We start from the raw sequence: 56,699 nt of genomic DNA on the forward strand, positions 1-56,699 counted from the left end.
GCTTCAAGCTCTACTACGAGCAATATTGTGCCCGGGGCGACATGGAGAACCGGATCAAGGACCAGCAACTGAGCCTGTTTGCCGACCGTACTTCCAGCACCCACTGGTGGACCAACCAGTGGCGACTAATCCTGTCGGGCTTTGCCTATACCTTGTTCGAACGGCTGCGGAGCCACCTGAGGAAAACACCCTTCGAGCGCATGAGCGCCAGCACGTTGCGACTCAAGCTGATCAAGGTGGGTGCGGTGATCATCCGCAATACCCGTCGAGTTCGGGTGCTGATGAGCGACAGCTATCCTTACAAAGACGAACTCACGGATCTGGTGCGTCGCCTGGTTCCGGGGTAGATGTCCGGGCTCCCCCGGCCCGACGCAATGGGGGTAAGGGGGCAGTGTGTCCGGATAACAGAAATTGACCAATTATTAGGCAATCACGCCCGCAGCTGAGCGGTCATGGCGCTAATCTACCCAGCCTGCGAGACTTGCTGGGTCGCTATGAGAAATCCGGGCTAAAGACATTGGCCACATTGAATTCGGGAACTCCGGGCACAAAAAAGCCCGGAACAGGCCGGGCATAACGTGACGGATTCCCGCCGCAATGGGTGTCCCACGGGATCAGGGCGAACCGCAGGACACCGGTTAAGCTATTCTTCCGGCAGCATCCTCAACGCCGCCTGCTCATACCGCGGATACAGATGCGTCGTCGACCGGATCAACTCATACGACGCCTCCGCAATCGAGTCAAAGCGCCCGGGAATCGGTGTGCGCATGACTTCATTCGCCGTCAGCCCCCGGTTGGCGCTGCTCTTGAACAGGGCGTCCAGCCAGGTCATGTAGGCGTGCATCTGCCGGAAGGCGCGGTCGTCAGTGACCATCGGGCCATGGCCCGGCACCAGGCGCTCGAAGGGAATCTCCGCCAGCAGATCCAGCTCCTGCTGCCAGACGTTCAGCCCCGGCGACTGGGGCGTGGTGATGGCGCGGTTGTAGAACACCATGTCGCCGGCGAACAGCGTGCCGGTGGTCTTGTCGAGGATCACCAGGTCGGCGCCGGTGTGCCCGGTGAAGCCCCAGAGCTGGAAGGTGTGATTGCCTACGATCAGCGGACCCGGCGCCAGCTCCTGTGTGGGCAGCACCACCTGGGTACCGCGCATCCAGTCGCCGATCATGCGGTACATGTTGTCGGAGAAGGCTTCGCCATCCCGTTCCAGCAGTGCCGTGGTCTCGGGCAGCGCCGACAGGCTCCGCTCCGGGAAAGCCTGGTTGCCGAAGGCGTGATCCGGATGATGGTGGGTGATCAGCACGTGGGTGACGGGCTTGTCGGTGATCTTGCGGATCGCGTCGTGCAGCGCATCGCCGTATTGCAGCGAGGGGCCCGTGTCGATCACCACCACGCCGGCGTCGGTGACGATGAACGCCGTATTGACGATGTTGCCGCCGTTCTCCTTCGAGAAATTCTCGGTCTTGCCCTCCACCATCCAGGTATCGGGCGCGATCTGCTTCGGCTCCAGGTGATAGCGCAACGCCGCCTGGGCCGGCAGCGCCATCACCGCCAGCAGGATCAGACACCACCGCGTCATAACGCCTCCCCGACCTGCCGCTGGAACTGGTTGCCGTTGTTGTCGCGCATCCACACCTCATACTGGGGCGGCGCGTCCGGCAGTTCGAACACGAACATCGGATTCTCCGCTGCGGACTCCGAGAGGGTCATCTTCAGCAGGGGCTCGTCCTGCCCGCCAGCCGTGTCGCGGATTTCCAGCGTCTCGATGTGGAAGGCGGGGATGTTGCCCACCATGCCCGAGTCCATCGGGTGCCTCACATAGACCTTCAGCCGCGACTGGTTGGCCGGTGAAAACGCGCCACCGCGGATCTGGCCGAAGTGCTCTTCCCAATTGGGGTCGGACGACGCCTGGCTCGGCGCGGTACACCCGCCGCCCGCCGCATCCACATGGGCGCTGCCCACATGCCACACGCCGGACTCGTCCTGCACCGCCGCGCGCACGGTCGTGGCCTGCTGCACGCGGAAGTTCAGCGAGACCACCGTCACCCGGGTTTGCGGCACGTAGGTGAACAGATGCGGGATGGGGTTGAGATCCACCCAGGTGATGACTTTCTGCACCGGTGCGTCGAACCCCGACAGGTCCACCGTCAGCGGCACCTGGGACGAGTCCTCGGCAAACGGCGGCACTTCCAGGTTCACGCGGTCGTCCAGCACCACCTCGGCCTTTTCCCCCAGATAGCGCTCCAGGTTGTAATCCCACATGGGCGAGCCGTAGGGGTCTTTCGGGTACGCCGCCAGGCCGGTACTGGCAAGCGCCCCCACCAGCAGCAATGCGTGACGCAGCATGGTCATTCCTCCGCCTGCCCCAGCACTTCCTCGTAATAGGCCGGGAGGCCGTAGCGCAGCCCGTAGTGCTCATAGATGGCCTTCATCTCGCCATCGCGCACCATCTTGTCGGCTGCCGCCTCGATGGCGTACTTGAGCTGCCGGTGGGAACTCTTCACCGTCATGCCCACATCCCACTGCTGCTTGGCGATGCCGGGGAAGCCATTCTCGGCCAGTTTGAAGCGGTGGTCCGGATCGGTCGCCAACAGGTAGTCGACTTCCGCCCGCATGCCCATGATCGCCGATACCTCGTTCGCCACCATGGCGTCGAACGCCTCGCCAATGCTGTGGTAGTGATGGGTCTGGTTGCGCATGCGGCCGCGGAAGGCGGAGCTCAGGTAGAAATCCGGCAGGCTGTCGATCTCGACGCCGATCGGGTTGTACTGGAACACCGCCACCGTCTGCACGGCCTCCAGGTCGTTGGGGTCGTAGGCGATCTGCCACTGTTCCTTCTGGTAGGGGCCGAACATCACCACTTCCTCGTTGACCATCTCCCCGGTGGACTCGGTCATGTAGGCGTAGTCGGTGTCGTAGGGCACCCGCATCATCACATCGGCGATGCGGCGCTTGGCCAGGTAATGGCCCTTCCAGACGTTGTTGCGCAGGTCGTCCTGCAGGGTCTCGTCCGGGGTGATCCAGTGCACCTGGAAATCCACGCCCAGCTTTTTGGCAATGGCCCGGCCCACGTCCACATCGACGCCGGCGGGCTGGCCATCCTGCATGAAGGAATACGGCGGGAAGTTCTCGTACACGCCCACCCGCAGGTAACCGGACTCAATCACCTTGTCGTAGGTGCGATCCGGCGGACGGTCCAGCACGGACTCCGCCAGCGCCGGACCGGTCAGAACCAGCAGCGCGAGAACGGCAAGATACCGAACAGCGACCATACGCCCTCCTTCACGACCCAACGAAGTCAGCACTCACAATGCCTACCGACTTACTCGGGTTTTGGCAGAGATTCCACGTACGTTTTAATCGCCCACATCGCTTCCTGGTCCAGGTTGCTCTTGAACGACGGCATGCCGCGATCGGTGCCGTTGCGGACCCGGCCGATGAAGTACTCGTCGTCCCATTCCTTCAGTTCGCGCAGGTCCGGCGTCAGGCCACCGGACATGGCCTCGATACCGTGGCAACCGGCGCAGTTACCGGCGTAGCCCGCCTTGCCGATCTTAACGGCCTCGTCGTGCTTGTCGCCGTACTTGTTGCCTTCCCGGAACGGGTTTTCGGACAGGGGATCATCGCCCAGGTGGGGCAGATCGCCAGTGTCGACAGGCTGGGGTGTCACGTTGCCGTGAGCCATGACCAGAGTGGTGCCGGCCAGCAGGCCCGCTACGAGGGCGGTCTTCAGGTAAGAACGGAAATTCATGATCAATAGCCTCTCTTGCTTCCGGTGCCGGCCTGGATTTGTACTTGGTTCGCCGGCTACTCGAATCAGTCTATGGAGGCGTGCGCAACGACCGAATGCCACTTTGGGGCCTTCAGACTAGTTCCTTGGTAGTAGCCGTCTTGACGCGACGCCAAAGCATGAGCCCCATCCGCCCCGTACAAAAACCACAGAGCGAACAGACGCTTCGACGACGATCGGGAACATTTCCCGGCTGTTCATGCCTTTTTCCCGATATTCAGATGCGCGTTTCCGTCGCACTCTGAATGCCGCCGCTCCGATACTCAGTCCGTCAACCCGCACATTCCGTGCAAACGACAACAACTCACAAGGGGAATGACCATGAAAACAACAGCGACCAAGCGGCCCCTGCTCCGCAGCGTCGGCCTGACGCTGATGATGGGCTCGGCCGCCGGGCTGGCGACGCCGGCCCTGGCCAAGGACGTCACTTGGGACGACATCCTGCATGACGCCGAAACCACCGAAAACGTGCTGATGTACGGCATAGGGCCCAAGGCCCAGCGCTATAGCCCGATGACCACCGTCAACACCGACAACGTGGAACGTCTGGTGCCAGCCTACTCCTTCTCGTTTGGCGATGAGAAACAGCGCGGCCAGGAAACCCAGGCCCTGGTGCACGATGGCGTGATCTACGTGACCGCATCCTACTCACGAATCTTCGCCCTCGATGCCCACACCGGCAAGAAGATCTGGGAATACAGCCACCGGCTGCCCAACGACATTCGCCCCTGCTGCGATGTGGTGAACCGGGGCGCGGCCATCTTTGGTGACAAGGTATTTTTCGGCACCCTGGACGCTGGCATCGTGGCCCTCAACAAGGATACCGGCGAGGTGGTCTGGCGCGAGAAGTTCGAAGACCATACCGCCGGCTACACCATGACCGGCGCGCCCACCCTGGTAAAGGACCAGAAGACCGGTAAGGTTCTACTGATCCACGGCTCCTCCGGGGATGAATTCGGCGCGGTCGGCAAGCTCTACGCCCGCGACCCGGACACCGGCGAGGAAATCTGGATGCGCCCGTTCGTGGAAGGCCACTACGGTCGTCTGCACGGCGAGAAGAGCACCCCCACCGGCGATCCGAAGGCCCCGAGCTGGCCGGACGATCCCAGCACCGAAACCGGCAAGGCGGAGTCCTGGAGCCACGGCGGTGGCGCCCCCTGGCAAAGCGCCAGCTTCGATCCGGAAACCAACACCATCATCATCGGTGCGGGTAACCCGGCCCCCTGGAACACCTGGAAGCGAACGGCCCCAGGCGGCGATCCGCACGATTACGACAGCCTCTATACATCCGGCCAGGTGGGCGTCGACCCCTCGACCGGCGAGGTCAAATGGTTCTACCAGCACACCCCCAACGATGCCTGGGACTTCTCCGGCAACAACGAACTGGTGCTGTTTGAATACGATGACGACGGCAAGACCGTCAAAGCCACCGCCCACGCCGACCGCAACGGGTTCTTCTACCTGGTGAACCGCACCAATGGCGATTTCATCAAGGCCTATCCGTTCGTGGACAATATCACCTGGGCCAAGGGCATCGACGAAGACACCGGCCGCCCGATCGAGAACCCCGGCCAGCGTCCGCCGCTGCCCAGGGAAGGGGAAAAACGCGGCGAGGCGATTGAGGTATCCCCGCCGTTCCTGGGGGGTAAGAACTGGAACCCCATGGCCTACAGTCAGGATACGGGTCTGTTCTACATTCCCGCCAACCACTGGAAAGAGGAGTACTGGACCGAAGAGGTGACCTACAACAAGGGCACCGCCTACCTGGGCCAGGGCTTCCGGATCAAGCGCATGTATGACGACCACGTGGGCACCCTGCGGGCGCTGGATCCGAAAAGCGGCGACATCGTCTGGGAACACCAGGAGTCCATGCCGCTGTGGGCAGGTGTACTGACCACCAAGGGCGGACTGGTCTTTACCGGCACCGGTGACGGCTACTTCAAGGCCTTCGACGCCAAGACCGGCAAGGAACTGTGGAAGTTCCAGACCGGCTCGGGAATCATCTCCTCCCCGATCACCTGGGAAATGGACGGCGAGCAGTACATCGGCGTGGTCTCCGGGTATGGCGGCGCCGTGCCCCTTTGGGGCGGCGACATGGCGGAACTGACCCAGCCGATCTCCCAGGGTGGCTCCTTCTGGGCCTTCAAACTGCCCTCCTGGATGGAAGCCAGCAACGACTGAGCGTGCCCTCCGTTCCGGCCCGGTTCACCGGGCCGGCTTTTCGCCATAAGGAGTCCATCATGAAACGCCTGATTCTGATCGGAGGCGTGATCGGCCTACTCTCTACTACCGCCCACCAGGCGGACAGCAGCACGACCATTGATCCGCATCCCTGCTTGGCCCGCGCCGATAAAGACTGCAGCGGCGTGGATTTGCGCGGTGCCGACCTCGCCAATCGCGAGCTGAAGGGATTCAATTTTGCCAAGGCCGACCTGCGCGACGCCAATCTGCGCCACACCAACCTGCGCGGCGCCAACCTCAAGGGTGCCAGACTGGACGGCGCCCAGGCCGCCCGGGCCCACCTGACGCGGGCGGCCATGCAAGGGGCGTCCGCCACCCATGCCAACTTTGCCGGCGCCGACGGCCGTTACCTGTTTGCCCAAGGCGCGGATTTCTCGGACAGCGACCTGACCGGAGCCAACTTCGAGTTTGCTCGCTTCTCGGGGGCAACCCTGCGCAATGCCAACCTGCGGGCAAGTAATTTTGAGATTGTCTGGCTGCCCAAGGCGAATCTGGAAGGCGCGGACCTGACCGACGCCAACCTACAGGAAGCCAAGCTGAGCCATGCCAGTCTGCACAACGCCATCCTCACCGGTGCCCGCATCCACTACGCCACGTTCGTGGGCACCTACATGGACGGCTGTACGGACTGCCCGTTCGACTGGTAAGCGTCCGCGCCCATAACCGCGATGTCTGCCCTCAGTACACCCGGGCCTGGCCATAGCGCACCAGGCCCGCATCCACCGCCAAATGCACCAGCTCGATCGCGGAGGACACTCGAAGCTTGCTCTTGAGCAACGCCAGGTGGTTGGACACGGTCTTGTTGCTGATGCACAGCTTGCTGGCAATGCCGGAAATATCCTCGCCCCGGGCATACATGAGCAGCACTTCCAGTTCCCTCTGGGTCATGTCCCGCAGGCGGCGATCGACGTTGTCGTCCTGATTCATCGCCATCCTTGTCGCCAGACGATGCTCCAGGTAGGCTCGCCCTTCCGCCACATCCCGCACGCCCCTCGCCAGTTCCTCCGGTGCGCAGTTCTTGGTAAGGAATCCAAGCGCGCCCAAATCCAGCGCCTGGCGTACCAGGGGCAGCTCATCGTGCATGGTAAAGAACAAAACCCGCGCCGACGGCCAGCGGGACCGCAGGCGGCGGGCCACCTCCAGCCCTGAAATATCCGGCAGGCTCAGGTCCAGGAGGACCACGTCCGGGCGCGACTCGCCGTAACGCCGGACCGCCTCCTGACCGGTCTCCACCTCATCGAGTTCACAGCCCCGGACCAAGGTCCGCAACAGGTTGGCGATTCCCTGACGGACGACAACGTGGTCATCCACAAGCAACAGACGCATCATGACGGTTGTCCTCCCCGGGCGGGGATCCGCAAGCGCAGACGAACCCCCTCACCCATTGCCGTAACCATATCCAGCGTTGCCCTCAGGCACCGGGCCCGCTCCCGCATAGAACGCAATCCCAGTCCGCGGTGCCCCTCCAGGCAGGGTACACCGCACCCGTCGTCTTCCAGTTCGACGCAAAGGCCATCCGTCAGCCGCGCCACCGACAACCGCACCCGAGAGGCACCGGCGTGACGGGCCACATTGGTCAATGCCTCCTGGAGAAAGCGATACAAGTGTGCCGAAGCCTCATCCCCCAGCGATGGCAGATCAGGGTCGATGCGCAATTCGCAGGGCAGGCGATGGAGCTGCCGCCATTCATCCACCAGATGCTGTATGGCCTGGGCCAAGCCGAGTCGCTCTAGTACCAGCGGATGCAGATCCTGCAGCAGGTTGCGGAAATGCCCCTGCAGGGTTTCGCAGTGCCGCGCCTGCTCCCCAGCCTGTTGGCGGTGCCTGGCGGACAGGGTGTCGTCGTGGACCCAAGCCAGCGACTGGGCTCTAATGCCCGTCAGGTACTGCCCCAGATCATCGTGGAGGGTCCGGGCAACCAGGGCCCGTTCCTGATCCTGTACCCGCAGCAGACGCTCGGTCAGTTCCGAGGCAGCCTGTTTCTCGGCGGCCAGACTCTCCGCCATGGCATTGAAGTGACCTGCCAGAATCCGCAGCTCACGGATTCGCGGCAACGGCAGACGCGCGCCCAACTGCCCCTCGCGCACCGCTCGCAGCCCATCCGCCATGGCCCGCAGCGGCCGCACGCCCTGACGCACAGCCCAGTATACCGCTGCGACGGCCAGCAACAGTCCCAGCCCGAATGCGACGGAGACGAGTACAAAGCTCTCCCATACTTCCTCGATCTCGTCCGCGGGGTCCAACCGCCAACCATGGATCATCGTCGGCTGCGACCGCACCGGGGTGACCGCTCTCACAAACAGGGCCGGCACCTTCGAGCGTTCGGTCGGCGGCTCGGCGGCGGGCCGCATATGGCGGAAGGCATCGGCGACCGGGACACCATAGGCATCCGGCGGATCGATCGCCTGGGCAATGCGACCAGCCGCATCCAGTTCCCGGGCCACGTCCAGGCGGGCCTGCGCCAGGAAAAGCTGCACACCGATGCCGTAGATCAGGGCGAAGACCGCCACCAGCACCACCAGCAGGCGGGCAAAAACCGTCATGGCTCTGCCTCCGGGATTCGTCAGTGTTCATTGAATCCATGCTAGCGACCCGCAAACGCCAAAAAATAGTCCTTTGGTACCGTCCTATTCCTACTTTCTGAATATTTCCGCCGTTTCGCGGCTTCTCTACGCTGGTGAAAAACAAAACCAAGATCCCAGCGAGGTCCACATGCGTTTACTACGCCGGGGAATGCCCCTGATCACCGCCCTGCTGATGCTCACCGCCCTGCCCGTGCAGGCGCTGGAGGTGACCGTAGGCTATATCCAGTGGCAGCCCTACCAGGGCCCGGTGCTCTCCACCACGCTCACCAAGCCCGAAGACGCCGGCCTGAAAGGCGCGGAGCTGGGGATCGACGACAACAACTCCACCGGGCGCTTTATGAAGCAGCATTATACGCTGGACGCCGTGGTGGCCGACTCCCGTGAACAGGCCGCGGACGAACTGCGTCGTATGCAACAGGCCGGCATCGACCTGTTTGTGCTGAACGTACCCGCCGACCTGCTCAAGCAGATGACCGCCGCGGCCGGAAAAGACGCGCTGGTGTTCAACGCCGGCGCCGAAGACGACAGCCTGCGCACCGCCGACTGCCCGCCCAACCTGCTGCACACCGTGCCCAGCCGCGCCATGCTCACCGACGCCCTGGCCCAGTGGCTGGCCAAGCGCCAGTGGAACGAAGCCTTCCTGATCACCGGCCCGACGGACAACGACAAAGCCTGGGTCGCCGCCTTCCACCGGGCCGCCAAGCGCTTCGGCGTGAAGATCGTGGAAGAGAAGCCCTGGACCTTCGACGCCGACCTGCGCCGCACCGCCTCCGCCGAGCTGCCCCGCTTCACCCAGGGGGACGATTACGACGTGGTGGTGGTCGCCGACGAACGCGGGGACTTTGGCGAGTACGTGCCCTTCAACACCTGGCTGCCGCGCCCGGTGGTGGGCACTCAGGGCATGAGCCCGGAAGCCTGGCAACGCTCGGTCGAGAACTGGGGCGCCGGCCAACTGCAAAGCCGCTTCGAGGAGAAGACCGGCCGCCCGATGATCAGCGACGACTACGCCGCCTGGGCCGCCGTGCGCGCCATCGGCGAAGGGGTGATCCGTACGAAGCAGGCGAAAGCCACCGACCTGCGCACCTACCTGCTCTCCGACGAATTCCAGCTGGGCGGTTTCAAGGGCCGCAAACTGACTTTCCGCACCTGGAACGGGCAACTGCGCCAGCCGATCCTGCTGGTGCACCCGCGCGGGCTGGTGTCGATATCGCCGCAGGAAGGCTTCCTGCACCCGAAAACCGAACTGGACACCCTCGGCTATGACGAGCCCGAGAGCCAGTGCCGGATCGCCGACTAACTCAGGATGAACAACAAGGTGACTGCATGAAACCGACCTTACGCCAACTGGTACCCGCCCTGGGCCTGACCGCCGCGCTGCTGACGCCGACGGCTTTCGCGGATCTGGCTTACGTCTCCAATGAAAAGGACAACACCCTGTCGGTGATCGACATGGATTCACTCGAAGTGGTGGACACCCTGCCGGTGGGCAAGCGCCCGCGGGGCATCCTCATGTCCAAGGATCACACGCTGCTCTACATCTGCGCCAGTGACGACGACACGGTGCAGGTGATGGACCTGAAGACCCGCAAGATCATCGACACCCTGCCCTCCGGCGAAGACCCGGAGCAGTTCGCCCTGCACCCCAACAACCGCCACCTCTACATCTCCAACGAGGACGACGCCATCGTCACCGTGGTGGACGTAAAGACCAAGGACGTGCTGGCGCAGATCGACGTGGGCGTGGAGCCCGAAGGCATGGCCGTCAGCCCCGACGGCAAGTGGGCCATCAACACCACCGAAACCTCCAACATGCTGCACTGGATCGACACCGAGACCATGCAGCTGGCCGACAACACCATGGTGGACCAGCGCCCCCGGCACGTGGAGTTCACCCACGACGGCAGCCAGGCCTGGGCCTCCTCCGAGATCGGCGGCACCGTCACCGTGGTGGACGTGGCCAGCCGCAAGATCCTCAAGGACCTGAGCTTCAAGATCCGCGGCGTGCATCCGGACAAGATCCAGCCGGTGGGCGTGAAGCTCACGAAAGACGGCAAGTACGCCTTCGTCGCCCTGGGCCCGGCCAACCACGTGGCCGTGGTGGACGCCAAGACCTTCGAAGTGCTCGACTACATCCTGGTGGGCGGGCGCGTCTGGCACATGGACTTCAGCGCCGACGAGTCCCAGTTGCTCACCACCAACGGCGTGACCGGGGACGTCTCCGTCATCGACGTGGACGACCTCAAGGTCATCAAATCCATCAAAGTCGGCCGCTACCCGTGGGGCGTGGTGGTCGTACCGGACCCGGCATGAGCATCGAGGTCGATCGCGTCAGCTTCCAGTACGGGCGCCGGCCCGTGCTGCGGGAGGTCAGCTTTGACCTGACGCCCGGCGCCTTCCACGCCATGCTCGGGCCTAACGGGGCGGGCAAGTCCACCCTGTTCGGCCTGATCACGCGACTGCTGGCGCTGCAGACCGGCGACATCAAACTGCGGGGCCGCTCCGTGCGCAAACAGCCCGCTGCCGCCATGCAGGAGATCGGCGTGGTGTTCCAGCAGAACGCGCTGGACATGGACCTGACCGTGCGCCAGAACCTGATGTACCACGCCGCGCTGCACGGCCTCTCCCGCAAAGCCGCCCGCCAGCGCTGCGACGAGGAACTGGCCCGCTTCGAACTCACCGAAAGAGGCAACGACGCCGTGCGCCAACTCAACGGCGGCCACCGCCGGCGGGTGGAAATCGCCCGCGCCCTGCTGCACCGCCCCGGCCTGCTGTTACTGGACGAACCCACCGTCGGCCTCGACGTGCCCAGCCGCCAGGGCCTGAACGCCCACGTGCGCCGCCTGTGCGCCGAAGACGGCCTGACCGTGCTCTGGGCCACCCACCTGATCGAGGAAGTGGAACGCCAGGACCGGGTGCTGATCCTCCACCAGGGCCAACTCCTGGCGGACGGCCACGGCGACCGCATCTGCGAGGCCCAGGGCCAGCCGACCCTGGCGGATACGTTTCAGGCGCTGACAGGCGCCGCCAGCCAAACTGAGAGCAACTGACTATGCGACTGGCCCAGTACTGGCACTGTTTCATCGGCATCCAGATCCGCGAATGGCTGCGCTTCTGGCAGCAGCGCACCCGCTTCGCCAGCGCCCTGGTCCGCCCGCTGCTGTGGCTCGCCGTGTTCGCCGCCGGCTTCCGCGCCGTGCTGGGGGTCTCCATCATCCCGCCCTACGCCACCTACATCACCTACGAGACCTACATCGCCCCCGGCCTGTGCGGCATGATCATCCTGTTCAACTCCATGCAGGGCGCGCTGTCCATGGTGTACGACCGGGAACTGGGCAGCATGCGCGTGCTCCTCATGAGCCCCCTGCCCCGGCCCTTCCTGCTGGTCACCAAACTGCTGGCCATGGGGGTGGTGTCCATCGGCCAGGTCTACGTGTTCCTGTTCATTGCCTTCTTCTTCGACGTCGAGCCGCCCGCCCTGGGCTACCTCGCCGTCTTCCCCGCGCTGCTGCTCACCGCCCTCATGCTCGGCGCCCTCGGCCTCATCATCGCCACCTGGGTGAAACAACTGGAAAACTTCGCCGGCGTGATGAACTTCGTCATCTTCCCGATGTTCTTCCTGTCCTCGGCGCTGTACCCGCTTTGGAAAATGCAGGACGCCAGCCCGGTGCTGTACTGGATCTGCCAGATCAACCCGTTCACCCACGCGGTGGAGGCGATCCGGTTTGCGCTGTATTTGCAGTGGAATTCGGTGGCGTTTGGGGTGTTGGTGGGGGTGACGGTGGTGCTGGCGTTGTTGGCTACGGCGGGGTTTCGGCCTCAGAGGACGCGGATTGTTGGGGTGAAGTCAGTCAGTTAAGAAGGCCGCGCACCAAATTCATGTAGCTCACATTGACACGCCCACCTCCATCAACTAGGTTATTTTTTGTACAAGGATCAGTTGCCCGCCGCTAATGGATTTAGCGCCTTACTTGAGTAACTCTTCCTCTGTATTCAGGTTCACAATCATCCTCGCTAGACGGAGGTTCACATGGCAGTGAAACACATACGAACAGGTATCGTTCATAGCGGTTCAAAAGGCGGCCGCACGGGATGCGGTTACGACACCAGGGAAAAGCCTGACCATTGGTCGTCGACATCTGAGCAGATTACCTGTGATAAGAAGGGCTGCAAAAACTAAAACAAGCATCCGAGATCCCGCTCAACGGAACTGAAGTCTACAAACAATAAAAAGCAAACATCCTCGGCATAAAAACAAAACTAACGACAAATAGGATGTGACATGAAAAAACTCATGTTGGTGCTGTCTCTCATACTTTTCACCTCAGTGGCATTTGCGCATAGCGGAGGCTGTCGGAAGGACAGTCCTCAAGGGCAGTGCTGTCATGCTGGGTCTAAACCTTATCACTGTCATTAAATCGATCGACCTTCAGGGTCATATTTTGCGCTTCCGTTTGCCATGGAAATCAAAATGCAAGACTTGCCCCCGATTTTTTGGCTATAAATAGAATAAAGAGGATGCGATGATGGAGCACTATAAGAACTTGGGTGGCGACTCAAATGTGGTTGCATACGAAATTGAAGCTGGAGAAATCACGGTTCAGTTCGGTGATGGTTCAATTTATCTCTATACCAATCAGAGCGCAGGTGCCGCTAGCATTAAAGAAATGCATCGCCTAGCAAAGGTTGGACAGGGGTTAAACAGCTATATCGGTAGAGTGGTCAAAAAGGGGTATGCTAAGAAAATCCGGTGAATAGGCGTTTAACAACCACAGGCACAGTGATGTGCTTTCCCATTGCGACTTCGGCTCCACTGCAAAGCCGCGCTCGCTCCTAGCGTTAAACTCCTTAGCATATATTAAATAAAATATTTAGGCTATTCTTTGCTAGCACTTTTATCAACAGAGTATAAATATTTTAGCATCGGGTATGCGAAATTTTAGTGTGAGCAAAAAACAAATAAACTTCTTAGAAGGATGCTGGGGTAGATTTATTTTTAGGATACAAAAATGGAAAGTAAATCTGTATCAGCTTCTTTCTTAAAGAGTAGAGTAGGAAAAATGCACGAAATCATCTGCCCAAACTGTAAAAAAGCGTTCAAGATTGATGAAGCGGGGTACGCTGATATTTTAAAACAAGTCCGCGATAGTGATTTCGAGAAACAGCTACATGAGCGACTAGAACTAGCGGAAAAAGATAAGTTAAGCGCAATAAAGCTCGCAAAGAGTGAGATCAGTAATGAAATGCAGAAGACTGCGACTGCCAAGGACGCTGAAATACTTGAATTAAAGGCCAAATTAGAGAGCAGCGAAACGCAAAAAAGACTTGCCGTGACAGAAGCATTAAAAGCTATTGAAATTGAACTACAAAAAACCACAACAACGAAAGATGAAGAAATCCAAGACTTAAAAGCCAAACTCAGCGCAACACAGACCGAGAAAAAACTGGCAGTTACCGAGGCCATCAGCGTAATTGAAAAAGAGCGCGACGTAATAAAGAACAAATTCGAAAGGTCTGAATTAGAAAAACAGTTAGTTGAAAAATCGCTTAAAGATAAATACGAAACACAGATTAAGGACCGCGATGAAGCGATTGAGCGTCTTCGAGACATGAAGGCGCGACTGTCTACAAAAATGGTTGGCGAAACGTTAGAGCAGCATTGTGAGACCGAGTTCAACCGAATTCGGGCAACAGCCTTTCCAAGAGCATATTTTGAGAAAGATAACGATGCGAGAACTGGAAGCAAAGGCGACTATATATTTAAAGACTCTGATGAAAATGGCACGGAAATTGTTTCCATCATGTTCGAGATGAAGAATGAAAATGATCAAACGGCTACTAAAAAGAAGAATGAAGACTTCTTAAAAGAGCTCGACAAAGATCGTATGGAAAAAGGATGCGAGTACGCAGTACTGGTGTCACTACTTGAGCCTGATAGCGAATTGTACAACTCTGGAATCGTAGATGTTTTTCACCGCCACCCCAAGATGTATGTCGTTCGTCCGCAGTTTTTTCTTCCGATAATAACCTTGCTACGCAATGCAGCCATGAAGTCGCTAGAATATAAGTCAGAGCTCGCTTTAGTTAAAGCACAAAATATTGACATAACTAACTTCGAAAGTGATCTCGACAAATTCAAAACGGCTTTTGCGAAGAATTACGACCTTGCATCCAGAAAATTCCAAACTGCAATTGAGGAGATCGATAAATCTATCAACCACCTTCAGAAGACAAAAGATGCCCTACTCAGCACTGATCGAAATCTTCGACTTGCAAACAACAAAGCTCAGGACGTAACAATAAAAAGGCTTACTCGACACAACCCAACTATGGCGGCCAAATTTAATGATATAGACAAAACTGAAGACTAAGTGTCACCGTCTCGGGATCAGGTCTTGCGTTTTTCGCCTTGCCATGCGGATAGAAAAAGCCAAGGCTTGATCCCGACCTTTTTTTGTTTAGAGACCGGTACCCTTCAGCCATCTTTCAATGAAAGTCATCTTCCTTGCAAATGGGGCGTTGAGTATATGAAGCAGGTATTTAATGAAGTCGGTCGAGTCCGCAAAATAATTTGGATATGCTTCTTTGATGCCACCCACGGCGGTAGTGGACACCAAAGCCACCACTAAATTTGATTTGTTTGCCGACTCCTTCTCATATTCGACATATTTCTTTTCAGCCATTTCATTTTGAGATGTTGGAAATATTGTCGACTCGACTTGTTTTTTAACTGTATCGACTCGAAGAAGCACATATCCGTCTGCCTTTTGTGCTGATATATGCTCGTCGGCTACCTTCAGAGAATGAGCGTAAGCTTGTAGCGTTTTCAGGATCTTTAATCTGGATTCATATTTCTGAATTTCGATCCCGGATTCAGCATATTTGGCATTCGAATTAATAATACCTTCATACTCTGAAAACTGCTCTTCTGTCGTCTTCGAAACGAATAAATGGATCCCCTCCATTAACGAGAAGTGATCACTCACAAGTTTAAAAAAATGCTTCCATTCTTCTTTACCTTGATTCGACTTCAATGCTTGCCCTGTAAATAGATCCACAATCTCTAACGCAGTAGCCCAGTCATGCTGAATCGTAGTTCTAATTTGGATCTCTATCGACTTACTTCCTCCAGCGCCATCCTCAAAGGCTCCAATCAAATGATAACCTCGATATCCGTCTTCCTTAGGGTTATCGATATAATCCTTATACCTTATAGCGTCATTACCGTTCTTGAACTCATTGCGCTTCCTTAACTCTCTAACTATTTGATACAGCTTCTTCTGGCTAGAAACTATAGCTCGACATCCGCCTATGTCCTGCATATTCTTTAACTTCATCTTTTGAAAACGCTTTAATTTCGCAACGATTGACGGATATCTTTTTAGTCTTTTAGCAAAAATAGCACTCTTGTCTTTTTTTAGCGTCTCCTTTCTAAGCAAATCGAGCGCTCTCTCAAGAGGATGCTCATGAGAAAACCTCCAATATGACAAAATATCCATCGCTCTATTCATCTCGTCATCAGAAGCGTTACTTTCTTCGCTTAAAAATATCTCTCCTGCTCTAATTACCTCTTTGCCTGAGTACTTCGACGCCATCTTCATCCCATCAGTAAAAGTGTTAGTTCGAAACAAAACCGAAGTCTGACCTCCCTCCTTCCCTAAGATCTCCCCCTCTCTTGCCAATAGGTTAGCGAAAACCGGGACAGATTTATTTTTGTAGCCGTCCATTAGCAAAAATTATTCTGGAGATTATGTAGTCCGCCTCCCCGCGGCCAGGCGGGGGATTCGCGTTGGCTATGAGTTGAACGAACGGCGCCAAGCCACCGGAGACGGGTCCGGTAGCCGCCGTTCTCGTTATAGGATACGTTGTCCTGCATGCAAGTTTCTATTCAGCCGGATAAGTATCGGAAAAACCGGGAGATCCAAGAAAATCCGAAGGCGACACCATCATTGAAACTTCCTAATTACTAGGCCCGGATTGTTGTGTACGCCCTCTTCCCAGTTAGCCCAAATTTCACCATTACTTAACACGTCTAACCCCACACGACCGACGTATTGTGTGCCATCATTCATGATGATGGTATCTTCCCAGTTGCCATTCTTGTATATAGCCGTTTTGATATCAGAGTATTCCATAAAATCGCCTTTCCGCCAGATTACTGCGAACCCCCCAGCGGGTATGGGTTCAATTTCATTACTCACATCACGAAGCATTGTATCGAGCACGTGAGGATTACCCCACCCTTCACCATCGATATATTCCGAAGCATATAATTCTGCGTTACTATGAAAACTCCACGTAGCAATGGCCCTACCGTGATAATCGCTAGACAAAGAAACGTTATATATGTCGGAACCGTCTGCTAGCTTCTTGTGTTCGCTCCACCCTGTCTCGGAGGTAAAGCGAGCCCACTGGACACCTTGCCCTGAATACGCAAAATCGCCCCAGACTGCAATCGCTTCTCCTGGTCCAACGAAAGCCACTTGAGGGGACTGCGAAGTATCCGAGCTTAAGATTTTAACTTCGCTCCACCCTACGTTTGAGTCGTAATAGGTGACTTTTGCCGCCTCTCGATTAATGGTGGCATCCCAAGCAACAAGCGCGTTTCCGTCCTCATCTATGTCAACGTCAACCCATCCCCAAAAACCACCAGACTCCCCACTCAACTTTACGGGTGAGCCCCACATTTGACCGTCATAAACTATACCCAGAAGATATTCATCATTCGGAGAATCCGTCTTTACCCCAACAGATAAGACACCTTGGCCCGCAGTATTAAACGCAGACTGAATGCCGCTCAAATCAGCGGTGATGTCAGATCTGTACAGTAGTTGTGACTGACTCCAACCAGACTGCTCATTGTAGGAAGATACCCGGAGCTCCTGGCAGCCATCGATGTATTTCACCCAGAACAACATTGCACTGCCATCAGCCAGATGAATTATCGAATTATCGTAAATTTGATTATTACTCTCTGCGATATTAACTAAATCTATGGCATTCCCACTTTTATCTAATGTTTGCGCCCAAACTTTGTAGACAACTCCATCAAATGTTGTCCATGTAAGAATACCGTCCCCATCATTATCGGCTGAAAATTTAAAATAGCTTCTAGTTATAACATCTGGAGATACCTTTTTTGGAATCCCCCACTGTCCTTGAACATAGAAATTCCACTCAAAATCAGCTTCAAGTGAGTTTCCCTCCATATCAGATATATCTGCATCCAATGAAGCCTTGTATTCTTCCTCAATGGACAGACCATCCTCCGGAATCAAAAAAACTGTACGAGTTTGGGCATCATAATTGACACTGACTGAAACTTGCTTACCTTTCGTTTTCAAGCTAACCGTGGATAGATTGATCGTATTTTGAGCCATATCTTTATCAAATATCGCGCGAATAGTAAGTCCTTCACTAAGCACCGCACCGTCGTCTAGAGGTTCGGCGAAGAGGACTTGCGGCGCACTTGCATTAGCTACCGAACTGTCAAGGGGAGCATCGTCTTCCTCATCCGGTGTACCATCGCCATCGTCATCATCATCAGCGTTATTACCAACTCCATCATTGTCAGTGTCGACTGACTCTTCCCCATCGAAAGGAAAAGCATCAGTGGAATTCCCTACGCCATCATTATCTATATCTGAACTTATTAGATCCGCATTGAAATATAGAGAAAGCACTGAATCATCGGTGCTTTTCAAATAAATGGTGACTGACTTACCTTCTACTTCTGCCAACTCCAGATCTACAACCCATTTAGAAGGATCATTTTCTTGATTCATTTGAAATTCAGGCGACTCTCCCACACGAATGGTGGCGTGAGTAATCACTGATTCAAAATCGGTCTTTGCTATAATTCGCACGGTGCTAGAATTATCCATAATTGGCTTAGCAAAAACCTGCGTAATCTGAGGAGTTCCGAATAAATCAGAAATACCTGATCGATCAGAACTCAATGAAGCGGCCGTCTTAAAGTAGTGGCTCAAAGCATCATTTTCATCAACCAATGACCTGCCATCCAAGGTGAGATTCGCAACAATATTCTTGACATCAGAAAGCTCGACTTCGTCTGTAAAAACAACAGAATAATTTTTAGCTATATCACTTACATCCTCAGATATAACAATTCCATTGGAAGGATCTTGATCTTTGTCCAGGCTTTGAAGGAATCGCATAATAAGAATAGCACGTCTGTTTGAGGCGTACTTGGCGCCGGCCAACGAAACCGGTGTAAGAATTGGTTTTCCTATAACTGCAGAATCGTTCAGCAGTATGTTACCAATCGAAAAGCTTATTGCTTCCCCCTCTCGATACCGAAATTCGCCTTCAGCGTTAGTGACTCCGCTTATCGTAGGAGTTTTAAATGAGACACCTTCAACAGCCGAATCCATAAACCGCCCTACTAAAACAGGCGACTTCGCTGCTGAGCTCGTACTTGAGTCACTTCCCCCTCCTCCACAAGCAGACAGCAGGGCAAACAAACATAAAAAGGTAATTTTTTTTATCATCGTAAATTCCCTTTAAACTATTCCTTGAAGCAATTTTTATAAAAATGGTCTAATGATGGTATCAATCAACTAAAAACAACCGCCGGAAATTTCATTCGGACGCGGTGTCAGGTCTTATGTTTTGCCCCTTACATAAAAGGCACAAGTCATGACCTGACCCCGCTGATGCGCATACTGTTATTTTACCCCAACACCAGAATTTTAAGGGGTCAGAGCGCATAAATTTTTATCAACCGCAATTAAAAAGTCTGTGTGCATTAGTTCGGATCAATAATCTCCGCCGTTGACGTACGCACCATTCTGATTCTTCTAGAATTTTCCGCGACTCGTCACAACGGGCAGTGGACGGCGAAATAGCATGGCACAACAGTGGTGTCCCCCGAATGGTTTACACTGATTTATTCAAAGGCTATCTCTAACGCTCCAAGGCAGACTCGGACAAGTGACGGCCTACCCCGATCGATCACTGGAAGGAGGACCCAATGAGAATAGGCTTGCTGATTATCGCAGCATTCTGGTCCCTTCCAGGGTCGTCCCAAACGCTTCAGATTATGGGATCAGACGAAGGCTTTCTGCCATTTTATTACGGCAAACATCTTAACAAGGGCATTTTGGTCGAGGTGATCAAAGAGTTCACGCTGGAGACCGGTATCGCAGCTGAATTCCGTCCTACGCCGCGCAAACGCCAAGCCTGGGCCCTGAAAAAGGGACAAGCCAACGCGGTTTTCGCCAACCCGCAATGGATGCCTCTGCCGGACCGGATGCACGCGGTCGGACCGGTGTTAACCTGGCGCGACCGTGTGTTCGCGCAATCCGGCGGACAACCGGACTCCATCGATGACCTTCACGGAAACATCTGTCTGCGTAAATGGTTTGTCTACAGCGATCGACTCGAGCGGCGGATCGGTACCGACCTGGTCCGCTATGACGCGTACAATGCCCAACAGATGCTGGACATGTTCCTGCATAAACGGTGCGAATACACCGTCATGAACGAACTGGAGTTCCGGTATCTGGCACGGTTGGAGGCAGTCGATCCAGACCGTTACAGCACGGAACTGATCGACGCCGAATGGCCAATCTACCTGGGTATCGTCAAAACCGAGCCGGCCATGATTGAAGCGGCGGAAGCTTTTTTCGCTACTCACACGGTTGACGTGGAGGCCATGCTACCCAAACTGCCGCCACCGGACCGGCAAGCCTCTGTTCAGTCGGACAAATAGAGCCGCTGGCAGCCAACAATCCGTTCGATAAGCACTTGTGCGGTGTGATCCTTGGAATGAGACAAAATGGAGGGCAACAATTAAAGGGGTCAGAGTGCATTAATTCCAAAGTTACTGTACGGATCGCCGATAAGGGAAGAAGTATCTTTCGAAGGAGCGGAAAGAAATGAACGTCAATCATTTGCTGCGACCGGCAAGTCAACAGGATGTGTATTCTAATGGCGACGCAAGGATAGTTCGCGAATCGCCGATTCAAACCAGTGCCGACAAGAACGAGCGTCCGTCGGTGGTCTATCATGGCCTTGAGTCATCCTCTCTACCTGATGCGGGTGGCGTTGTTACGAACGTGTACGAGGCATCAACCGAAACCAACGAAGAAGCAAATGCGCGCCTTTCTGGCGTTGTTCGGCTGCTGTCCAAGGACTTGGGTAATGCCTCAGCGAACCTGAAATATTCCTACGACGCGGCACTAGAGAGCTTGTCGCCCGATCTGGCCGAAAAAGATTGGGGGTTCTCAATCTCGGGGGGCGAGCTAACGGTTACTGCGGGCTCAGATGCTCTATCCGAACAGGAAACGGATTCCATTCGCGAAGCCCTACTCTCGGCCGGTGTAGAATACGGTGCTGGGAGGGTCTCCAGTACCGTCATTGAGGCTGTTCAACTGGATCGCGGTCCTGCCGGGGTGAGTAACGGCATTGGCCGCTATGATGTGTCTGAAGAAAACTTTGGAGATGTTGTAGACCTAAGGCAGTATCTCCAATCTCATGCTCCCGGGGGGCGGTACGGCCAGCACAGGGTGGATCCCTCGGACATTGCCGGACTTTTCTATACTGGAGGGCAGGCGATGATGGACCAAATCGTTGCTAAAGCAGAGGAGAGCTTTGCCCGGCCCTCTGATTTCGGTCGAATCGAAGTATGACGGAAAGACCCGGGCTTTGCGTGTTAAAGGGGCTGCGTATTAAAGAATTAAAGGGACCGGAGCGCATTAATTTTGATCAGCTAATCCACCCCCTGTGCGCTCGATGACGGGCCGCTGCGCCTTTCATCAGAAACCCGCCCTCTCACCTGTCCGATTTTTTCCATTCGTCATCCAATCCAATAGCCGCGTGCTTATGGAACAAAAATCAAAGGGGTCTGGCTTTTAGCCTGGCCGTTTCGAAACACGGACAGCACAACACCAGACCTGGCCCCGCCCCCTTTCGACTCCATCCCCCTTTGCTCCCTTGATAAATCAGATATAACCCATAGGGCTATTGGTAGAGCCATGCATGTTATCGAAGAGGGGGTCGTGAATATGTTTCTGGAAAAGGTGAAAACGCCCGGTTTGGCGCACCTTTCCTGGGTGATTGGTGATGGCGACAGCGCGGTGGTGATCGATCCTCGTCGCGATATCGATGTTTATCTGGATATTGCCCGAAGCCAGGGCGCCCAGATCACGCATGCCATTGAAACGCACCGGAATGAAGATCTCATATCCGGATCAGCCCTGCTGGCTGAGGAGACCGGGGCTACCGTTCTGCACGGCCCCAACGCGGACGCTGACATCCGCTATGCGACTACCGTCCGCGAAAATGACCACATCACGCTCGGTAACGTGGATCTCAAGGTGCTGGAGACGCCAGGGCACACATACGACAGCATCAGCATCGCGATATACGACAGGAACAAAGGTGACGACGCCGTAGGGGTTTTCACCGGAGATACGTTGTTCATTGGTGACGTGGGTCGCACGGATTTTTATCCGGACCGTGCCGAGGAAGTTGCCGGCGCCCTGTTCGATTCATTGAATAAAGTGCTGGCCCTCGGAGATCAGGCGATTGTCTATCCGGCTCATGGTGCCGGCGCTGTCTGTGGCTCGGGCATGGCTGACCGCGAGTTTTCCTCCTTGGGCCACGAGCGTATGAATAATGCCATGCTGCAAATTCGCGACAGGGAGGCCTTTATACAGGCCAAGCTGGACGAACAGCATTATCAGCCACCGTATTTCCGCGTCATGGAAAAACTCAACGCCGAAGGTGGCCGCCAGGCGCCGAAGCCGCTTGCGCTGAAGCCGTTGACGGTCAAGGCGCTGTCGGAAAAGCAGAAAGACGGCTGTGAAATCATCGATGTACGCAGCCCCGAGACCTATGCGGGTGCTCATGTACACGATTCGATCTCATTACCGGTGGGCCTGATTGCGGCCTATGCCGGCTGGCTTCTGGATACGAACCAGCGGCTGGTATTGGTGGCCAATAGTCTGGAGCAGGCCCGCGAGGCGCTGGTGAACTTCAGCCGTATCGGCTACGACAGTATCGAGGGGGCGTATACGGACGGTATGACGGGTTGGAGTGCGGCTGGTCAGCCATTCAGTACCTTGCCCCTGGTGAGCGTGGATGACGTCTCGCGCCGCTTGCGTGAAAAACAGGACCACTGGCAATTGCTCGATGTGCGCAAGGCTGAAGAATATCAGCAACAGGCGATTGAGAACTCCACCCATCTCTATCTGGGCCACCTGCAGGAGCAGATGCACCGGTTGGACAGGGGCACCTCCTATACTGTGCTGTGCGGTAGCGGCATGCGTGCGATGGTCGCCGCCTCGGTACTGCGACGCGCCGGGATGCACGATGTGGAGGTCTTTCTCGGTTCGATGGGTGCCTGGAACAACCGTTGATAGAGATTAAGGGGGCAGAGCGCATTACTTTTTCACCCGAGCCGTTGGGACCGGTTGTTTCAAAACCTCAAAAATGAGCTGGCCGATCATGCGCTGGCAGAGGAGCGTCACTTCTAGGTGCCCCTGATGCAGTCCGATGCGACCCAGGAAAAAGCGAGGCTCAGTGTTGCCGAGCACCATGAGTTCGGTGAGTGGGTTGAGGCCGTCTCTTCGTCCGATCAGGATTCACCGGGTTGGCTGGCAGACGATCAGCAAACCTCTCTCGGAACCGATTACCGCAGCGAAATGGAGGAAAGGAAAACCGCCTGAAAAGGCAACGATGCCAAACAGAAATGAGGAGGACAACGGATGAGCGCACCACTGAACGGAAAACGAGTCGCATTTCTGGCCACCGATGGCGTGGAGCAAATCGAGTTGACCCGCCCCTGGCAGGATCTTCAGGGTGCCGGCGCCGCGCTGGAATTGATTTCTCTCGAAGACGGTGACATTCAGGGCTACCACCATCTGGACAAGGCCCACACCTTCAAGGTGGATAAAACGGCGGCAAACGCCAACGCAGACGACTACGACGCCCTGGTCCTGCCGGGTGGCGTGGCCAATCCCGACGCCCTGCGAACCGACACCCATGCCGTTAAGCTGATCAAGCAGTTCTGCAACAAGCACAAGCCAGTGGCGGCCATTTGCCACGCGCCCTGGACACTGATTGAAGCGGATCAGGTCGAAGGCCGGACGCTCACCTCTTTCCCGAGTCTGAAAACCGACATTCAGAACGCCGGAGGCCATTGGGTCGATGAGCCGGTGCACAACGACAACGGGTTGATCACCAGCCGGGTCCCGGATGACCTGGACGCGTTTTGTGCCGAGTTGATTGAAGTGCTCTCACCGGTTGCCTGATTCTCGGAGAGTCAGGTGGCGCTTCGAAGGGGCCGTGGCACTGGCCCCTTCGGTTGGTTTGGGCACGCCAAGTCGCTCACGCCGATTAAAAGGGGTGCAAGCGAAAACCGGGACAGATTTATTTTTGTAGCCGTCCATTAGCAAAAATTATTCTGGAGATTATGTAGTCCGCCTCTCCGCGGCCAGGCGGGGGATTCGCGTTGGCTATGAGTTGAACGAACGGCGCCCAACCACCGGAAACGGGGCCGGTAGCCGCCGTTCTCTTTATAGGATACGTTGTCCTGCATGGGGCAATGGTTTAGCAGAGGTCCGTCATCTCGGTTCACGCATTGCCGCCATCCGGTCTTTTCCAACCTCGTCACCACCTGGCGCTCATCATGAATGTGGATAAAGCAAAGAAGCGTATCGCAAAGCAGGTCAAGAAAGGCTTCCATAGGTACCCGTTGATTTCACTGGAGTACATTGGAAAAACGCCGGACCGGGCGTCGGAAGTCGTCATCTCATTTACCGCTGAAGAGAACGCCGAACCCCAGAAGCAGACATTCGTGAGCAGCAAGGACGCTCGGGAGGACGAGGCGATCCAGTCGGCGCTTGTGAAAATCATTGAGCGGGCGGATGCCAAAACTGTGGCGGAACAGGATGGCGTTTCCGTCATTAACTAAAAAGACAGTCAATGAGACTCGGAGTCTACCGGCCCGGAGTCAGGTCTTGCGTTTTGCTCCGGCAATAAGAAAGCAAAACACAAGACCCGCCAGATAAATCGGTGTTTTCAGCGCGCCGTATAACCCCCATCAATAACCAACTCACTGCCCGTCACAAATTTCGACTCGTCGGATGCGAGATAGACAATCCCCCAGGCAATGTCGTCCGGTTCCCCCATGTGCCCCAGCGGATGAAGGTCGGCGGTGGCCTGCTTGGCGTCGTCCATCTCCATGCCCGTAGTCTGAAGGTGGTGCTCCACCATCGGTGTCCAGATGAACCCGGGATGCACGGAATTCACCCGGATTCTGTCGGGCGCGTACAGCAAGGCGTCCGTTTTTGACATCAGCCGCACCGCGCCTTTGGACGCGTGATACGGGGGAACATCGGGCGCGCTGACGATGCCGTAAATCGACGACAGGTTGATGATGCTGCCCACCCCGGCCCGCTTCATATGGGGGATGGCGTGCTTGGTCCCAAGGAACACGCCTTTTACGTTAACGGTCTGCACAAGGTCCCACTCTTCCTCGCTCAGTTCATGTGTGGGTTTGTTCGGACCGGAGATTCCGGCATTGTTGACCAGGACCGTCAGGCTTCCGAAAGCCTCGGCAACCTCATCCAACACGCGCTTGAACTGGTTTCCGTCGGTGACGTCGCAGTGCCAGTAGCGAACGGCGTGGCCTTTGGCCGTCAGTTCGGATGCCAGTGCTTGTCCCGCACTGTCCTCCCAATCCAGCACCGCGACGGCCGCCCCCTCTTCCGCCATCCGCCGGACGACGGCGGCACCAATTCCCATGGCACCACCGGTGACCGCGGCCGCTTTGCCCTTTAATCTGTCCATATCCCTATCTCTCCCGTATCCATGAAGGCCCACCCATGACGGCATCCCATCAATCCAATGCCCCCGTGTTCAAACGTTATACAAACCGGCTTAACGCGCTTTGATTGAGATCAAACCATGTGACGGCTCAGGTGGACCGGTTACTGAAGCCAGACAGGGAAACGACTTGAGATACCCGTCATCGGACGAGACGGTTCGGAAGAGAACACCATTGCCCCGACCAAAAAGTTAACGACGCAGAAAGCACCAATAATGACCATCCAAGCCCATCCCAAAGCCTGCGCCCCGGGGACTCCGCCAAGGCGCAATGGGTGATGTTTTAATTAACCTCAAAATATCCCGCACCGGCCATGTCCGCGATTAAGTCTGGCCCGCGGGGCTGCCATGCCAGTTGTTCCCGGGTCTGTGTACTTGAAGCGCGGCAGTCGATCGCGGCGAAGTGGGTGAACCAGTCGAAGTACCCGGCAGCTTCGCCTCGCGGGAGGCGTTTCACCGGCAGGCCAAGGCCGGCTCCAATCGCTTCGGCAATCTCTTTGAACGGCACACCCTGCTCTGCCACGGCGTGATAGACGGCGCCAGGCTGCGCCCGTTCCAATGCCAATCTGAACAGGGTTGCCGCATCGAGGCGGCTGACGGCCGGCCAGCAATTTTCGCCGTCGTCGATGTAAGCGGCATAGCCATTTTCCCGGGCCAGGTTGATCAGGATCGGGACGAATCCGTGGTCACCTTTGCCATGCACTGACGGCGGCAGGCGTACGACGGACACATTCGCACCCCGGGCCATCACGGCACCGGTTGCCTCTTCTGTGGCTTTGCGTGGTGAGTGCTCACCCGCCTGATCGGACTCCGTCACCAGCCGGTCGGCCGCCAGCAGGCCGATGCCTGACGTCACCACGAGTGGTCGCCCGGTTTTGATCAGCACCTCGCCCATCACCTCGACGGCTTTGCGGTCGTTTTCACAGTTCTCGGCGAATTTCGAGAAGTCGTGATTGAACGCCGTGTGAATCACCCCATCGCAGCTTTCGGCGCCGAGCCGCAAACTGTCCAGGTCCTCGATATCACCGCGGTGCACGTCCGCACCGCTTTCCGCGAGGCGGGCGGCCGACGCGTCGGATCGAGCGAGACCCAGAACCCGATGCCCGGCCTTCAACAGATCCTCAACAACCGCAGAACCGACGAACCCCGTCGCTCCAGTAACCAATACGCGCATGGCATACTCCGTTCACTTGATGGTTTGGCAGAATGCCCGGTCAGACTCTCACCCGGGCATGATCAGAATAAACGGCCGCACCTGGACGATCTATGCGCTAAAATCCAGAATACTTTCGCCATCGTCCACACCGACCGGAGCCGTTCATGGACCCGCTGTCCGATGTTCTCTCACTGCTCAAACCCCGCAGTTACATGTCAGCCGGAATCGATGCGGGGGCTCCCTGGGCCATCCAGTTTCCGGATCAGGGCCGGGCTATAAAAACCGGCGCCGTGGTTAAGGGGGATTGCTGGCTGGTCCTTGATGGTGCTGATGCGGTGCACCTCAACACGGGCGATTGCATTCTCCTCCCACAGGGTCGGCCGTTTTTTCTCGGCTCCAGTCCATCCACAGAGCCTCTGGATGCCCCCACCGCGCTTGCCAACAATCGGTTCGGTTACATTCGTACCGTTAACGGTGGCGGCGATTGTCTGTTCCTGAGCAGCCGCTTTGCGTTGGAAGGCAGTCAGGCCGAGGCGTTGCTCGGCATGCTACCGCCGCTCGTTCATATCCGGGATCAGAACGGGGCGGCGTCGTTGAGCCAACTGATCGCACGTACGATGGAAGAAATGCGCAACAATGAGCCGGGGACGACCCTGGTTCTCCAACATCTCGCCCACATGATGCTCATTCAGGCGCTGCGCTTATACCGGGATGACCATGCCGATAGCGTCGGCTGGTTCGCGGCCCTGACCGACCGCCAGTTGGGGCAGGCCATCCAGGCCATTCATGACAACCCGGCCCGCCCCTGGACAGTGGAAGCCCTGGCCCGCCACGCAGGCATGTCTCGCTCGGCCTTCGCCGCACGATTCCGGGAAATGGTAGGCCAGAGCCCGATCGCGTACGTCACCCGCTGGCGAATGCTTTTGGCGGGGGACCGCTTAACGGGCTCGCACGATCCGGTATCCGTGATTGCACTGGAACTGGGATACGAATCGGAAAGTGCCTTCAGCACGGCTTTCAAGCGAATGATGGGATGCTCGCCTCGTCGCTACAGCCGCGAGGTTACTGCCGGGGCAGCCGGTTCGGAGGGTTGAGGGCGTCCGAGGGCATTAAGGCGCCCCGTGGAACGAGCTACCTCGCGCTTTGTCGCACCCGATGCGCAGCGGCCTTCGTCCGATGGCCGCAGGAGGCTACAGAAGCTCAGGACTCAGAACGCCAGGCAAAGACCGATGCCGAAAAGGATCACGGTGTCGCGGCGGCAGACTGAAAGAAACCCTACGACAGGCTGGACGCATTGAACGGCTGATGGTTAGCTGGGTGTGATTCGCTAACAGGGAGACGCGATCATGAGTCCGAGCGACAACCCAGCCCGGTTCCAGGCCACTATCCTGCGCCCAGCCAAGCCCGACGTCGATACCGCCTGGGCGTTCGTGATCCTGCCCAAAAGTGTGAGTGATACCCTGCCGCGCCGGGGCCGGACGACCGTTGATGTCACCCTGAACCGCCATGATTTTCAGGCCACCCTCGACCCGGACGGGCAACTGAGCCACTGGCTGCGTTTGGAGCCTGAGACGCTCGAATCCGCCGGCGCCGCGGTTGGCGATACGGCTTCGTTCGAGATCGCCCCCGTCGCGCAGGAACCCGAGCCTGACATCCCGCCGGATTTCCAGGAGGCCCTGGCAGCGGCCCCCGAAGCGAGGGCGGTGTGGGAGGCAACCACGCCCATTGCCCGCCTGGACTGGATTCACTGGATGACGTCCGCCAAGCAGGCCAAGACGCGGGCCAAGCGGATCCACGACGCGTGCGACATGCTCGCTTCGGGTAAAAAGCGAGTGTGCTGTTTCGATCCGTCCGGATACTACAGCAAGGCGCTCAGTGCCCCTCAAGCGGCGGAAACCGGCTGGGTTGGCGCGGATGAGAAGCCAGCCCATAAGTGAACCCACGAAAACACATCTGGCCCTGGGATGACGCAGGAATAAATGGGGCACCCATCAGCCAGCCGGGTTCAATAGGCAATAGCCCCAAACGGTTCAGTGCCCTTCCAGCTCACGCGCCAGCATACCAACAAGCTCTGCGGCCGACCGCTCCCGGGCTAACGGCGCGCCCTGCCCCGCCCATTGCGCGGCGAATTCGGTTTTGCCCAGCCTGGCCGCTGCAGCTGCCAATTGTTTGGCCGCGTCATAGGCCACAGGATAATCGGCTGGCGTTGGGCTGCCCGCAGCTTCGCCGTGCCGCACATAACGGTTGACGAGCCCCCGCGCAGGACGACCAGACAACGTTCGAGTCAGCCGGGTTGTCGCCGCCCGGGGGCTCTTGAGGTTCGCGCGATAGCTGTCATTGGCAGCGGATTCCGGACACAGAACAAAAGCGGTGCCGAGTTGCGCCGCAGCCGCCCCCAGATCAAGCGCCGCACGAATACCCCGGCCATCCATGATGCCACCCGCCGCGATCACGGGTCGTCGGGTCCTTCCCACCAGCATCCTTACGAGCACCGATGTGGCAAGCCCCTCATCGCCCGCGTCCGGATCGAAGATGCCGCGATGTCCGCCCGCCTCGACTCCCTGCGCCACAATGGCATCGACACCGGCCTTCTCAATGAGCTCGGCTTCGGGCACTTGGGTCGCGGTGGCCATCGTGTAGATGCCAGCCTGCTGCAACGCCCGGACCCGGTCCGGTGAGGGCACTCCGAAGTGGAAACTGACCACCGGCGGGCGCTGCTCCAGCAACATGTCGAAAACGTCGTCGTCCGCCAGGAAGGACGTATAGATTTCGTTGAGCATCGTCGGAGGTTCAACGCCGACCTCTGCGAACAACGGGGCCAGGTGCTCCAGCCAGGCGGCTTCGCGTTCCGGATCCCGTTGGGCGGGGGCGTGGCAAAACACGTTGACGTTGAAGGAGCGGTCCGTCAAAGCACGTGTCGCTTCGATGTGCTCACGCCCCTGGTCGGCTGAAACCGCACCGATCCCGATCGATCCCAGTCCGCCCGCGCTGGAGACGGCCGCGGCAAGCTGAGGCGTGGACACACCTGCCATCGGCGCCTGGATGATCGGGAGGCGAATGCCGAGTCTGGCGAGAAGTTCCTGATCGACGTTCATGGCTTTTCCTTCTGGATTTGAGAATAAGTGAGATGATATATTCCTTAAAGAAGAATATTTCACAGAAAAGATTCTCTCAAGGGGAAAAGCATGGATTCCGAATCACTCCGCATCTTCTGCGCGGTGGCCAGCGAACTGAGCATCACCCATGCCGCCACCCGACTGGGCCGGGCACCCTCCAACGTGACCACTCGCATCCAGCAGCTGGAAGCGGACTTGGGCGCGGACCTGTTCGTTCGGATCGGAAAGCGATTGTCACTGTCCGCCGCAGGCGACGATTTTCTCGACTATGCGAAGCGTATGATGGCGCTTGAAGAGGAGGCCCGGCATGTGGTCTCGGGAGGCGTGAACGGCGGCACCCTGCGCATCGGCAGCATGGAAAGTACGGCCGCGAGCCGGCTGCCATCGGTACTGGCGGACTACCACGCCGGTTTCCCGGAGACACGTCTGGAACTGACCACAGGCCCATCGCGCCCGCTGCTTGAGAAGGTGCGTGCCGGCCAGCTCGATTGTGCCTTCATCGCGTTGCCTCCCGCCTTCGAGAACGCCTCGGCGCTGGAGGATCTGGGACTGACATCCCGCCCCCTGTGGCGTGAGGAGCTGCAATGGCTGTTACCCGCTCATGAATCCGGCTGCGATCAGGTCGCCGACGTTCAGACGCGATCACTGGCCGCCTTCCCCCAGGGCTGCACCTATCGCAGCATGGCCGAGAACCTGCTCGGCATGGCCGGTTCGACGAGCTGGAGAATCCAGGAGATGGCCTCCTACCACGCGATGACCGCGTGTGTTGCCGCCGGGGCGAGCGTGGCGTTGCTGCCGGAGAGCGTGTTGAAGCTGACGAGCACGCCGTCCGACTGCAAAGCGTTGCCGGCTGGTCAGGCGGACACCCTGCTGGTTTGGCGCGAGGGCTATAACGTGCCCGCGTTTCAGCATCTGATGCAGCAACTGGACGGTGTGTGGTCATGAACACGTCATCCGCCCTGCAATCGGCCGACCGTTCCGAGTGGAAATCCGCGATCCAGGCCGCCCTGGTGCTGACCATTGGCATGGGTTTCGGCCGCTTTGCCTTTACCGCCATCTACCCGCACATGGTGGACGAAGGGGTGCTCAGCCTGCGCGGTGGCAGTCTGGCGGCCTCCGCCAATTACGCCGGCTATCTGCTGGGCGCCCTGCTTGCCGTCCGTCTGCGCGCCCACAAGGCCCACTGGTTTTGCCAGCTGTCGACCCTGGGCACCGCCCTCTGCCTGGCGGTGCTCGCGCTGCTGACCTCGACTGGGGCGATTGTCGCGGTCCGTGGGGTGGCCGGGCTGTTCAGTGCGTTGTCCATGGTCGCCGCCTCCCTTTGGCTGCTGGAACACCGCGGTCATTCGTGGGGCGCTCCGCTACTGTATGCGGGGGTGGGCGTCGGGATTGCCTTGTCAGCGGAGTTGCTGGTCCTTGCCGAAGCCATCGGGCTGGACAGCTTCGGGATGTGGCTCCTGCTCGGCATCGCGACGCTGATTATCGGCCTGGTGGCGGCGCCCGCCTTCCTGACGGGTGACCGTGGTCAGGCCACGTTTGAGGGTTTGCGTGAAACGGCGCCGTCGAAGGCCCATACCGCCTTCGTTGCAGCCTGGCCGCTCGTCTTGATCTACGGACTCGCTGGCCTGGGCTATATCGTCACGGCCACCTATCTCCCGACGCTGGTCAAAACCGCATTCCCCGATCTGGATCCGGCCCACGTCTGGGCCGTCTTCGGTCTGGGCGCGGCACCCTCCTGCTATCTCTGGCACCGCGTCCACGACCGGCTGGGAACCCGTCTTGCCCTGCGCCTGAACCTCATCATCCAGGCCTGTGGTGTCGCCCTGCCCGTAGCTTTAGGTTCGGGGGCCGGCTATCTACTGAGCGCCCTGCTGGTTGGCGGCACCTTCATGGGCACGGTCACCATTGCCATGCCTGCCGCACAGCGGGCGGCGCGACAGTCGGGCGCCAACCTGCTGGCAACGATGACACTGGCTTACGGCATCGGCCAGATTATCGGGCCGCTCCTGGCGGATGGGCTGTATGCGGTCAGCCATACCTTTGCCAGTTCCCTGTTGGCCGCGGCAGCCGCCCTGATCGTCGCCACGCTTGTCAGCTTTCGTCTGTAGGCCTTCACTCAGGGCGAAACGGGACACCAGCCCAGGCGCGGATGCTAGAATGCCCGTTTGCGCCCGCCACCATTGGAGAAAGCGACTTGAACACGACGTCCACACCCTATCCCATCGGCACACCCGGAACGCCCTGGGGCGATGCAGAGCGTGCCGAGTGGCTATCCCGTCAGACCCGCCAGCGCAGCTACGAGTCCGAGGTGGGGAGCGTGATCGACCGCCTGCGCTCGCGCTTCGATGTGGAAGAGTATGGCCGTCTGGAATATGGCGCTGACCGTTATTCGCTGATGGCGATCCGGAGTCGTGACTGGCGGGATGATCGGCCGATCGTGCTGGTGACCGGCGGTGTCCACGGTTATGAAACCAGCGGTGTCCATGGTGCGCTGCAATTCGTCGAGCAGCGTGCTGCGGATTACTCGGACCGCATCAACCTGCTCGTGGCGCCCTGCGTTAGCCCCTGGGCTTACGAACGCATCCACCGCTGGAACGCCAATGCGGTCGATCCGAACCGCTCGTTCCGGGATGACGGTCAGGCGGAAGAGGCGGCGGCCCTCATGCGGCTGGTTGCGCCCATCCGCGATCAGGCCCTGCTGCACATCGACCTGCACGAAACCACCGATACCGACGAAAGTGAGTTTCGCCCTGCCCTGGCGGCCCGCGACGGCAAGCCGTTTGAACCGGGCGGGATTCCCGACGGTTTCTATCTGGTCGATGACCGCGAAAGCCCGCAGCCCGAGTTCCAACAGGCGGTGATTGAGGCGGTGGAGCAGGTGACCCATATCGCGCCGGCCGATGACAAAGGCGAGCTCTTCGGCACCCCCGTGGCGGCCCGCGGCGTTATCGAGTACCCGATCCAGCAAATGGGCCTGTGCACCAACCTCACCCGCGCGCCCTACCGGACGACGACCGAGGTCTACCCGGACAGCCCCCGCGCCACCACAGAGCAATGCAATGCCGCACAGGTTGCGGCGGTGTGTGCGGCGATCGATTACGCCCTGGCGCACCGGTAGGTCAGCGCAGGGATCGCCTCCCGCTCAATGGGAAGACACATAGAGAGAGGGGGACTCCGGAGGCGGCAGCTCGAAAGATGAGCGCATCCAGGCCACCTCTTCCCGGGGCGAGCGTCCAAACAGGCGGCGAAATTCCCGGCTGAATTGCGACGAGCTCTCGTAGCCGACACCCGCTGAGGCCGCCGCTGCGGTCATGCCGTTCCGGAACATCAGCAGTCTGGCCTGATGAAGCCGGACGGCTTTCACATACTGCATCGGCGATGTCTGCGTTACCTGCCTGAAATGCGTGTGGAAGCTCGGTGTGCTCATGCGGGCTTCACGGGCCAACTGATTCACATCCAGAGCCGTGGCATACCCGGCATGGATGAGGCGGATGGCGCGGGAGATTCGCCCGAAATGGCCTTCCATATCCAGGGCGGCCCGCATGGCGCCGCCCTGGGCGCCCGTCAGGACCCGGAAGTAGATCTCACGCACCATCGCCGGCCCCAGGATCCGGCTGTCTTCAGGCGACGCCATGATTTCGAGGAAGCGTTCCACGGTGGCCCCGAGAGCCGGCTCCATCTCGGAGGACAACAGGCCGCAGGGTGATGCCGACGCGGGTATTCCGGCTTCCTCCAGCTCGATCATCAGTTCTGCCGCCAGCGGTATGTCGAGATGCAGGTAGATGGCCAGCAAAGGCCTTTCGGCAGAGGCATCGGTCTCCATCGTGAACGGCACCGGAATGGAGACCGCCAGGTAGTGCTGTGCATCGTAGACGTAGGTTCGGTTGCCCCAGTAACCGCGCTTACGCCCCTGACAGACGATGACGATCCCCGGATCGTAAAGTACCGGCGTTCTCTCCAGCGGACGGTTCGAGCGCAGGAAGCGGACATCGGGCAGCGCCGTCAGATTGTAGCCTTCCTGAGGCGCCATCGACTCCAGTAACGCCACCATGCGCCGCTCGCGCTGACGGCCAGCGCTCGCCTCGATACTCATGAACCTTTGCTCCCGATCGTTTTGTGCCTTCATTCTGGGCCATTCAGGCCCGCAGGCAATCCCTCTCATAGGAATAGGCAACAAACTCAGAAGATCTCGCGTTCTGTACCGTATCCGACCGCTCTAGGATGGCCAGATCCACCCTCAAACAGAGAGCAACGCCATGAAACAGAGCAAGACCCTTCTCATTACCGGTGTCAGCAGCGGGTTCGGCCAGGCCCTCGCCGAGGCCGCCCTTGCAGCCGGGCATCGGGTGATTGGCACCGTGCGCCAGGCCGACGCGGTTGCAGAATTCGAAGCCCACACATCCGGCAACGCCTATGCCCGTCAGCTTGACCTGACCGACACCCCGGCCATTGCCCGGGTCGCGGAAGATATTGAGACCAGCCTCGGCCCCGTTGATGTCCTGGTCAATAACGCCGGCTATGGCCATGAGGGCATCCTGGAAGAATCGCCGACCGAGGAAATGCGCCGGCAGTTCGAGGTCAACGTGTTTGGTGCGGTCGAACTGACCCGGGCACTGCTCCCCTTCTTCCGCCAGCGCCGGGCCGGACACATCATCAACATCACATCAATGGGTGGGTACATCACCATGCCCGGCATCGCCTACTACTGCGGCAGCAAGTTCGCGCTGGAAGGCATTTCCGACACCCTGGGAAAGGAACTGGCCCCATTCAATATCCACGTCACGGCCGTGGCGCCGGGCTCCTTCCGGACCGATTGGGCAGGCCGCTCCATGCGCCGATCGCCCCGGCAGATTGCCGATTACGATGCCCTGTTCGATCCGGTCCGCCAGGCCCGCCTGGAGAAAAGCGGCCAGCAACTCGGGGACCCCTGCAAAGCCGCCAAGGCCATGCTGGAGATTATTGAAAGCGACACGCCTCCCGCGCATCTGCTGCTGGGAAGTGATGCCCTCAAACGGGTACGGGATCGACTGGCCGGCATGGCCCGGGAAATCGAAGACTGGGAGGCCCTGACGGTCTCGACGGACGGTTGATCCGACAGCCAGCGCCCTTATCCGCCCTTTGATGATCCGGTCGTCATCGCGAATCGACGGCCGGATTCTCCTTGCGAACCAGTAGAATGCAGATAACAACGTGAAGAAGTTCCGTACGCTGATCTCGCGCGACCGCAAGAAATTCGATACCACGACTCACAGGCTGAGATGAGCCAGCACTCTAACCCTGCCCGTCAATTCAGGGTTTGATTATGGATTAAAGGTCAAAAGGCAGGATCAGCGCCAAAAGCCGCGACCAGCCCCATTCGCTCCATTGTCACTTAGAGGCTAAGCACCTTCTGGCTGAATTCCGAGGAGCATTTCTCCGACGCGGCGGCGAGCTGTTCCTTGATATAGGCTGAATTATTTTCTACGAGTGCCTCATAACTTACGGTGCCATTGTCGTCTTTCGAGTTGTAAACGCAGTGCCCCACTGCAACCGCTTTCGCCTGGGCGATGTCAATGAGCTGCATCTCTGCGGTGTACATGACGAGATAATCCGAGAAATTGAAGCCGTCATAGATGAATTGCCAGCCCGTTGTCTGCACATCAATGGCATACGCGCTTCCAGACAAACTCTTGGCGATGACGGCGAGATCATCAGAATCGGTGGGTTCATTGGCCTGCCCTACCAGGGTCATGCCGTACTGCTTGGCCAGCTTTTGAGCCAGCGTGTTCGCAATCCTGTTTGACGGGTCTTCAATGTTGTCATTTTCGACCAGGTCATTGCCTTCGGAAATCGCGGCAACGGCCCCCACAGCGCCCAGCATGCCTTTTGTTGACGTCATGGCGACAAAACTCGGGCTTTCCCGATCGGTCGTGGTCAGACTATGGTCCGGAAGCTGTTTCTTCACTTCGTTGGCAATCGGCACATTGGTTGTCGCACAGCCTGTTACGAGAAGCGTGGCCAGAATGAGCAAGTATTTCATGCTTGAATTCCCTTCTTCTTTATTTTGGTTGTCAGCTAGCGTTTAGCCCTTTTTAAGCTTTCACAAGCGGCGCGCTTCTGAGAAGTTGGCGCCCGCTCTCTGCGCGTCTGCGCGATCACGCAAACACAGCGTAGGCTTTTGAATAGTAGATATTTTTGCCGGGCTATCAGTCAGAACATGTAAATAAAATGGGCATTTATGTAATTGGGAACCGAGAGACCCGTTTTGTCAGTGCTCGTCCATTTTGATCATTCGGATAACTGCCGCCCCCAGCTCTTTCAACGCCGCATTACGGGCCTTGAAGTCGGCGTCTGTATCCGAGATATAGATCGTGACGATTCTCGGGTCGCCGTCGTCCGGCGTAATCAGTGCCACGATGTTCCGGTTGTGGTCGCCGCTGCCGGACTTGTCGGCGATCTTCCAGCTTGAGGGCGCGTCGTCTCGCAGTAGTGCTTGAGTCACGCCGCCATGGCTCATCCACGCCACCAACTGGTCGCGGGAGCTGGTGGTCAATGCGTCCCCCAGCAACAGCTTCTGCAGGGTGTCGATCATGACGACGGGCTTTGTGGTGTCCCTGGGATCGCCGGGTTCCCAGGTGTTCAGGGCCGATTCATACCGGTCTGAACGGGTGACGGAATCTCCGATGCGTCGCAGGAACTGCGTGACCGCCTCCGGACCGCCCAGGTGTCTGATCAACAGGTTGGTCGCGGTGTTGTCGCTCATATCCAGCGCGGCGTAGCACAGCTCATCCAGGGTCATACTCTGCCCGACGCGCTCTTTGGTGACCGGCGCGTAAGACAGGATATCGTCCTGGTGAACGGGCAGTTCGTCGGACAGGGACATCTTGCCCGCATCGACCTGCGCCAGTACGGCGCCGCAAAGCGGCACCTTCATCGTGCTGTTCATCAGGAAACGCTCGTCTGCGCGATGGGACCAGGAAAAATCCGAGCCCGTGTCCGTCATGGCGAGGCCAACCCGTGCGTCCAGCTGGTCCTCGACCTGTTCAACCGTGTCGGACAGATCTTCCAGAGCCGTCTTTGCAACGGCCCCCGTCGTCATGAAGAGCCCGAGGGCAAACCCCAGTGCAGCGCGAGGGAGAATTGAATTGCCAAGGCGCATGAACCGTTCCTTTGTTGATGCCAGATGAGGGGAGCATAATGAACTAAGCCCAGTTAAATGAACACGTTAAACGCCACTCTCAATCGCCACACTGGACCGCATCACGGCCTTGTCCCGCCCTGGCGGCGCACCGAACAGTTTGCGGTAGTCGCGGCTGAACTGGGACGGGCTCTCGTAACCGACCTGGTAACCCACACTGGCCACTTCCTGCTCGCTGAACAGCAGCCGGCGGGCTTCCTGCAATCGCACCCGTTTCTGGAACTGCACCGGCGTGAGCTGGGTAATGGCCTTGAAATGCCGATGGAAGGACGCCGGGCTCATGTTTGCCATGTTGGCCAGGTCCGCGACCTTGAAGGGCTGTTGATAGTTCGCGTGCATCCAGGCGGTGACCCGACCGATGCGGGCGGTGTCGCTGTCTTTCATGCCGATCTGCTGCAAAGCTGGCCCCAGCGGGGAGCGAAGCAAACGCCAGCCGATTTCCCGGCGGATGAGCGGTTCCATGACCTCGCGATCGATCGGCTGGTCGAGCAGCCGGAGCAGGCGGATGACAGGATCGTACAGTTCCCCGGGCACCGGTGCCGTCGCCAGCGCCGTTCGTTTGGGGCCTCGATAAGCTATCTCCGGATGAGCCACCAACAGTTCGGAAACCATCGCCGGGTCGATCGACAGGCTGAGCGCCAGATACGGCTTGTCCGGCGTCGCCTCAATGATGCGAGAGTTCACGGGCAGGTTGACCGACGCGAACAAGCAGTCGCCCTGACCATAGTGAAAGGCCTGCTCCCCGATGGCCGTGACCTTGGCCCCCTGCAAGACGATACAGAACGAGGTTTGATACAGCGCCCGAATGGTGCCACTGGGTTCCGGCGCGCGGGTCAGCCGCAGTCCGTCGATGGCGGTCTCCGGCCCGTGGGCCAGCCACTGCTGCTCGACAAGATCGCGCAGCCGGTTCAGGGTGGGATGGTCCGGTTGCATCGGAATGACGTTGGGTTGAGCGGTCATGGGCGCCTCCTGTGCTGATCCGATCATAGGCTTTCCGGCGCCACAATTCAGCACGGCCAGCCTCCGCAACAGACCTGATTGATAGGATCGTGCAATCGTCTGAGAGTTTCCACCAGCCCGATCGACCCTGCGCCAACGTAGCATGAGTCCACGGCCCTGCCCCGGCAGGTGCATCCATCAAAAGGAGAGGACTCGCTATGACGACACCCAATATGCCCCAATCCAGTCAGGACACCCCCCTGCGCCTTCGGACACTGGGCCACTCCGGCCTGTTTGTCTCGGAACTGTGCCTGGGCACCATGACCTTCGGCGGCGAAGACGGCATCTGGGAGCTGATCGGCCAGTTGCAGCAGGATCAGGCCAATGAGCTGGTGAAAACCGCCCTCGATGCGGGCATCAATTTCATCGACACCGCCAACGTCTATGGTGGTGGCGCCAGCGAGCGCATCACCGGGCAGGCCCTGAAAAATCTGGGCGTTCCCCGTGAGGATATCGTGCTGGCCACCAAGGTGCTCGGCCCGATGGGCGACAGTCCCAACGCCCGCGGGGCGTCCCGGGGTCACATCATGACCCAGTACAAGGCCAGTCTGGAGCGCCTGCAAACGGACTACATCGACCTGTACCAGATCCACGGCTTCGATCCGGCCACGCCAATCGAGGAGACCCTGGAGGCGCTGAATACCCTGGTGCAGCACGGCCATGTCCGCTACGTCGGCCTGTCGAACTGGGCCGCCTGGCAGGTGATGAAGGCCGTCGGCATTACCCGGGCCCGCCAACTGTGTCCGATCCTGTCGCTGCAGGCTTACTACACGCTCGTGGGTCGGGATCTGGAACGCGAGGTGATCCCCATGCTGGAGTCCGAGGACATCGGCCTGATGGTATGGAGCCCATTGGCGGGCGGTTACCTGTCCGGTAAGTACGAAGGCCCGAACGTGTCGGAAGAAAACCGCCGTGCCAAGTTCGACTTCCCGCCGGTGAACCGGGAACGCGGCAGCGAAGTCATCGCCGTGATGCGGGAAATCGCCGCCGGTAAAACGGTGGACGGCCAGCCCGTCTCGGTCGCCCAGATCGCCCTGGCCTGGCTGCTGCACCAGAACGCCGTGACCAGCGTCATCGTCGGCGCCAAACGGGTCGACCAGCTGCAGGACAACATTCGGGCCGCCCAGGTACGCTTCTCGGACGACGAACTGGCCGCCCTGGATGACGTCAGCCGGCTGCCGGCTGAATATCCGGGCTGGATGCTGGAGCGTCAGGGCGGGTATCGCTCCTCGAATTAAGGCGGAACAGGAACAGCCCCGGTCGTCCACGCATTGAATAGGGACCGGGGCGCCCTGCCAGATAAACACGCTATAGTTTGGAAACCATTTCCGTACGACAACAACAGGGAGCGTGAAACCATGATCGAGAAGTTACTGCCTATCAAAGGCGAATGCCGTTGTGGCCGTGTGGGTATCCAGATTGATGCGGCGCCAATCCTGACGATGGCGTGCCACTGCACGGGATGCCAGAAGATGAGTTCGAGCGCCTACTCGCTGTCGGCCCTCGTTCCCGGCGAGGCTTTTTCTGTCACGCGCGGCGATCCGGTGATTGGCGGGCTTCGCGGCAACGATGTGCGGCATTTCTTCTGCCCGGATTGCATGAGCTGGATGTTCACGCGGTTCGACGACTCAATGCCTTTCGTCAATGTGCGCCCAACCATGCTGGACGACCACAGCTGGTTCGTACCGTTTGTCGAAACCTACACCAGCGAAAAACTGCCCTGGGCGACCACGCCAGCGACCCACAGCTTCGAGAAGTTTCCTCCGCCGGAATCCTATGAGGGCCTGGCGCAGGAGTATGCGCAAAGCCTCCAGAAGTAACAGGAGTCCCCGAGGCGAAAAGAGGCGCCGGCGATAGCGTTCAGATTTTCGACATAGCGGTTTCGGAGAAGCGGTGTCTGGCGGTCGTTGGCATACTGGAAAGTCATCATGCTGACGCGATCTTCTAGCGTGAGCACACAGTGAAAACCACAATGGATCGATAACGGTTTTTCAGGAATGGAATAGAGATGAAACCCTTAAAAGCCCTGGTCACGATGGCCCTGCTGACGACCGCATCCTTTGCCCATGCCAACGACTCATTCCGGCTTGCCAATGGCAAGCTGATCCAGGAAGGGCAAAGCAAGCAGGAGATTCTTTATATTGCTGGCGATCCCGTTAACCGGGAGGTTGAGACGATCGCAGTCGATGACGGCGCCGGCGGGAGTCCCGTTAAACGGGAAATCCTGACCTACCGTTTGCAGAGCTCGCTGGGCGGTCAATCCCTGGTGGTCATAACCGTCGAGAACAATACGGTGGTTGCTGTTGAGGCCACGCAAGAGAACAGACTGTAGGCTCCCGACGCCGGAAACCCGGCCCCGGCGTCGGCAACCTGGGTCGATCAGTCACAAGGCTGGCCGCGCCACCTGGAACGATACGGCAACGCAAACAGGTACAGGCCTGAGACCAGTTGCAGGAAAAGCGGCGGCAACGGCGCGTAGGTCAGCCACATTGGCGGCTCACCCGAGGCCACCGCCCTGAACGCGAAGTTGGCGATGACGGTGAGCGTGAAAACGATCGACAGCCAACGATGGCCCTGCCGCATCCAGAGACTCCGGTTCATGTCGAGGCCTCCGCTGCGGATTGTGACCGGGCTTCGATCATCTTCCATCCGTTGCCGGACGGATCGCGGAAACCGGCGTCCACGGCGCCATACCGGTCGATCGGCTCCTGGGTGAACTCCACCCCCAGCCTGCTCAGCCGCTCGTAGGCCGCGCGGCAATCCTCCACATGGAGCACCAGCGGTGGCATGGCCCCCTTGGCCACAACCTCACTCAGAGTCCGCGCTGTCGCGTCATCGTGGACCGGCGGGCCCGGCTTGAACAAACCCAGCTGGAACGAGGGCTGCTCCGGGTGCTGCACCGTCAGCCAGCGATAGTTCCCGTTGCGCACGTCCGTATGGACCCGAAACCCCAGCCGTTCAACATAGAACGTCAGCGCTTCGTCCTGGTCCCGGACATACAGACCAACCACACCAATACCTTGTGTCATAGAAGATCCTCCGTTGATGGGCGGTCCATTCTCTCAACGGAGGTCTTCCGTCGCTTCTCCAAAACTGCCATCTTGAGGTCCGGACGATCAGCGGCGCGCACCATGCATTCGGGGACGTTTTCCCGGTCATCCGGAGACGACCGCTCACGTGCACGGAGCTGCCCCGGGTTCTCACCGGTGATGTCACGGAAAATGCGCCCGAAGGTTCCCAGGCTTTTCCAACCCGTCTGAAAGGCGATGTCCGTGATCGGGAGGTCCGTGTCGCGAAGCAGTGCGACGGCCCGCTCGATGCGGCGGGTCAGCAAATAACGATGCGGCGGAACGCCAAACGCTTCCTTGAACGAGCGGGCAAAGTGCGACGCCGAAACGGCGCTGACCTGCGCCAGGCGATGAATCGGCCACGCTTCGTGGGACGCGCGATCCATCCGGTCTTTCGCGCGAAGTAGCCGTCGCAACAGTTCGGGGCTCTGGGCCATGTTTGCTGTTCACTCCCAACCTGTGACGGCCCTGCCAGAACAGCGACGTGAACGAACCCGGCCACTGGCGCTTGAGCAGGCCAAGGCCCCGTCCCTGGTTGAGTCGTCTTTTGATTATTATGTTATCGGAAATACCCGACTATTTTATCGCACTGCCCCGTTCCTTGATGCCTTCGAAACTGACCCGGCCTTGCGCATCGACATGGCAGGTTACGTTATGCACAGCATTGCCGTGCCCGCGAATATTGATATGCAGTTCGAAAGGCTGTCCGGGTCGGTAGCTTCCCGCGTTGGTTTCTTCCTCAAGCGGATAGCCGGTGAGGGCCTTCCCCTCAGGCTGCTGCACCGTTTTTTTCCCGGCATTGCTCGACCAAATGCTGCGCTTTTTTCGCCGGCACCTCCGCCCACGCGTGAGCGGCCGTCAGAACGGACAGGGCCAAGGCAGGCAAAGTGACACGCTCGGCCAGTCTGGTGAATCGCATACGTTCCTCCGTGTTGGCTGTGCCACCAGTGTAGGAAAAAAAACGGGCCGGATTGAACCGCCCTCCGCGTGACACCTCTTTAATGGGTGCTATGAACAAGAACGACAAACCATGCCTCTTTTGACCACACCGGCTTGAATCCGGCCTGGCCCATTCCTAGGCTGGGCAGGTATCACAGTCTTGGGAAGGCGTCGCAAAAGCTCCAGGGGTAGGTTGGGCTGACGCAGGAAGCCCAACAATGAGCGGGCACCGGACGTTCCCGTTATCGCGGACAGGCTTGGAACATGAGGTCTCAAAAATCCGCTTGGCGACCCTTGGATTGGATGAGATTGGCCGCAAACCCGGCTTGTTGGGCTTCCTGCGTCAGCCCAACCTACGATACTGGCGCATGAGTATGCGCAAACCACGGGGCGTTAGAACAACCCGAGTGAAGGCCGCAAGCCGTTCCTGGGGGATAGAAACGACACACCGTGCCTCTTTTGACCACACTGCCTTGAATCCGGATCGGTCCATTCTTAGGCTGGTCAGGTATCACATTCAAAGGCAGGGCCTGCCCCCAAATAAAGAGGGCTGCACGGTGAGGCGAATAACGTCCGTGGTCTGGTATCGATTGACGGTCATTGCGCGATGCGCGTGGCCCTTGATTACGGCAAGAACCGTCATTAACCCCAGCGGTCAGGTCCTGCTATGAAAGTGCCGTCAAGCACCAGCTTTGCGCTGATCGGAGCCGGCCTGATTGCCATCAGTTACGGCCTGGCACGCTTCGCCTTTGGTCTGTTTGTCCCTCCCATTCGCGATGACCTGGCACTGACGCCGGAGGTCATCGGTGTCATCGGCGCTCTGCCGCTGATCAGTTTTTCACTGGCCACATTGGTTGCGCCGATCGTTGCCATTCGTTTCGGGGCTCGCAATACCACCGTGCTTTCCGGCGTGTTCGGCGTGGTGGGGTTGGCGGTGATCAGTCAGGCTTCAGGCGCCCTGTCGCTGGGGGTGGGCGTGTTTGCCTGCGGCATTTGCACGGGATTGATGATGCCGGCGCTGACCGCGGCCATGCAGGCCCTGGTCAATCGATCGCTGCACGGGCGGGTCAGCTCGGTGATGAACGCCGGGACCAGCGTCGGTGTGATCGTGGCCGTGCCAGCCATCCTGTTTGTCGCCAGTGCCTGGCGTTCGGCGTATCTCGTCTTTGCCATTCTGGCAGCGGTCGGGGTCATCGCCGCCCGCACCTTTATTCCGTCGGTATCGCGTGTCACGCCCCTGAACGCGGCCCCACCTCCGCCGATCACGCGACTGCACTGGTGGCGGCTTTTCCGGCTCTCGCTGTTTGCCTTCGCGATGGGCTTTGTGTCCGCCGCCTACTGGATCTTTGCTCCGGACCTGATGGTGAACCTCAGTTCCCAGCCGCCGAGTGCCACCGGTTGGCTGTGGCTGGCGGTTGGCATCGCAGGCCTTGGAGGCGCAGTGGTGGCCGATCTGGCCGACCGCAACAACCCGCCCATCACCCAGGCCCTGATGCTGATGATGCTGGCGGCAAGCCTGGCCCTGCTGGCAGCCAGTCCGAGTCAGTTGGTGATCACCGCGTTTTCGGCGCTGGTGTTTGGTCTGGCCTATATGAGTCTGACCGGACTCTACCTGATGACCGGCATCCGCCTGCTGCCGGGCCGGTTGTCGATGGGGCCGGTGCTGCCCTTTATGGCGATCTCGCTCGGCCAGGCCACGGGTTCACCCGCCGTCGGCCTGCTGGTCAAGACGTTCGGTTACGCCGATGCATTTGCCATGTTCTCCGCCATCGGCGTTGTCGTGGCTTTGCTGTCACCGCTCTATCCCCGCCACATCGACCAGGAGCCCGAGGAAGTCGAAGAGGATGAAACGGGCCTGCAGGCCGCTTATGACTACCAGCTCCAGGGCGAGGACGGCGAGCCTTGGGAAGATCACGGGCTGCCCAAGTCGGGGACGGCGCCCAAGCTTGAGACGGAAGAGAATCGGAGCTGAAAGACGGTTATCCACCGCAGGTTCAAAGCCAGCCACAAGTCCGTGAACCCGCCGGGCGACTTCAGAACGACCAGTTCGCCGACCGGGTCAGCAACACTTCTGAGGGTTGGGATAACAACCGGGTCAGCAGGGGCGGTTCAAACTGCCGCCGGATGCTGACTGCGTAAAACTCCTCGAACACGCCGGGCAACGCGCCGTAATCCACCAGGCTGCCCCGCTCCAGCTCGTCACGGACCACGACCGGCGGCAATACCGCAAAGTGGCGTGTGTCCCGCGCCAGCAGACGCATCATCGCCATGTCGTCTACCTCCGCGACAATACGCGGGCTGATGCCGTGATAGTCGCACAGTTGGTCGAACGCATGGCGGATGTTGTTCTCCGGTCCCGGCACGATCAGGCTGCGCTCCACCAGCAATTCGGGAAACGTCTCCACACCGGTTACACCCGGCGGGCCAATCACGCTGACGCCCTGTCGGGCAATGCGACGCGAGCGCCACGGGTTCTTTTCATCGCCATGGACAGGCTGGTTGGACAACACCAGGTCCAGTCGGTGGGCTGAGAGCCGGCGGATCAGGTCGTCCAGGGTGCCGCTCTGAATGATCAGCTCGATGTCGTCTCGCCCGAGCAGGGGTTTCAGGAACCCTTCCTGAAAGTTGCGGGAAAGGGTCGCCACCGCCCCGATCCGGAGGCTTTCCCGGTTGGCCTGGATGCCGGAGCTGAACAGCTCCGTGAGTTCCTCGCCCTGCCGGAAGATATCTTCGGCATAGCCGAAAGCCACGCGGCCGGCCTCTGACAGCTTCAGCCGGCGGCCCTCCCGGATGAACAGCGCGTAGCCGAGACTGTCCTCCAGTTTGCGGATCTGGCCCGACAGCGCCGACTGGGAAATGTGGAGGGACTCCGCGGCACAGGTCAGGTGTCCGGTTTTGGCCACAGTCCAGAAATAGAACAGGTGATGGTAATTCAGTTTCATGGCAATTGTTCTCTAAAAAAGAACGATAGGATCTTTTTAAACCATTTTTTATATGAATGCATTCCCGGCAAAGTAAGCACAACGTCAACGGGAGGCCTTTATGAACGACCTTGCAACCGTATTTTCCATGCCAGCGCTCCTGGCCTGGCTCCTTCTGCCGGTGTCGCTCCTGCTGCTGGCGGGCTTCACGGGCTGGCAATCCAGCACACGGACCACCGGGCTCTGCTGGCGCCTCGCCAGCCGCCTGCTGGTGCTCTCGATCAGGGCCACCGCCCTCATCGGCGTTCTGCTGGTGGTCGATGCCTGGATCGCCGACACCGGCCTGCCGGAGATGGGCCATCGCCTGGGGCTCCAGCCCGATGGACTGGCCGTCTGGATGGCCCTGATGGTGGGCTTCATTGGCTGGGTCATTCTCCGCTACGCGGACACCTACCTGCTGGGCGATCCCGCACGCCATCGCTTCCTGCCCTGGTTCCTGACCACGCTGGCGAGCGTCCTTCTCCTGGTTTTCACCAACAACCTGCTGGTCCTGGCCGGGGCCTGGATCGGTGTCAGCCTCGCCCTGCATCACCTGCTGACCCTGTACCATGACCGCCCGGAAGCCCGTCTCGCGGCGTTCCAGAAGTTCATCGTCAGCCGTATCGGCGACATCTGCGTGATGACCGGCGTCTGGCTGCTCTACCGCCACTACGGCACCTTCGACCTGCCTGCCATGATCACATCCGCCGGTGACACGGCCCAGGGCAGCACCCATCTCGAGATCGCCTCGGTCCTGTTCGCCGTGGCAGCGCTGCTGAAGTGCGCCCAGGTGCCGTTCCATGGCTGGCTGCTGCGCGTCATGGAAGCGCCGACGCCGGTCTCCGCACTGCTCCATGCGGGCGTCATCAACCTTGGGGGCTTTCTCTGGCTGCGACTGTTCCCGGTACTGGACGGTTTCTCCCCGGGGCATCTGGTCCTGCTCGCTGTCGGCGGCCTGACGGCGGTGGTCGGGGTGCTGACGATGATGAGCCAGGCCTCCGTCAAACACGCCTTGGCGTGGTCCACGTCGGCCCAGATGGGCTTCATGCTGTTCGAGATCGGCATGGGCGCCTACACCCTGGCCTTCCTGCACCTGTTGGCTCACTCGCTCTACAAGGCCCATTCGTTCCTGGCTTCGGGGCGCACGGTGTCGGCGTCCCGGGTGGCGCCTTTCGCAACGGCCGATCTCCGTTCGCGCCTGGCCTGGAGTGCGGCCGTCGCCGGTTTCGGGCTCGCTCTCCTGTGGCTGAACCCGGGCCTTGTGGAGAATAACCCGGTGCTGGGCGCCATGCTGATCCTGGCAATTTTCGGGTCGGTGCTCGGTCTGCCGGCGGGTATCCGCCTGCGTCAGAAGCTGCTCCTGGGCGGCCTGGCCGTTGGCCTGATACCGATTTATGGGCTCGCCCACTGGCTGCTGGGCCCGGTCGTCGCCCCGCACTTCACCGGACCACTGCCCCTGGCGGGTGTGGTGATCGGACTGCTGATGGTCGGCACCCTCGCCCTGGTCTCACTGATCCTGCTGCTGAATCCGCAGAGCCGGATAGCCCGAACGCTGCGATTCCACGTGAGCAACGGCTTCTACCTGATGTTGCCTTTTGACCACCTGACAACGCGGCTGGCGAACAGCCTCGCCTGGCGGCAACCGGCTGAGGCGGCGTCGAAGAACGATCTGTCCATCCTGGGAGACAAGTCATGAATCAGGTCAGCGTATCCCGCTTTGGTAAACCGGCACTGGCGTCCGACCAGAAAGACGCCCTGACCCGGGCAACGTCCGTGATTCCACCCAGCTGGCCGCTGGACCGGTGGATTGCCGTCAACCCCTGGTGGGGCCTGCGGCACCTTCCCGCCGAGCGGGCCTCCCGCATTCCCGGCGCGCGGGCCAAGACGTCCATGCTGATGCCTCCCGCCTTCTACCGCGATGCCTGGCAACGGGGCCGCATCCGGGAAGAAGACCTGCGAGACGCCCAGCGCGAGAGCGACGGCCATGCGACGCGGGACACCCTGCTTGCCGCCCTGAAAAAAGGCGACACGGACAGTGGCCTGGCGGCGCCCTCGGTCCTCGACCAGACGTTCGGCAGCAGCGCCAGCCCGGCCATGGTGGCCGTTCGGCAACAGGTCGCGCGAACCTGCGGACTGTTCTTCGATACCCGGCAGTCGCGGTGGCTGGTGGACCTGGCGTCTGACGGGCTCTTTGCGAGCTGGCTGGAGCAAAGCCGGCACGACCCGCTCCTGGACCGCCGGACCGGTCTCGCCGGGGCCCGGTCGATCCTGAAAGACATGCCGGCCGCCCCGGCACAGGCCAGCAACTGGGCCATCGGTATCCTGAACCTCTCGGCAAGCGAACTGGAGGCACTGGCACACCGGCTGCTGTTCGAGCTCGTTGGCTGGAGCGCCTGGTGCAAGGGCGTCGAATGGCAGGCCGCGCTGGATGGTGGCGCAGCCAACCTGTGCGACCAACTGCTGGTGATTCTGCTGGTCTGGGAGGCGATTGGCGTCCATCTGGCAGCGCCGGAGCAGCGGCACCAGTGGCAGGCGGCCTGGAACACCTACCTCAAAGGCGCGACGCAATCCCATGACCCGACACTGTGGCTCTGGCACCGCGCTTACGAGCGGGGCTATCAGCGGGAACTGATCGGCACGCTGACTGGTTCCAGAGATCCGGTGAGCACGGCGGCGCCGGCCGGGGCCGACAGCGAGATCCAGGCCGTGTTCTGCATCGACGTGCGGTCCGAGGTGATGCGCCGCCATCTTGAGGCGGCGTGCCCGACGGTCCAGACCCTCGGCTTCGCCGGCTTCTTCGGTATGCCGGTGACGCACCGGGGGCTGGGACCGGAGGACGACATGCCCAGGCTTCCGGGACTGCTGGCTCCGGTCTACCGGCTGGTGGACTCCACCGGCGACCGTCAGGCGGATCGGACACAGCACCAGGCCGCCAGCCAGCGCGAGATGACCCGGCAGACGGTGCGTAAGGCCAAGTACAGCAGCCTGTCCAGTTTCACGCTGGTCGAAACCACCGGACTGGCCTGGGGCTGGAAGTTGCTCCGCGACAGCCTGCACCGGAACCGTACGAAGCCGGCCACGTCCACCCCGGCCAAGAGCGGCCTTTTTCAGCGCTATGGCGGTGACCCGGTGTCCGACCCTGAAAAAGTCGACCTCGCCGAACGGATGCTGCGCGGCCTGTCGCTGACCACCGGCTTCGCGCCGCTGCTGGTGTTCGTCGGGCATGGCAGCCATACCGACAACAATCCACACCAGGCCGGGTTGGCATGCGGTGCCTGCGGGGGCCAGAACGGCGGAGTCAATGCGGCACTGGCGGCCCGTCTGATCAATGATCCCCAGGTCCGTGCCGGCCTGGTGGCACGGGGCATCCGCATTCCCGACTTCACGCTCGCGCTGGCTGCGGAACACTGCACGGTGACGGATCGGGTCACGGTCCTGAATCGCGAGCAGGTGCCGGACAGCTACCTGAAAAAGCTGATCCGCCTGGAAAATGCCTTCACCGATGCGGCCCGGCGCAGCCGCCGGGAGCGGGCTGCGGCCCTGGGCCTCGCCGGCCATGACGACGACCGCCTGCGGCAACACATGACCAAACGTACGATGAACTGGTCCGAAGTCCGGCCGGAATGGGGGCTGGCGAACAATGCGGCCATCATCTTCGCCGACCGTTCCCGGACGCGGGGGCTGAACCTGAAGGGACGCACGTTCCTGCATGACTACAAGCCCTCGCAGGATCCGGATGGCACCGTGCTTGAGGCCCTGATGACCGCGCCGATGGTGGTGGCCAACTGGATCAACCTGCAGTACCTGGGCTCGGTGGCGGCGCCGGAGACCTTCGGTGCGGGCAACAAGCTGCTGCATTCGGTAGTCGGCGGCAACGTGGGCGTGATCGAGGGCAACGACCCGGACCTGCGGATCGGCCTGGCGCTCCAGTCCGTCCACGACGGCGAAGCCTGGCGCCACGAGCCCGTGAGACTCAACGTGTTCATCGACGCCCCTCGCCAGCTCATCGAGCGGATCCTGGCACAGCAACCCGATGTGGCGCGACTGGTGGAGAACCATTGGCTGTGGCTGTTCCGTTTCGCCGGGGACGGCGTCGAGCAGTACCGCAACGGCGACTGGCAGGCGTGCTGACAACCGCCGGTCCGCGCCCTGGATGGTCGTGGGCCGGCTTTTCACGACCGGCACATGCCGGCCGATCAAGCCGTGCCTCACCGATGCCCCTGCAATCCGGAATTCCGTCCGATCACGACAATATGTTATAACGTATCACATTTTTGCTCGACAGCCCGTCGCCTGATGAACCCGTCACATGGACCGGTACGTCACTGGATAAGGCGATGTTCGGATCGAGTACACCGCGTCAGGAGATAGCATGATGGTCAAGAGAGAACGCGACCGGTTGGAGCGCCGGTTGATCAAGGCGCTGACCCGATCCTGTGAGGACGCCAAGCCCATAATTCCCGGCTTCACCTGGCTGACTCACGAGGTCGATTACCAGCGATTTCCCGGAAGCCTGATGGTGACCTGGGTGTTCGATACCGATGCCAACCTTGCCCAGGCACTGAAGAGCGGCGACCGACGGCGAATACAGGATCTTACGGCCGGAGCATTGGCCGACGCCGGTGTTGAGGTGGACGATGTAGCTCAACACGTGGACCTGGACAGCGAAGAGGCGTGCCTGCGGACCCATGCCGGCAACTGGCAGCAACGCTTGAAAACCAGGTCAGCGAGGCACTGAATGGCGGCGAAAATCGATTCCCCCTGCCAGTCGCTGTGCCAGCTCAAGGGCGGGCTTTGCACCGGCTGCGGCCGCACGACGGAGGAAATCCGTCACTGGAAATCCATGAAGCGGCCCGAAAAGATGAGAGCGTCCAAACGGGCGGAACAGCGGCTGAAGAAGATAGCTTCCGGCTGACGTCCTATGAGCAAACCCCATATCGGGTCGTCATCAGTCATCGGGTCCGCTCGCGCGGTAATGGCCCGAAAAGGAGGATTCAAGAAATCGGCGATACGGAGGTGGCCATGCCTCAGCCGCTGCCAAGCAGGGCCACGTCACATTTCACAATTATCGACAACAAAAGTCTAAGGTCTGCCGCACCAGCGCCGATATGATGATGGAAGCACCCTTACCGAAAACAAGACCATAACGCTCAACGGCCTACTGCGGGGTTAGCTGTTCGTGATCCTCTTCAAACCGCTGCGTTTTGCCTTTGCCCTGTTGTGGCTGTGCCACTGGCAACTGGCCCACGCGGACCAGAAGCCTGTTACCGTGTTGCCCTCTTCACCGATCGAGGCCCACTTCCAGTACTGGGAAGATCCGGACGGCCAGGCCACGATGGATCAGGTACGGGCACTGCCGGACGACCAGTGGCAAACCAATCCGACGGACAGCGCCACCTTTGGGATCACTGAATCGGCCTACTGGCTGCGGTTTGCGGTCCGGAACCAGACGCCGGAACGGGTTAACCTGATCGCGGAAATCAGCTACTCGCAGCTGGACGACGTGATTTTCCATGAGTTCGACGACGACCGGGAAACGCACACCTTCAAGACCGGCGACACCCGCCCCTTCTATCCGCGGGAAGTGGATCACCCCAGCATGCTGATGCGTTTCGAGCTGGAACCCGGACAGGTCAAGACGATTTACGTGCGCGCCCAGACGGAAGGCTCGCTGGTCCTGCCATTACGGGTCTGGCGGGAGAATAAATTCTTCGAGGCCGCCGCAAACGAGCAGAAGCTGCACTTCTTCTACTACGGCAGCCTGGCCGTCATCATCCTGATCAACCTGGCGGTCTTCCTGACGCTGCGGGAAAAGCTGTACCTGTTTTACGCCCTGGCCATTAGCGGCTATTTGCTGTTCTTTACGTCCATCAAGGGCTACAGCTTCCAGCATATCTATCCGCAGTTCCCGGCCCTGCACGCGCGGGCGCTGCTGGTGTCGATGCCGATTCTGGCGTTTTTCTCGGTTCTGTTCTGCCGGGAGTTCCTGAAGATCAATACCCACAGCCCGCGGCTGGATATCGCCATTCGGGGGATGATCCTGTTCGAAGCGTTCAATTTCGTCGCCGCCCTGACGCTGAGTTACAACCACGCCGTGATGCTCTCGTCCATGTCGGCGCTGGTGTTCTTCTCGCTGTTGTTCGTGGCAGGCCCGATCACCTGGGCGGCCGGCGTGCGGGCCGGCGCCTTTTTCACGCTGGCCTGGACGCCGCTCACCGTTGGCGTTCTTGCGACCGCCGGTCGCGCCCTGGGGTTCTTTCCCGCCACGTTCATCACCGAATACGCGATGCAGATCGGCTCGGGCCTGGAAGCGTTTATCCTGACCCTGGCTCTGGCCGACCGCCTGTATCGCGAACGGGAGGATAAAATCGAGGCCCAGGCGGACAACCTGCGTAAGGAGAAGGCCCGTCACGAAGCCCACAACAAACTCACCGAGGCGATGACGCACGATCCGGTGACCGGTCTGCCCAACCGCAACCGCTTCGAGTGGATGGTCAACCAGCAGCTGCGCATGGATCCGGAGGGGCAGTACTTGGTAGGCGTCGCGAGGATCACCCGCCTCGACGAAATCAACCGCACGCTGGGCCTGAGCCGCAGCGAGCGTCTGCTCAAACGCATTGCGGAACAGATGACCGAACTGGCCTCGGAACTGCCCATCGTGGAGGGTACCCAGGATCACCAGGGACGGGATGAGCGGGTGTACCAACTGTCCGGCGACAGCTTCGGGCTACTGATCAATTCGCAGCGGGTGGATGATAGCTTCGAGGGGCTGGACCAGGCCTTGCGGCTGCTTTCGGAGCCGATCGCCCTGGACAACCTGGCCATCGAGCTACACCCGAAGTTCGGCGCTGCCAGCTACCCCGAGCACGGCGATAACGCCGCCCTGCTGATCCGCAACGCCCACGTGGGTATTGAGATTACACCCGTCGGTTCCCACGAAACCGGGCTGTACTCCCAGGACTTCGACATCTACAGCGAGAGCCGGCTGACGTTGATGTCCGATCTCCGCGAAGCCCTTCACCGGGAGCAGACGGTGTTGTTCTATCAGCCCAAAATCTGCCTTCAGAGCGGCGAGGTCACGGGGATTGAGGCGTTGATTCGCTGGCACCATCCGGAGCGGGGCTGGGTCTTTCCCAGCGACTTCATTCCCCTGGCCGAGGAAACCGGCGTGATCAACCAGCTTACCCGCTGGGCGATCGGGCGCGGCATCCAGGATCTGACGGCGCTGCTGGGTGATTACCCCGATCTGGAGGTCTCGATCAACATCTCCGCCCGGGATCTGGTCTCCGGCGAGCTCAATGCGCTGATCGAAGACCAGTTGACGCGGCACCGGATCCGCCCTGACCGGCTGACCATCGAGCTCACCGAAACCGCCGCGATGGAAGATCCGGCCACCGGGCTGCAGGCGCTGAAGACCCTGGCGGATATCGGCATACGGGTATCGATCGACGATTTCGGCAGTGGCTATTCGTCACTGTCGTACCTCAAGCAACTCCCGGCTTCGGAGATCAAGCTGGACCGCTCGCTGATCCTGGACGTGGATACCAGCGATGGTTCCAAAGTCATCGTGGAAACCGCCATCAACATGGCCCACGGCCTGGGTTACAGCGTCGTGGCCGAGGGCGTGGAAGACCAGGAGACCGCCCGTTTGCTCAAGAGCATGGGCTGCGACAAGTTGCAGGGATACTGGCTCTGCCATCCCCTGCCGATGGAGAAACTGAAACCGTGGCTGGCCGCCAGGGTGGCGTGTCCGGTCTGATCGTTTTCTGCGGGTTTTCGGGTGACCGCCAAACGGGATCAGGTCCCCTGCTCAAAGATAGCTCGCAGGCGTGCCCGGTCTTCATCCGTGAGGGAGGCTTCTTGGCTCAGCCCGATCGCCCGTCGGGCGTGGTGGGCTGCGGCGGCCTGCGTTTCGGAATCTCCACACGCCCGCAGTGAGCGGAGGGCTTTCTGCAAACGGGTGCCCACTTCAATCAACCCGGCACCGTCCCGACTGATGCCGGTAAAGGCATCGTCAAACAGATCCCGGACGTCCAGCGCCGGCACCATGACCAGGGTGCATGCCGTATCAGGCGCACTGTCCTCCGATAAGGGCTCCTGCCACCGGCTCAACAGGGCCTGGCTCTCCACGATGACGTCGATAGCCGTCCCCGGATCGTTGATCGCGGGCGATAACGCGCGGCAGGCAATCTGCGACAACACCACGAATCCATAGCGGGGATCTTCGTCGAACGTTCGGGCCCTGCCAATCTGGAACTGTTGGACAACCTCATCGGGATTCCAGCCCTCGCCATTGTTCGCGCCGCCATGCAAATAGGCCAGGGGGATGTCAGGGGCGATGCAGGTGCCCGGCAACGCCGCCACGGTGATGCAACCGTCGACGGCTTCAGCCTGTTCCTGCAATCCCCGGATGTCGATGTGCTGAAGATAACCCACCCGGCTCGTGTAGACGGCCCGTCCCGCAACTTCACCTTGGGGTGGCACGCCGCCCAGGTGAGGGGCCCGTTTGCGGGTGTCCAGGGCGACGGCGGTGGCGGCCGCGACCTTGCCCATGATCATGCCGAGGCGCCCCAGCCTGGCGATGCGGTCAATCCAGGTGACGAAGGTTAAAATCACGATGCCGAACACCAGGATCGTCAGGATGAACATCACAAAATGCCCGCCGGCATCGTAATCGCTGTTCTTCACCGCGATCAGGCCCACCAGGCTGTAGATGAACGTGCCGATAAACGCGGACAGTGCGAACTGGGAAATATCATCGGCCACCACCAGTGGAAATGCCCGGGGCGAGGCGGTGTTGCTGGCCGACGCATAGGCGGACACCATCGACCCCACCGCCAGCGATGCAATCACGAGCATGCTGGACGCCATGATCGACAACAGGGTTTCCACCGAATCGCCGGAGACTTCAGGCACGTAGTCCCCCAACCCGGTCCCATTCGCCATCTGCGCCAGTAAGGCACCCACAATGGACAACACACAGGCGGCCAGCGGTTTCACCCAAAGCTTTTCGCTCACCCGGTTGAGGTAGAAGCGCAGTTCACCCGCTAATCGACTCATGGGCATCTCGTGTCCTTACCAAAGAATGCAGTGTCTGAAAGTCGCAGCAAGAGGCGGGTTGCGGCGACCGCTGGCCTTACGGGAACTTGATGAACAACGGGAAGCTAGCTGAATTCTATTGTGGTCCATTCCGGCCGATGGCTCTACAGATCCAGCAAGCGATCCAGGTGGTTGTGAAACACCGATATGGCGGCTTCCACCGTTTGTTGCCCTACCAACACGCTCGTACCGAGCCCGTGGGTGATGGCGAGTAGATGGGCAGCTTCGACAGAGGCCTCCAGATGCGGCGCCAGCTCACCGGTTAACTGGGCATCCTGAAGCGCTGTGACCAGCTGCTGCTCAAGGCGATCGGGCCCCTCAACAAACGGCTGGGCCGCCAAATCGGAATGGGTCATCGCCAACACTGCGAAGGACGTCCAGACGAGGTGGAACGTGCGACTGCGCTCATCGGTTGGCAACGCCGCAGCGAAAAACGTTTCAAGGAACCCTCGCAGCGACGGCGGGCCCGGCCGTTCGCTGAGGTAGGCATTCCATCGTTCATGGCTTTGCCGCTCCAGCAACCGCAACGCGGACTGCATCAGGCTGGCCTTGTTATCGAAGTAGTACTGCACCAGCCGGAGCGACACCCCGGACTCGATGGCCACACCCCGCATCGTGACGGCGTGCAGACCGTCGCGGCCGGCAAGGCGTATCAGCCCTTCTGCAAACCGGTTTCGGCGCTCTTCATGGTCGACTTTTTTCGGCAAGGCCAGCTCCCTGGTGGTTTTTTCAGTTTTCATGATACAAATGTATCATGAAAAGATGACCGCGTGAGACACAACCTCGCGTTCTCATGACAGCAACCGACGGGTAACCACTCCGATCAACGGGAGACCCACCATTGCACAGCATGGAGCTGCACTGGCATGACTCTGTCACCGAATGATGACCCACCCCATATTCCGCCCCGGCTATGGAAAATCGCGGCGGTAACCGGGACCGCCGCTTTCATGGCCATGCTGGATTCGACGGTGGCGAATCTTGCGCTGGAATCCATCGGCCGTGATTTCGAGAGTTCGCTTGCCGTTACCCAATGGGTGGCCACGGGCTACCTCATCGCTCTGGCGGTGTCCCTTCCCACCACCGGCTGGTTGGGTCATCGATACGGCTATGGCCGGGTTTGGGCCGTTTCTATGGCCACGTTCATCATCTCATCCGCTCTCTGTGGCCTGGCTCCAGGGCCGACGACGCTCATCGCCGCAAGGCTCCTGCAAGGTTTGGCAGCCGGACTGATGGTCCCGGCCGGACAGGCCGTTATCGGATCAACCGCCCACGCTAACCAGCTGGGACGACTGATGGGCACGCTGGGTCTGGTGATTGCGCTGGGGCCCGCCGTTGGGCCCGGCATTGCCGGTTTCCTTCTCGACATGGGGTCATGGCGCTGGCTGTTTTTGCTCAATGTGCCGATCGGTATCGTGGCCATTATCGCGGCACGGGATCTGGTACCGCGAGGGGCAAGGGATGAAGGTCGCCCCCTGGACCGGATGGGGCTTGTCCTGGTTGGTCTGGGCCTGCCCTTACTGTTGTATGGCGCGAATAGAATCGGAACTGACAGCGCCGACATAATAGCCGTTTCAGCGGCTGCCATCGGCGTGGTGATGACCGTCTGCTTTGTTCCCGCACAGTTGCGGACACGCTATCCGCTGATCGATATACGCCTGATGCGCCACCGTCCCTTCTCAGCGGCGACGATGACAACGGGCCTGACAGGCGCCAGTATGTATGGCGGACTGCTCCTGTTGCCGCTGTACCTTCAACTGGCAGCGGGCCGAAGCGCCGGCGAAACCGGTCTGATGCTGCTGGCCATGGGGCTGGGCAGTGCCGTCGTTCTGCCGGTTGCCGGCTCATTAACGGATCGCTTCGGCACCGGCGCCACAGCCATTTCAGGAGCGGCCCTTCTGCTGGCCAGTACGATTCCCTTCGTCCTTTACCCGACAGCGCTGTCCAACACGACCCAGACGGTACTGCTCATCTCACGAGGCATCGGCCTCGCCCTGGCACAACTGCCTGCCATGACCGCCGCCTATGGAACGGTTACCCGGGATCAGATGGGCGATGCGGCAACACTCGTCAACATCGTCCAGCGTCTCGGCGGCGCGATGGGCGCTGTCGGCGTCGTGATCGTCCTCACATCATCCGGCGGTACGGCCCGGATCGACGCCTATGTTGGCGCGTTCGCCGCGCTGGCCTGTCTGGCCGCCCTGGCCCTGGTCTCTACGGCACGCATGTGCGCTCCCGAGCGCAACCAGTACGATCGATCTTGAAACCGGCACCGCGTAGTATGACGGGCTCACCCGCCACGACTGCATAGGCCCTATACCCCATGGCATCCATAAACCTTCCGGAAAACCGCTTCGCCGCCCTGCTCTTCGATATGGACGGCACGATCCTGAGCTCCATCGCTTCCGCCGAGCGCGTCTGGGCCGATTGGGCGCGGGAGCAGGGCCTTGATGTGGAAGCCTTCCTGCCGACGATCCATGGCATCCAGGCGGTCGAGACCATCCGATGTCTCGGATTGCCCGGGGTGGATCCAGTGGTTGAGGCCGAACGCATCACCCGGGCAGAGATCGAAAACGTGCAGGATGTTGAGGCCATTGCGGGCGTTGCGGCGTTCCTGGAAGGCCTGCCCGACGAACGCTGGGCGATCGTCACATCGGCGCCGCGGGCACTGGCGGAACGACGCATCGCGGCGGCGGGCCTGCCGTTGCCGGCGGTGTTGAT

At 59.6% G+C, this 56,699-nt stretch carries 56 protein-coding genes (1 of these 56 running past the window's edge); 33 read left to right on the plus strand and 23 right to left on the minus strand.

Annotation, left to right across the window (positions count from 1 at the left end; translation table 11 throughout):
* Positions 1-347 (plus strand): transposase (locus EB809_RS06005; RefSeq protein WP_190294835.1); only part of this gene is annotated, 347 nt, incomplete at its 5' end.
* Between the two features lie 296 nt (positions 348-643).
* Here EB809_RS06005 and EB809_RS06010 read toward each other — a convergent pair.
* Genes EB809_RS06010 through pedF form a run of 4 tightly spaced genes read right to left on the minus strand, consistent with a single transcriptional unit; the run spans position 644 to position 3,748 of the window.
* A complete protein-coding gene (locus EB809_RS06010; RefSeq protein WP_123633922.1) occupies positions 644-1,576 on the minus strand; it encodes a quinoprotein relay system zinc metallohydrolase 1 in 933 nt (310 codons plus the stop codon).
* Complete coding sequence (locus EB809_RS06015; RefSeq protein ID WP_190294836.1) at positions 1,573-2,343, minus strand: quinoprotein dehydrogenase-associated SoxYZ-like carrier; 771 nt, start codon at positions 2,341-2,343, stop codon at positions 1,573-1,575. The genes EB809_RS06010 and EB809_RS06015 overlap by 4 nt, the downstream gene beginning before the upstream one ends.
* Before the next feature lie 2 nt (positions 2,344-2,345).
* Positions 2,346-3,269, minus strand: coding sequence for a substrate-binding periplasmic protein (locus EB809_RS06020; RefSeq protein ID WP_123633924.1), 924 nt, complete (start codon positions 3,267-3,269; stop codon positions 2,346-2,348).
* A gap of 50 nt (positions 3,270-3,319) precedes the next feature.
* Positions 3,320-3,748, minus strand: a complete 429-nt coding sequence (pedF, locus tag EB809_RS06025; protein WP_123633925.1) for a cytochrome c-550 PedF — start codon at positions 3,746-3,748, stop codon at positions 3,320-3,322.
* Positions 3,749-4,102: 354 nt separating this feature from the next.
* Here pedF and EB809_RS06030 point away from each other — a divergent pair, with 354 nt between their 5' ends.
* Both EB809_RS06030 and EB809_RS06035 read left to right on the plus strand, forming a co-directional pair.
* Positions 4,103-5,968 (plus strand): methanol/ethanol family PQQ-dependent dehydrogenase, encoded by a 1,866-nt coding sequence (locus EB809_RS06030; protein WP_123633926.1) that lies wholly within the window; start codon positions 4,103-4,105, stop codon positions 5,966-5,968.
* A gap of 59 nt (positions 5,969-6,027) precedes the next feature.
* Positions 6,028-6,675 (plus strand): pentapeptide repeat-containing protein, encoded by a 648-nt coding sequence (locus EB809_RS06035; protein WP_123633927.1) that lies wholly within the window; start codon positions 6,028-6,030, stop codon positions 6,673-6,675.
* A gap of 31 nt (positions 6,676-6,706) precedes the next feature.
* On the opposite strand, the gene EB809_RS06040 is transcribed toward EB809_RS06035, so the two are convergent.
* Positions 6,707-7,354, minus strand: a complete 648-nt coding sequence (locus EB809_RS06040) for a response regulator transcription factor (protein ID WP_123634071.1) — start codon at positions 7,352-7,354, stop codon at positions 6,707-6,709.
* Positions 7,354-8,571, minus strand: coding sequence for a sensor histidine kinase (locus EB809_RS06045; protein ID WP_123633928.1), 1,218 nt, complete (start codon positions 8,569-8,571; stop codon positions 7,354-7,356). The genes EB809_RS06040 and EB809_RS06045 overlap by 1 nt, the downstream gene beginning before the upstream one ends.
* A gap of 169 nt (positions 8,572-8,740) precedes the next feature.
* Here EB809_RS06045 and EB809_RS06050 point away from each other — a divergent pair, with 169 nt between their 5' ends.
* The 7 genes from EB809_RS06050 (at position 8,741) to EB809_RS06075 (ending at position 14,981) form a co-directional block, all read left to right on the plus strand.
* Positions 8,741-9,910, plus strand: a complete 1,170-nt coding sequence (locus tag EB809_RS06050; protein WP_123633929.1) for an ABC transporter substrate-binding protein — start codon at positions 8,741-8,743, stop codon at positions 9,908-9,910.
* Positions 9,911-9,936: 26 nt separating this feature from the next.
* A complete protein-coding gene (locus EB809_RS06055; RefSeq protein WP_123633930.1) occupies positions 9,937-10,923 on the plus strand; it encodes a YVTN family beta-propeller repeat protein in 987 nt (328 codons plus the stop codon).
* Positions 10,920-11,660, plus strand: coding sequence for an ABC transporter ATP-binding protein (locus tag EB809_RS06060; protein ID WP_123633931.1), 741 nt, complete (start codon positions 10,920-10,922; stop codon positions 11,658-11,660). Before EB809_RS06055 ends, EB809_RS06060 begins: the two co-directional genes overlap by 4 nt.
* 2 nt (positions 11,661-11,662) lie before the next feature.
* Positions 11,663-12,469 carry an ABC transporter permease gene (locus tag EB809_RS06065; RefSeq protein WP_123633932.1) on the plus strand — a complete coding sequence of 269 codons (807 nt, stop codon included), beginning with the start codon at positions 11,663-11,665 and terminating at the stop codon, positions 12,467-12,469.
* Between the two features lie 526 nt (positions 12,470-12,995).
* Positions 12,996-13,118 (plus strand): (2Fe-2S)-binding protein, encoded by a 123-nt coding sequence (locus tag EB809_RS21270; RefSeq protein ID WP_223807836.1) that lies wholly within the window; start codon positions 12,996-12,998, stop codon positions 13,116-13,118.
* 15 nt (positions 13,119-13,133) lie between these two features.
* Positions 13,134-13,364 (plus strand): hypothetical protein, encoded by a 231-nt coding sequence (locus EB809_RS06070; protein ID WP_223807837.1) that lies wholly within the window; start codon positions 13,134-13,136, stop codon positions 13,362-13,364.
* 255 nt (positions 13,365-13,619) lie between these two features.
* Complete coding sequence (locus EB809_RS06075; protein ID WP_223807838.1) at positions 13,620-14,981, plus strand: DUF2130 domain-containing protein; 1,362 nt, start codon at positions 13,620-13,622, stop codon at positions 14,979-14,981.
* An 87-nt stretch (positions 14,982-15,068) separates the two neighbouring features.
* Here EB809_RS06075 and EB809_RS06080 read toward each other — a convergent pair whose 3' ends face one another.
* Together EB809_RS06080 and EB809_RS06085 are read right to left on the minus strand one after the other, a co-directional pair.
* Positions 15,069-16,205: a RelA/SpoT domain-containing protein gene (locus tag EB809_RS06080; protein ID WP_123633933.1), complete on the minus strand. Its 1,137-nt coding sequence runs from the start codon at positions 16,203-16,205 to the stop codon at positions 15,069-15,071.
* Between the two features lie 351 nt (positions 16,206-16,556).
* Entirely contained in the window at positions 16,557-19,121 is a 2,565-nt protein-coding gene (locus EB809_RS06085; protein WP_123633934.1) for an Ig-like domain-containing protein, read from the minus strand.
* A gap of 494 nt (positions 19,122-19,615) precedes the next feature.
* Here EB809_RS06085 and EB809_RS06090 point away from each other — a divergent pair, with 494 nt between their 5' ends.
* The 6 genes from EB809_RS06090 to EB809_RS06115 all read left to right on the plus strand — a co-directional run bounded on the left by EB809_RS06090 (position 19,616) and on the right by EB809_RS06115 (position 24,550).
* Positions 19,616-20,344, plus strand: a complete 729-nt coding sequence (locus EB809_RS06090) for a substrate-binding periplasmic protein (RefSeq protein ID WP_223807839.1) — start codon at positions 19,616-19,618, stop codon at positions 20,342-20,344.
* A 166-nt stretch (positions 20,345-20,510) separates the two neighbouring features.
* The gene (locus EB809_RS06095; RefSeq protein ID WP_123633936.1) at positions 20,511-21,263 is read left to right on the plus strand and encodes a hypothetical protein; all 753 of its coding nucleotides are present in this window, start codon (positions 20,511-20,513) and stop codon (positions 21,261-21,263) included.
* Positions 21,264-21,608: 345 nt separating this feature from the next.
* Positions 21,609-22,994 carry an MBL fold metallo-hydrolase gene (locus EB809_RS06100; protein WP_223807840.1) on the plus strand — a complete coding sequence of 462 codons (1,386 nt, stop codon included), beginning with the start codon at positions 21,609-21,611 and terminating at the stop codon, positions 22,992-22,994.
* Positions 22,995-23,120: 126 nt separating this feature from the next.
* Entirely contained in the window at positions 23,121-23,303 is a 183-nt protein-coding gene (locus EB809_RS06105; RefSeq protein WP_123633937.1) for a hypothetical protein, read from the plus strand.
* A gap of 39 nt (positions 23,304-23,342) precedes the next feature.
* On the plus strand, positions 23,343-23,888 hold the full coding sequence (locus EB809_RS06110) for a type 1 glutamine amidotransferase domain-containing protein (RefSeq protein WP_123633938.1): 546 nt from the start codon (positions 23,343-23,345) through the stop codon (positions 23,886-23,888).
* A gap of 377 nt (positions 23,889-24,265) precedes the next feature.
* Entirely contained in the window at positions 24,266-24,550 is a 285-nt protein-coding gene (locus tag EB809_RS06115) for a hypothetical protein (protein ID WP_123633939.1), read from the plus strand.
* Between the two features lie 107 nt (positions 24,551-24,657).
* Here EB809_RS06115 and EB809_RS06120 read toward each other — a convergent pair whose 3' ends face one another.
* The gene (locus EB809_RS06120) at positions 24,658-25,428 is read right to left on the minus strand and encodes an SDR family NAD(P)-dependent oxidoreductase (protein ID WP_123633940.1); all 771 of its coding nucleotides are present in this window, start codon (positions 25,426-25,428) and stop codon (positions 24,658-24,660) included.
* 319 nt (positions 25,429-25,747) lie between these two features.
* Positions 25,748-26,638: an SDR family oxidoreductase gene (locus EB809_RS06125; RefSeq protein ID WP_123633941.1), complete on the minus strand. Its 891-nt coding sequence runs from the start codon at positions 26,636-26,638 to the stop codon at positions 25,748-25,750.
* Between the two features lie 146 nt (positions 26,639-26,784).
* On the opposite strand from EB809_RS06125, the gene EB809_RS06130 reads away from it, so the two are divergent.
* Both EB809_RS06130 and EB809_RS06135 read left to right on the plus strand, forming a co-directional pair.
* Complete coding sequence (locus tag EB809_RS06130) at positions 26,785-27,714, plus strand: AraC family transcriptional regulator (RefSeq protein WP_123633942.1); 930 nt, start codon at positions 26,785-26,787, stop codon at positions 27,712-27,714.
* Between the two features lie 252 nt (positions 27,715-27,966).
* Entirely contained in the window at positions 27,967-28,557 is a 591-nt protein-coding gene (locus EB809_RS06135; protein ID WP_123633943.1) for a YdeI/OmpD-associated family protein, read from the plus strand.
* Positions 28,558-28,650: 93 nt separating this feature from the next.
* On the opposite strand, the gene EB809_RS06140 is transcribed toward EB809_RS06135, so the two are convergent.
* On the minus strand, positions 28,651-29,715 hold the full coding sequence (locus EB809_RS06140; protein ID WP_123633944.1) for an NAD(P)H-dependent flavin oxidoreductase: 1,065 nt from the start codon (positions 29,713-29,715) through the stop codon (positions 28,651-28,653).
* A gap of 90 nt (positions 29,716-29,805) precedes the next feature.
* Here EB809_RS06140 and EB809_RS06145 point away from each other — a divergent pair, with 90 nt between their 5' ends.
* The 3 genes from EB809_RS06145 to EB809_RS06155 all read left to right on the plus strand — a co-directional run bounded on the left by EB809_RS06145 (position 29,806) and on the right by EB809_RS06155 (position 32,854).
* Positions 29,806-30,681: a LysR family transcriptional regulator gene (locus EB809_RS06145; RefSeq protein ID WP_123633945.1), complete on the plus strand. Its 876-nt coding sequence runs from the start codon at positions 29,806-29,808 to the stop codon at positions 30,679-30,681.
* Positions 30,678-31,844 carry a YbfB/YjiJ family MFS transporter gene (locus EB809_RS06150; protein WP_123633946.1) on the plus strand — a complete coding sequence of 389 codons (1,167 nt, stop codon included), beginning with the start codon at positions 30,678-30,680 and terminating at the stop codon, positions 31,842-31,844. Before EB809_RS06145 ends, EB809_RS06150 begins: the two co-directional genes overlap by 4 nt.
* Before the next feature lie 86 nt (positions 31,845-31,930).
* On the plus strand, positions 31,931-32,854 hold the full coding sequence (locus EB809_RS06155) for a M14 family metallocarboxypeptidase (protein ID WP_123633947.1): 924 nt from the start codon (positions 31,931-31,933) through the stop codon (positions 32,852-32,854).
* A gap of 24 nt (positions 32,855-32,878) precedes the next feature.
* On the opposite strand, the gene EB809_RS06160 is transcribed toward EB809_RS06155, so the two are convergent.
* Complete coding sequence (locus EB809_RS06160; RefSeq protein ID WP_123633948.1) at positions 32,879-33,829, minus strand: AraC family transcriptional regulator; 951 nt, start codon at positions 33,827-33,829, stop codon at positions 32,879-32,881.
* A 163-nt stretch (positions 33,830-33,992) separates the two neighbouring features.
* Between EB809_RS06160 and EB809_RS06165 the strand changes: the two genes are divergently transcribed.
* Positions 33,993-34,826, plus strand: coding sequence for an oxidoreductase (locus EB809_RS06165; protein ID WP_123633949.1), 834 nt, complete (start codon positions 33,993-33,995; stop codon positions 34,824-34,826).
* 281 nt (positions 34,827-35,107) lie between these two features.
* On the opposite strand, the gene EB809_RS06170 is transcribed toward EB809_RS06165, so the two are convergent.
* The 3 genes from EB809_RS06170 to EB809_RS06180 form a co-directional block, all read right to left on the minus strand.
* Positions 35,108-35,755: a hypothetical protein gene (locus EB809_RS06170; RefSeq protein WP_123633950.1), complete on the minus strand. Its 648-nt coding sequence runs from the start codon at positions 35,753-35,755 to the stop codon at positions 35,108-35,110.
* Between the two features lie 228 nt (positions 35,756-35,983).
* Positions 35,984-36,874 carry a class A beta-lactamase gene (gene bla, locus EB809_RS06175; RefSeq protein WP_123633951.1) on the minus strand — a complete coding sequence of 297 codons (891 nt, stop codon included), beginning with the start codon at positions 36,872-36,874 and terminating at the stop codon, positions 35,984-35,986.
* Positions 36,875-36,940: 66 nt separating this feature from the next.
* Positions 36,941-37,873 (minus strand): AraC family transcriptional regulator, encoded by a 933-nt coding sequence (locus EB809_RS06180; RefSeq protein WP_123633952.1) that lies wholly within the window; start codon positions 37,871-37,873, stop codon positions 36,941-36,943.
* Between the two features lie 197 nt (positions 37,874-38,070).
* On the opposite strand from EB809_RS06180, the gene EB809_RS06185 reads away from it, so the two are divergent.
* The 3 genes from EB809_RS06185 to EB809_RS06195 all read left to right on the plus strand — a co-directional run bounded on the left by EB809_RS06185 (position 38,071) and on the right by EB809_RS06195 (position 40,244).
* The gene (locus EB809_RS06185) at positions 38,071-39,150 is read left to right on the plus strand and encodes an aldo/keto reductase (RefSeq protein WP_123633953.1); all 1,080 of its coding nucleotides are present in this window, start codon (positions 38,071-38,073) and stop codon (positions 39,148-39,150) included.
* 120 nt (positions 39,151-39,270) lie between these two features.
* A complete protein-coding gene (locus tag EB809_RS06190; protein WP_123633954.1) occupies positions 39,271-39,732 on the plus strand; it encodes a GFA family protein in 462 nt (153 codons plus the stop codon).
* Between the two features lie 188 nt (positions 39,733-39,920).
* Positions 39,921-40,244, plus strand: coding sequence for a hypothetical protein (locus EB809_RS06195; RefSeq protein ID WP_123633955.1), 324 nt, complete (start codon positions 39,921-39,923; stop codon positions 40,242-40,244).
* A gap of 47 nt (positions 40,245-40,291) precedes the next feature.
* Here EB809_RS06195 and EB809_RS06200 read toward each other — a convergent pair whose 3' ends face one another.
* From EB809_RS06200 to EB809_RS20920, 5 genes are all read right to left on the minus strand, one after another.
* The gene (locus EB809_RS06200) at positions 40,292-40,513 is read right to left on the minus strand and encodes a hypothetical protein (RefSeq protein WP_123633956.1); all 222 of its coding nucleotides are present in this window, start codon (positions 40,511-40,513) and stop codon (positions 40,292-40,294) included.
* Positions 40,510-40,941 carry a VOC family protein gene (locus EB809_RS06205; RefSeq protein ID WP_123633957.1) on the minus strand — a complete coding sequence of 144 codons (432 nt, stop codon included), beginning with the start codon at positions 40,939-40,941 and terminating at the stop codon, positions 40,510-40,512. The genes EB809_RS06200 and EB809_RS06205 overlap by 4 nt, the downstream gene beginning before the upstream one ends.
* Positions 40,938-41,417 (minus strand): helix-turn-helix transcriptional regulator, encoded by a 480-nt coding sequence (locus tag EB809_RS06210; RefSeq protein ID WP_123633958.1) that lies wholly within the window; start codon positions 41,415-41,417, stop codon positions 40,938-40,940. Before EB809_RS06210 ends, EB809_RS06205 begins: the two co-directional genes overlap by 4 nt.
* Positions 41,418-41,556: 139 nt before the next feature.
* Positions 41,557-41,763, minus strand: coding sequence for a hypothetical protein (locus EB809_RS06215; protein ID WP_123633959.1), 207 nt, complete (start codon positions 41,761-41,763; stop codon positions 41,557-41,559).
* Positions 41,750-41,899, minus strand: coding sequence for a hypothetical protein (locus tag EB809_RS20920; protein ID WP_190294838.1), 150 nt, complete (start codon positions 41,897-41,899; stop codon positions 41,750-41,752). Before EB809_RS20920 ends, EB809_RS06215 begins: the two co-directional genes overlap by 14 nt.
* 687 nt (positions 41,900-42,586) lie before the next feature.
* On the opposite strand from EB809_RS20920, the gene EB809_RS06220 reads away from it, so the two are divergent.
* The gene (locus tag EB809_RS06220; RefSeq protein ID WP_123633960.1) at positions 42,587-43,891 is read left to right on the plus strand and encodes an MFS transporter; all 1,305 of its coding nucleotides are present in this window, start codon (positions 42,587-42,589) and stop codon (positions 43,889-43,891) included.
* A gap of 61 nt (positions 43,892-43,952) precedes the next feature.
* Here EB809_RS06220 and EB809_RS06225 read toward each other — a convergent pair whose 3' ends face one another.
* On the minus strand, positions 43,953-44,861 hold the full coding sequence (locus EB809_RS06225; RefSeq protein ID WP_123633961.1) for a LysR family transcriptional regulator: 909 nt from the start codon (positions 44,859-44,861) through the stop codon (positions 43,953-43,955).
* Positions 44,862-44,961: 100 nt separating this feature from the next.
* On the opposite strand from EB809_RS06225, the gene EB809_RS06230 reads away from it, so the two are divergent.
* The 5 genes from EB809_RS06230 (at position 44,962) to EB809_RS06250 (ending at position 52,638) form a co-directional block, all read left to right on the plus strand.
* Positions 44,962-46,575 carry an NADH-quinone oxidoreductase subunit L gene (locus EB809_RS06230; protein ID WP_123633962.1) on the plus strand — a complete coding sequence of 538 codons (1,614 nt, stop codon included), beginning with the start codon at positions 44,962-44,964 and terminating at the stop codon, positions 46,573-46,575.
* Positions 46,572-49,010, plus strand: coding sequence for a YbcC family protein (locus tag EB809_RS06235; protein ID WP_123633963.1), 2,439 nt, complete (start codon positions 46,572-46,574; stop codon positions 49,008-49,010). Before EB809_RS06230 ends, EB809_RS06235 begins: the two co-directional genes overlap by 4 nt.
* 241 nt (positions 49,011-49,251) lie before the next feature.
* On the plus strand, positions 49,252-49,617 hold the full coding sequence (locus tag EB809_RS06240; protein WP_123633964.1) for a hypothetical protein: 366 nt from the start codon (positions 49,252-49,254) through the stop codon (positions 49,615-49,617).
* Positions 49,618-49,794: a DUF1289 domain-containing protein gene (locus EB809_RS06245; protein WP_123633965.1), complete on the plus strand. Its 177-nt coding sequence runs from the start codon at positions 49,618-49,620 to the stop codon at positions 49,792-49,794.
* Between the two features lie 264 nt (positions 49,795-50,058).
* Positions 50,059-52,638, plus strand: a complete 2,580-nt coding sequence (locus tag EB809_RS06250) for an EAL domain-containing protein (protein WP_123633966.1) — start codon at positions 50,059-50,061, stop codon at positions 52,636-52,638.
* A gap of 38 nt (positions 52,639-52,676) precedes the next feature.
* On the opposite strand, the gene EB809_RS06255 is transcribed toward EB809_RS06250, so the two are convergent.
* Together EB809_RS06255 and EB809_RS06260 are read right to left on the minus strand one after the other, a co-directional pair.
* On the minus strand, positions 52,677-53,939 hold the full coding sequence (locus EB809_RS06255; RefSeq protein WP_223807841.1) for a DUF2254 domain-containing protein: 1,263 nt from the start codon (positions 53,937-53,939) through the stop codon (positions 52,677-52,679).
* 143 nt (positions 53,940-54,082) lie between these two features.
* Complete coding sequence (locus tag EB809_RS06260; protein WP_223807842.1) at positions 54,083-54,718, minus strand: TetR/AcrR family transcriptional regulator; 636 nt, start codon at positions 54,716-54,718, stop codon at positions 54,083-54,085.
* Between the two features lie 126 nt (positions 54,719-54,844).
* On the opposite strand from EB809_RS06260, the gene EB809_RS06265 reads away from it, so the two are divergent.
* Both EB809_RS06265 and EB809_RS06270 read left to right on the plus strand, forming a co-directional pair.
* A complete protein-coding gene (locus EB809_RS06265) occupies positions 54,845-56,242 on the plus strand; it encodes a DHA2 family efflux MFS transporter permease subunit (protein ID WP_123633968.1) in 1,398 nt (465 codons plus the stop codon).
* Between the two features lie 59 nt (positions 56,243-56,301).
* Positions 56,302-56,699, plus strand: the 5' portion of a protein-coding gene (locus EB809_RS06270) for an HAD-IA family hydrolase (RefSeq protein ID WP_123633969.1). Its footprint extends 277 nt past the window's final position; 398 of the gene's 675 nt are visible here — the first part of the coding sequence; its start codon is at positions 56,302-56,304; the stop codon falls past the right edge of the window.

The sequence above is a fragment of the Marinobacter sp. R17 genome, assembly GCF_003789045.1.
Lineage (GTDB): Bacteria > Pseudomonadota > Gammaproteobacteria > Pseudomonadales > Oleiphilaceae > Marinobacter_A > Marinobacter_A mangrovi.

Bases quoted from the DNA above. Each gene is read 5' to 3' on its own strand.
- EB809_RS06120 (WP_123633940.1), bottom strand. From the start codon at position 25,428: ATGGACAGATTAAAGGGCAAAGCGGCCGCGGTCACCGGTGGTGCCATG.
- EB809_RS06240 (WP_123633964.1), top strand. From the start codon at position 49,252: ATGATGGTCAAGAGAGAACGCGACCGGTTGGAGCGCCGGTTGATCAAG.
- EB809_RS06020 (WP_123633924.1), bottom strand. From the start codon at position 3,269: ATGGTCGCTGTTCGGTATCTTGCCGTTCTCGCGCTGCTGGTTCTGACC.
- EB809_RS06205 (WP_123633957.1), bottom strand. From the start codon at position 40,941: ATGACACAAGGTATTGGTGTGGTTGGTCTGTATGTCCGGGACCAGGAC.
- pedF (WP_123633925.1), bottom strand. From the start codon at position 3,748: ATGAATTTCCGTTCTTACCTGAAGACCGCCCTCGTAGCGGGCCTGCTG.
- EB809_RS06180 (WP_123633952.1), bottom strand. From the start codon at position 37,873: ATGACCGCTCAACCCAACGTCATTCCGATGCAACCGGACCATCCCACC.
- EB809_RS06110 (WP_123633938.1), top strand. From the start codon at position 23,343: ATGAGCGCACCACTGAACGGAAAACGAGTCGCATTTCTGGCCACCGAT.
- EB809_RS06185 (WP_123633953.1), top strand. From the start codon at position 38,071: ATGACGACACCCAATATGCCCCAATCCAGTCAGGACACCCCCCTGCGC.
- EB809_RS06075 (WP_223807838.1), top strand. From the start codon at position 13,620: ATGGAAAGTAAATCTGTATCAGCTTCTTTCTTAAAGAGTAGAGTAGGA.
- EB809_RS06265 (WP_123633968.1), top strand. From the start codon at position 54,845: ATGACTCTGTCACCGAATGATGACCCACCCCATATTCCGCCCCGGCTA.
- EB809_RS06260 (WP_223807842.1), bottom strand. From the start codon at position 54,718: ATGAAAACTGAAAAAACCACCAGGGAGCTGGCCTTGCCGAAAAAAGTC.
- EB809_RS06170 (WP_123633950.1), bottom strand. From the start codon at position 35,755: ATGAAATACTTGCTCATTCTGGCCACGCTTCTCGTAACAGGCTGTGCG.
- EB809_RS06060 (WP_123633931.1), top strand. From the start codon at position 10,920: ATGAGCATCGAGGTCGATCGCGTCAGCTTCCAGTACGGGCGCCGGCCC.
- EB809_RS06010 (WP_123633922.1), bottom strand. From the start codon at position 1,576: ATGACGCGGTGGTGTCTGATCCTGCTGGCGGTGATGGCGCTGCCGGCC.
- EB809_RS06080 (WP_123633933.1), bottom strand. From the start codon at position 16,205: ATGGCGTCGAAGTACTCAGGCAAAGAGGTAATTAGAGCAGGAGAGATA.
- EB809_RS06190 (WP_123633954.1), top strand. From the start codon at position 39,271: ATGATCGAGAAGTTACTGCCTATCAAAGGCGAATGCCGTTGTGGCCGT.
- EB809_RS06070 (WP_223807837.1), top strand. From the start codon at position 13,134: ATGATGGAGCACTATAAGAACTTGGGTGGCGACTCAAATGTGGTTGCA.
- EB809_RS06135 (WP_123633943.1), top strand. From the start codon at position 27,967: ATGAGTCCGAGCGACAACCCAGCCCGGTTCCAGGCCACTATCCTGCGC.
- EB809_RS06160 (WP_123633948.1), bottom strand. From the start codon at position 33,829: ATGAGTATCGAGGCGAGCGCTGGCCGTCAGCGCGAGCGGCGCATGGTG.
- bla (WP_123633951.1), bottom strand. From the start codon at position 36,874: ATGCGCCTTGGCAATTCAATTCTCCCTCGCGCTGCACTGGGGTTTGCC.
- EB809_RS06140 (WP_123633944.1), bottom strand. From the start codon at position 29,715: ATGAACGTCGATCAGGAACTTCTCGCCAGACTCGGCATTCGCCTCCCG.
- EB809_RS06145 (WP_123633945.1), top strand. From the start codon at position 29,806: ATGGATTCCGAATCACTCCGCATCTTCTGCGCGGTGGCCAGCGAACTG.
- EB809_RS06255 (WP_223807841.1), bottom strand. From the start codon at position 53,939: ATGAGTCGATTAGCGGGTGAACTGCGCTTCTACCTCAACCGGGTGAGC.
- EB809_RS06210 (WP_123633958.1), bottom strand. From the start codon at position 41,417: ATGGCCCAGAGCCCCGAACTGTTGCGACGGCTACTTCGCGCGAAAGAC.
- EB809_RS06035 (WP_123633927.1), top strand. From the start codon at position 6,028: ATGAAACGCCTGATTCTGATCGGAGGCGTGATCGGCCTACTCTCTACT.
- EB809_RS06230 (WP_123633962.1), top strand. From the start codon at position 44,962: ATGAACGACCTTGCAACCGTATTTTCCATGCCAGCGCTCCTGGCCTGG.
- EB809_RS06130 (WP_123633942.1), top strand. From the start codon at position 26,785: ATGGACCCGCTGTCCGATGTTCTCTCACTGCTCAAACCCCGCAGTTAC.
- EB809_RS06095 (WP_123633936.1), top strand. From the start codon at position 20,511: ATGAACGTCAATCATTTGCTGCGACCGGCAAGTCAACAGGATGTGTAT.
- EB809_RS06105 (WP_123633937.1), top strand. From the start codon at position 23,121: ATGCAGTCCGATGCGACCCAGGAAAAAGCGAGGCTCAGTGTTGCCGAG.
- EB809_RS21270 (WP_223807836.1), top strand. From the start codon at position 12,996: ATGCTGGGTCTAAACCTTATCACTGTCATTAAATCGATCGACCTTCAG.
- EB809_RS06165 (WP_123633949.1), top strand. From the start codon at position 33,993: ATGAAACAGAGCAAGACCCTTCTCATTACCGGTGTCAGCAGCGGGTTC.
- EB809_RS06115 (WP_123633939.1), top strand. From the start codon at position 24,266: ATGAATGTGGATAAAGCAAAGAAGCGTATCGCAAAGCAGGTCAAGAAA.
- EB809_RS06125 (WP_123633941.1), bottom strand. From the start codon at position 26,638: ATGCGCGTATTGGTTACTGGAGCGACGGGGTTCGTCGGTTCTGCGGTT.
- EB809_RS06085 (WP_123633934.1), bottom strand. From the start codon at position 19,121: ATGATAAAAAAAATTACCTTTTTATGTTTGTTTGCCCTGCTGTCTGCT.
- EB809_RS06200 (WP_123633956.1), bottom strand. From the start codon at position 40,513: ATGAACCGGAGTCTCTGGATGCGGCAGGGCCATCGTTGGCTGTCGATC.
- EB809_RS06030 (WP_123633926.1), top strand. From the start codon at position 4,103: ATGACCATGAAAACAACAGCGACCAAGCGGCCCCTGCTCCGCAGCGTC.
- EB809_RS06245 (WP_123633965.1), top strand. From the start codon at position 49,618: ATGGCGGCGAAAATCGATTCCCCCTGCCAGTCGCTGTGCCAGCTCAAG.
- EB809_RS06040 (WP_123634071.1), bottom strand. From the start codon at position 7,354: ATGCGTCTGTTGCTTGTGGATGACCACGTTGTCGTCCGTCAGGGAATC.
- EB809_RS06150 (WP_123633946.1), top strand. From the start codon at position 30,678: ATGAACACGTCATCCGCCCTGCAATCGGCCGACCGTTCCGAGTGGAAA.
- EB809_RS06235 (WP_123633963.1), top strand. From the start codon at position 46,572: ATGAATCAGGTCAGCGTATCCCGCTTTGGTAAACCGGCACTGGCGTCC.
- EB809_RS06220 (WP_123633960.1), top strand. From the start codon at position 42,587: ATGAAAGTGCCGTCAAGCACCAGCTTTGCGCTGATCGGAGCCGGCCTG.
- EB809_RS06045 (WP_123633928.1), bottom strand. From the start codon at position 8,571: ATGACGGTTTTTGCCCGCCTGCTGGTGGTGCTGGTGGCGGTCTTCGCC.
- EB809_RS06065 (WP_123633932.1), top strand. From the start codon at position 11,663: ATGCGACTGGCCCAGTACTGGCACTGTTTCATCGGCATCCAGATCCGC.
- EB809_RS20920 (WP_190294838.1), bottom strand. From the start codon at position 41,899: ATGCGATTCACCAGACTGGCCGAGCGTGTCACTTTGCCTGCCTTGGCC.
- EB809_RS06015 (WP_190294836.1), bottom strand. From the start codon at position 2,343: ATGCTGCGTCACGCATTGCTGCTGGTGGGGGCGCTTGCCAGTACCGGC.
- EB809_RS06100 (WP_223807840.1), top strand. From the start codon at position 21,609: ATGCATGTTATCGAAGAGGGGGTCGTGAATATGTTTCTGGAAAAGGTG.
- EB809_RS06195 (WP_123633955.1), top strand. From the start codon at position 39,921: ATGAAACCCTTAAAAGCCCTGGTCACGATGGCCCTGCTGACGACCGCA.
- EB809_RS06050 (WP_123633929.1), top strand. From the start codon at position 8,741: ATGCGTTTACTACGCCGGGGAATGCCCCTGATCACCGCCCTGCTGATG.
- EB809_RS06225 (WP_123633961.1), bottom strand. From the start codon at position 44,861: ATGAAACTGAATTACCATCACCTGTTCTATTTCTGGACTGTGGCCAAA.
- EB809_RS06055 (WP_123633930.1), top strand. From the start codon at position 9,937: ATGAAACCGACCTTACGCCAACTGGTACCCGCCCTGGGCCTGACCGCC.